This is a genomic window from Mycolicibacterium vulneris (assembly GCF_002104765.1).
GTDB lineage: Bacteria > Actinomycetota > Actinomycetes > Mycobacteriales > Mycobacteriaceae > Mycobacterium > Mycobacterium vulneris.
This window is the reverse complement of the sequence record NZ_NCXM01000015.1, coordinates 1-57,671: the sequence shown is the minus strand read 5'-3', so window position 1 is coordinate 57,671 and position 57,671 is coordinate 1. Positions and strand designations below refer to the sequence as shown.

Here is a 57,671-nt window from a genome sequence, read left to right as displayed (position 1 = left end):
CGTCAGCTTCGTGCAGGAACGCGAGCGCATCATCCGCCAGCAGCAGGAGGCCATCCGCGAGCTGTCGACGCCGGTGCTGCAGGTGCGTGAACAGCTGCTGATCCTGCCGATCATCGGCGTGCTGGACAGCCAGCGCGCCCGCCAGGTCACCGAACAGCTGCTGCGGGCCATCCGCGCGAACCGCGCCAAAGTGGTGGTCATCGACATCACCGGTGTGCCGACCATCGACTCGACGGTGGCCAACCACCTGGTGCAGACGGTCGACGCATCCGGCCTGATGGGCGCCAGCGTGATCATCACCGGCCTGTCGTCCGAGATCGCGCTGACGCTGGTGACGATCGGGCTGGACCTGTCGAAGATGAACGCCGTCGGCGACCTGCAGGGCGGCATCGAGGAAGCCGAACGCCTGCTGGGTTATGAGGTGACCCGCACGGGCGAGCAGACCGGATAAGCACCATCGACGCGAGCACCCCATGCCAGTACCGATCCTGAAACAGGGCTCGATCCTGATCGCGTCGGTACAGGCCGCCCTCACCGACTCCGACGCCGAACGCCTGCGCTACGACCTGATGGAACGGGTCAGCCAGTTCCGCGCGCAGGGCATCATCGTCGACGTCACCGCCATCGATGTGATGGATTCCTTCGCCGCCAGGTCACTGCGGACGATTGCGCACATGACGCGGCTGCGCGGCGCGGACACCGTGATCGTCGGATTGCAGCCGGAGGTTGCCTTCGCGATGGTCCAGCTTGGTCTGGAGTTCGACGACATGAACACCGCACTGGATCTCGAAGAGGGCCTCGCGCTGCTGAATCGCCAAGGCGCAGCGGGGAAGTCGACGATCGGGCTCGACGGTGGCGGCTGATATCGTCGTCGCCATCGACCACCCCGACGACATCGTCGAAGCCCGCAAAGCCGGACACGAGCTCGCCCTTGATTTGGGCTTCTCTCTGACCGACGTCACGATGATCGCCACGGCGATCTCCGAGATCGCCCGAAATATCACCAGCTACGCCGGCCGCGGCGCAGTCCGGGTCGCCGTCGCCGACCGGGAGGGACGCAAGGCCCTGGTGGTGCGCGCCGAGGACGAGGGCCCCGGCATCGCCGACATCGAACGGGCGATGGAAGACGGTTACACGACCGGACGCGGGCTGGGCCTGGGTCTGCCGGGCGCCCGCCGCCTGATGGACCGGTTGGTCGTCGAGTCCACCCTGGGACAGGGAACCGTCATCGAAATGTGGAAATGGGTCCCCCCTCGTGCACGCTAGCGGTCGCTTCGGACCTATCGAATGGGCAAGGGCGGGGCGGCCTTTGCCCAGCGAATACACCTCCGGTGACCGGGGTATCGCAGTCGATGTCGGCGGTGAGGCCGCGCTGTTCGGGGTGGTGGACGGCCTCGGCCATGGGCCGGCCGCCGCAGAAGCCGCGCTGCGCGCCGTCGACGTGGTCACGCGCGCCGGCTCCGAGCGGGTCGAGGTGCTGATCCAGCTCTGCCACCGCGTATTGGCCGGCACCCGTGGAGTTGCAATGACGTTGGCGCGGGTGGATTTTGCCGCCAACACGCTCACCTGGACCGGCGTCGGCAATGTCACCGCCGACCTGCTGGCGAAGGCGCCAACCGGTATCCAGATTCGTTCCAGCGCACGGCTTACCGGAGGTATCGTCGGCTACCGAATGCCGGAAATCAGGCCGGCGCAAGTGGTTTCGATCCGCCCCGGAGATCTGATCGTGATGAGCACCGACGGAATCGTCGAAGGCTACCTGGACCACATCGACTTCTCGGCCACCGCTGTCGCTATCGCGGAGGGGCTCCTCGGCAAGGACGCGAAAGAGACCGACGACGCGATGGTGCTGGCGGCGCGTCACAGGGGAGTATCGATTTGAGCAGCGACAACGACTTTCACGCGCAGTACGAGACCGCCCTACGCGCCTACCTTAACTCACACGACGAGGCCAGCCTGTCGGTCGGCAACGAGCTCGGGCGCAGGGCCCTGAAGGAACAGATCAGCCTGCTCGACATCGTCGAGCAGCACGTCCGCCTGGTCTTCGAAATCTCGCAAGACGTGCGCATCGACGCGCCGATCGCGCTGGAGTTCCTGCTGCAGCTGCTGGTTCCGCTTGACGTCGCAACACGCGGCTTCATCGACGGCAACAGGCGCTACGCCGAACAGCGGGCCCGCGCCGAGGGGCTGGCAGACCGTGACAAATTTCGCACCGCACTGGTGAATTCGCTGCAGGAAGGCTTCTTCGTCGCCGATCACCAGGGCGCCGTGGTCGAGATGAACAACGCATTCATCGAGATCCTCGGGTTTCCCAACGAGGGCCTGCCGTACCGGTGGCCGCACCCCTGGCTGGTCGACACCAAGACGGCGGCCGAACAGATATCACAGGTGCTGACCCACGGCCGGGCCGACTACGAAACACCGATCCGCCACGCCGACGGCCACCTGGCGTGGGTGAAGGTGAGCATCAACGCGGTCAAGGAAACCGGCAGCGACCGAGACGCCTACGTCGGGACGATCCGCGACGTCACCGCCGAGCGTGCCTTCGCGGCCCGGGAAAGCGCGGTGTTGCGGCTGGCCACCGCCGTGGCGGTGGCCAAGAGCGTGGACGAGCTGCTGTCGATCACGCTCGACGAGTGCAGCGCGGCGATCGATGTCCAACGGGTGATCGCGGTCTCGTGGCCCAACGGCGACAGCGACCCGACGGTGCAGGCGGCGGGCGAGCCCTCGACCTTATCGTGGCGCCGGCTGGACCCGTGGTTGCGCCGTACCTTCCAGGACGCGCGTCACCAGCTGCCGCTCACTGCGAAAACGGTTGAGGCACGCGATCATCCGGGCAAGGCCCGGGGACTGGTCGCCGTGCTCTCCGGTACCGGGGACCTGACGCTGTGGCTGGAGCTGCGCACCCCTCGCTGGGTCAGCGGTGAGGACCGGCTGCTGGTCACCGTGCTCATCGGCCACCTGAGCCTGGCCGTGCAGCACGTGCGCCAGTTCGAGAGCGCGCGTGAGACGTCGCTGACGTTGCAGCGGGCCATGCTACCGCCGGTTCAGCCGCCGCCGGGCTTCGCCGTTCGCTACGAACCCGCGGTACCGCCCTTGGAGATTGGCGGTGACTGGTACGACGTGCTGCCGATCGGCGAGCACCACATCGGCATCGTCGTCGGAGACTGCGTGGGTCGCGGCCTGCCGGCGGCCGCGATCATGGGTCAGCTGCGCAGTTCCGCGCGGGCGCTGCTGATCAACGGCGCCGAGCCCGCAGTGCTGCTCGACCAGCTGGACTCGGCGGCCTCGCTCATCCCGAACGCGTACTGCACGACCGTGTTTCTGGCCATCCTGGACACCGAGACCGGGGCGCTCCAATACAGCAACGCCGGCCACATGCCGGCCGTGCTGGCCGGCCCGGAGCCCGGCACGACGACGTTGTTGACCGATGCCGCGTCGGTGCCGCTGGCGGTCCGCCGCAACGAGCCTCGCCCCCAGACCACACAGGTGCTGCCGCCCGGCTCTACGCTGATGCTGTTCACCGACGGGCTCGTCGAACGCAAGCGTGAGCCGATCGACGACGGAATAGCCCGTGCGGCAGACGTTCTGGCGCAGACCAGGACATCGCCGCCGGACACCGTCGCCGATGTGGTGCTTCGCGAACTGGCCCCGGCGACGGGGTATGACGACGACGTCGCGATGGTGATCTACCGGCACCAGCACACACCGCTGCGGATCGAAACCGGCGCCACCGCGGACCAATTGGTCCTCATCCGGCATCGGCTGGCGGCCTGGCTGCACGCAGGCGGCGTGACGGAGGACCGGGCGGCCGACATCGTGCTGGTCGTCAACGAGGCGTGCACCAATTGCGTCGAACACGCCTACCGTGGTTTCGCCGCCGGAACCATGCTGCTCGAGGTCGATCTCGCCGACGGCGAAGTGCGCACCCGGATCACCGATTACGGATCGTGGAAGATGCCGGGCAATCCTCCGGGCAACGGCGGGCGCGGCCTGCCGCTGATGCGGGTACTCAGCGACTCGATGGAACTCGACACCACGGCCAGCGGCACCACCGCGGACATCACCTTCCGTCTGCTCTCAGGGGCCTCCTGAGGCGCGTTGACGGCCGTTAGCGGCGGCCGGCATGTCGTTTGCCTGCCCCGCGCAGCGGGTAGACTTCGGCGTGACCCCCGCATCGACCCTGACCGAACCCGTCCTGCCTGCGGCGCACGGGCCCCTGTCAACGGCCGTACGCTGCGCGCTGGCCGGTCCACCGTCGGTCGACCATCTGGCGCGCATCGGTGCCTCCGTGCGCGATTCCGATCCCTATGGCCTTGATCTGCAACTGGCGCTGTCGATGTGCTACGAGTTGCACTACCGCGGTCTCGCGGGCGTGGACCCGGCCTGGGAGTGGAATCCCGCGCTGCTGGGGCTGCGCGCCGAACTGGAACGGGTGTTCCTGGCCGGCGTGCGCCGCGACGTCGGGCACATCGATCCCGAACAGACGGCGGCGGCCGAGATGGAAGCGCTCACGGTCGAAGCCATCGACGGCACCGGCCCGTCGTATCATCTGCGCGACACCGGAACCTGGCAGCAGATGTGCGAGTACTTCGTGCATCGCTCCCTATACCACCTCAAAGAGGGCGATCCGCATGCCTTTGCCATCCCGCGCCTGACTGGTGTGGCCAAAGCGGCGTTTGTGGCAATCGAATTCGACGAATACGGCGCCGGCCGGGGCACCCGGCTGCACCAGCAGCTGTTCGCCGATCTGCTGGCCGCGGCGGGTCTGGACGCGACATATTGGGGTTACGTCGACGCGGTGCCCGCCGAATCCTTGGCGGTGGTCAACCTCATGTCACTGTTCGGTCTGCACCGCTCGATGCGCGGCGCGGCGATTGGGCACTTCGCCTCGACGGAGATCACCTCACCGCCGGGATCACAGCGCATGGTGAAGGCCTTGCGTCGCCTGCAGGCACCAGCGGCCTGCATCGAGTTTTACAGCGAGCACGTCGAGGCCGACGCGGTGCACGAACACGTCGTGCGCAACGATGTGGTGGGCGATCTCGTCGCCCATGACCCACGGCTCGAGCACGATGTCATCTTCGGCATCCGTGCCCATGCCGCCGTCGAAGACCGCTTGGCAGAACGGATTATGACGTCGTGGGGGCGGAATCAGACGTCGCTGCGGAGGCCGCTGGAGCAGACGAGCTTGCCGACGTCTTGAGGCGCCGGCACCGGCGATGGCTGGTGTCGCACAGCGGGTAGCGGTCGCTGCGCCGGCAGGTGCAGATCGCCACCATGAAGCGGTCGGACTCGATGACCTCGCCGCCGGGCATCTCGATGCGCACCGGACCCGACACGAGGACGGGCCCGTTGGGCACCATCTGCACCCGGGTGGTGGTCATCGCTTCTCCGCGCGGATCACGATCAGCTCTTCTTCGCGCCGTCCGCGCGGGATCAGGCCGACCTCCTCCAGCCACTTCGCCCGGGAAGACATCACCGGGCCGAACGGTATCCATTTGGAGGCAATCACTTTCGCATCCATGCCGGCCCACTTCAGCGAATCCAGGGACTGCTGAACGCCGGCGAGCGCGGAATGCACCAGCAGCAGGGATCCGCCATCGCGCAGGAGCTTTGGTGCCGACTCGCACAGCGGGTCGAGGATCATCCGGCCATCCACGCCGGCGTTCCACGCCCAGGACGGTCCCGCGGTCGGGCAGATCGCTTCCATCTCCGCACCGGGCGGCGTGGGCACATAAGGTGGATTCGACACGACCACGTCGAACGGCGCGCAATCCACCGCCGCGATCCACGATCCTTCCCGCACGTCGACCTCGACGCCGGCCACCGCCGCGTTTTCCCGGGCGCACCGCACCGCATGCGGGCAGATGTCGAACGCCGTCGCGCCGGCACATCCCATCGCGGCGGCCGCGATGGCGACGAAACCGCTGCCGGTGCACAGATCGAGAACCCGCCGCCCCGGTATCAGGCCGGTGTCATGCATCACGTCGACCAGCAATCGAGAGTCCTCTTGCGGCTGATACACGTTGGGAACGGGCGAGACCGCGGGCTCGGGATACGTGGTTGTCACTGTTGGCCTTTCGAGAACCCTATAAGGATTGCCGCTTAGCACGGCTTGGCGGGATAATGCCCGCAAACCGGCGGATTCAAACGGACCAGTCGGAAAGTCTTGGCAGCTAACCCGCCGTCGCATGGGCGAACTTTTTGAGGATGGCCGCGCAGAATGCCGGGAGGTCCGACGGCGAGCGGCTCGAGATCAAATTGCCGTCGACGACGACCTCCTCGTCGACGACGTGTGCGCCCGCATTGCGCAGATCGGTGCGAATACTGGGATACGAGGTCAGCGTGCGGCCCACCACCACACCGGCTTCCGCCAGCGTCCAGGGGCCATGACAGATGGCCGCCACCGGTTTGCCCGACCCGACGAAATCACGGACGAAGGACACCGCGGAGCTGTCCATGCGCAGCTTGTCCGGGTTGACGGTGCCGCCCGGCAGCACCAGGCCGTCGTATTCGTCCACCGACGCCTCGGATACCAACCGGTCGACGGCGAAGGTTCCGGCCGGTTCGAGATCGTGGTTGCGTGCCTGGATTTCGCCGTCCTTCAGGGACAGCAGCTGCACCCGGGCGCCGGCATCCTGCAGCGCCGCACGCGGCTGTTCGAGTTCCACCTTTTCCACGCCGTCAGCGGCCAGAATCGCTATTGTTTTGCCCTGCAACTCATTTGACATACGTCGCATCCCTTCCTGCATTACCCGTCGGATTGAAGAGCTCGTGGCTGCGGAGCACCGCGTCGAGCCCCGGTGGTTCGCAACGCCGTGTAGAGGTCGAGTCCGGCGATGCCAGAAAGCAGTACGGCCGAAATGACACCCCGGCGCCGTCGCCCCGGCCCGCGGGCGACCACACCCGCGATCAACAGCGCCATGTCCAGGACGTCACCGGCCACGCGGGTCCACACCAGCTTGGCCGGCCCGGCCAGCAGCGCCGCGCCATGGCCGCATTCGCGCACCCCGAGCGCGTGGATCACCCGCCGCGACCGGCCGGTGTCGTCCACACCCGCGATGGCGGCGACTTTCCCCGGGGCCGCCATTTCACTCACTCCCAGGCCAAAACTGGCGCCGCTGAGCGCCTTGACGAGTGTGGTTGTGGTGTCGCCTGTTTGGTCGCTCACAAATTCACTCCCCCTGCTTTGCCGGATTGCGGATGCCTGCAAGCCGGCTGCGCGGCAGCAGTTGTTCTAAGGCCAACGCGCGCCGGAACGACCGTTCACGTCCCAGCTCTATCGGCGTCCGACGCGCGTTGGCTGGCTGCGCACGACTGCGAGGCGGGTACCCGGGCGCGCAGCGGTCAAACCTGCGATCAGTTTGCTGCGTCGCGCAGCGCCGCGAGCAAAGGCTCCGCGGCTTCTTCGAGGAAGCGTTCCTGGGTTTCGCCGCCGATCTGCACCAGGGCGATGTCGGTGAACCCGGCTTCCCAGTAGGGCCGGACGCCCTCGACGATCGCGTCGAGGTCAGGGCCGCAGGGAATGGTCTCGGCGACGTCTTCGGGGCGCACATACTGGGTTGCCCCGGCGAAGCCGGCGGGCGTCGGCAGGTCGGCGTTGACCTTCCAGCCGCCGGCAAACCAGCGGAACTGCTCGTGCGCGCGTTTGACGGCGGTGTCACGGTCGGGGTCCCAGGACACCGGGATCTGGCCGATCACGCGTCCACCGCCGGCGAGATTGGCGGCTTGGCGGGCGGCGTGCCAGGCGTCGACGAGTTGCTTCTCGGGTTCCGTGGCGATCAGGTGGTCGGCCAGCTGGGCGAACTTGTCGACGGCCTTGGTGCCGCCGATGGCCACCCCGATGCCGACCGGAACCTCAGGTACGTCCCACAACCGCGCCGAATCGACCTGGAAATAGTCGCCGGTGAAGTCCACCAGATGCCCGCCGAACAGCTCGCGGATGATTTTGATCGCCTCGCGCAGCATGTCCTGCCGGCGCGTGACGGTCGGCCAGCCTTTGCCGACGACGTGTTCATTCAGGTTTTCACCGCTGCCCAGGCCCAAGGTGAACCGGCCGTCGGACAGGATCTGCACGGTGGCCGCCTGCTGGGCGACGATGGCGGGGTGATATCGCATCGTCGGGCACGTCACATAGGTGTAGAGGTCGACCCGCTCGGTGGCCTGCGCCACCGCGCCCAACACCGCCCAGGCATTCGGCGCGTGTCCTTGCGAAGTGAGCCACGGCGAAAAGTGGTCGCTGCACACGTGAAAGTCGAAGCCGCATTCCTCAGCCGAAACCGCATACCGGACAAGGTCTTTGGGTCCACTCTGTTCGGTCATCAAAGTGTAGCCAAAATTCGTCATGCGTGAGGAGTACCCGGCTACTCCGGACGCAAACGACCCCGGCGTTCAGTCCGCGGTGGTGATGGAGTCCCCGGTGACGCCGGCCGCCCGGCGGGCTGCGAGCCTGCGCTTCTGCGGCTCGATCGTGTAGCGGGGGTCGCCGGCCGATTCCTTGCCCGCCTCGAAGAAGCCGAACCTCAGCAGCGCCGACGCCGTCAGCAACGTCAGGCCGGACAGGGCGGCGACACCGCGGTGCCGTCCGCCCAGCAGCGCGCCCAAACCCCCTGCGGCGGCAAGCCATTCGCTGGCCGACAGCAACCGCCCGGGTGTTCCGTGGTGCAGCGGTTCCCGGGTCACCGGGTCCATCCGGTACTCGGTGAACCGTGCGGAGATCAGGTCGCTGACCGCGCCGATGACGGCCAGCTTGCGGGCCGGCCCCGCCTCGGCGACCGGGGTGGTGATCATCGCCAACCCGGACGCGGCCAGGCTCGCCGAGCTGACGAACACAAAAGGCAGGTCTCGATACGCGGCGTTCCACGTCGGGGTCGCGGTGTCGGTGAGCAGCACCGCGGTATAGACGGCCAGCGGTGCCGCGAAGACGGCGGCTTCAAGTCCGGCCGGCCCCTCCGCGGCGCGCAGGACGGGCCGCAACGGGCCCAACGGTATTCGCTCACCGGTCATCCGGTCCACCTCGGCGGCCGCGGCGACACCGATGCCGGCGGAGAAGAAGCTGAGGATCCACGAGCCGATGCTCATCGGCGAGGTCAGCTTGACCGTCCGCAACATGTTGACGAAACGCTCGGGCCGGCCCAGGTCCTTCACCAGGGCGACGGCGCCGAGCGACACGGCGATCAGGGCGGACAGCCTGGTATTGCGGCGCAACGTGTTTCGCCCGGTGAGCTGGGCGCCGGCCGCCAGCAGACCGGACCCGCCGGCGACGCCGCCCAGGAAGAGGTACGCCGCCACCTCGTGTCCCCATGGCGCCGGCTTGACCACCGGGCGTCCGTAATACGAGATGAATTCGGCGTCGGGAACCATCGGCATCTCGCGTGACCCGTCGCCGCCGCCGCGACGGCCCGCACGCCTGCCTTTGCGGCGCCTGCCGGGTTCCGGCGGGCGGAAGCTGTCGAATTCCGAGGTACTCACCGGCTACTCCAGAATGCCCACGCGGCCGCGCCGACCATGCCGGCCGCGGCCATGCTCGCCCGCTTGAACATGGTCTTCAGGTCGGCCGTGCACACCCGCGGATCTGGCGGCAGCCCGTACACCTCCGGCTCGTCGAGCAGCAGGAACACCGACCCGATCCCACCCACGCCGTCGTTCTCGTTGGCACCGTAAAGCCTTGCCTCGGTGCGGCCTTCGGCGTGCAGCTGCGCGACGCGCTCGCGCGCCTGGGTGACCAACTCGTCGTGATTGCCGAACTTGATCGACGTCGTCGGGCAGGTCTTGGCGCATGCCGGTACCTGGTCCTCGACCAGGCGGTCGTAGCAGAGCGTGCACTTCTGGGCGACGCCGGTGACGAATTCCTCTTTCGGCCTCCCCGGGCGCTCCACCGGAGTCGCGTACGTGCCGTCGCTGCGCCGTTCGACCACGCCGAACGGGCATCCCGCCACGCAGGTTCCGCAGCCGTTGCACACGTCGTTCTGCACCACCACGGTGCCGAATTCGGTGCGGAACAACGCGCCCGTCGGACAGACGTCAAGGCAGCCGGCGTGCGTACAGTGCTTGCACACGTCCGACGACATCAGCCAGCGGAATTCCGGGGTGTGCAGCGGCTGCGAAACAGGCTCTGGTTCCTCGGGTTTAGCGGCACCGGGGATGGCGGGCATGCCGAGATTGATCAGCGCGCGACCGGATTCGCGGGCCTCTTCGATGCGGTCACGGCCCTGCTCGATGAAGGCAACGTGCCGCCAGGTGCTGGCGCCCAGCGCCCCGGTGTTGTCGTACGACGACCCCAACAGCTCGAGGTCGCCGTCGCGCGGGTTGCGGTTCCACTCCTTGCACGCGACTTCGCAGGCCTTGCAACCGATGCAGATCGAGGTGTCGGTGAAGAACCCCTTGCGCGGCTTGCGATCCGACCAACCGGCATCGGTGGCCGGGTCAGTCGGTCCGATCAGCTGGCCCATCTGCCCTCCTCGTGTCCGGCGGCCCGATGATGTCCCACACCGCATCGTCGATCCGTACATTGTCCGTCTCGGTGGTGGCGCCCGATCGGGACTGGTATTCGGCGATCAGGTGCAGCAGCTCCTCGCCCTGCGGACGGCGCCCCGGGCGGATGTCGCACGAGCCGGCCTTGGACTCCTGGATCTGCACGTTGGGATCAAGCGTCACGCCGAGCAGGTCGTTGGCCGCATCGCCGCTGACCACCGCGTCGCTACCCACGCCCCAGTGGTACGGCAGCCCGATCTGATGCACGGTGTGGCCGTTGATGATCAGCGGGCTGACCCGCTTGGTGACCAGCACCCGGGCTTCGATCGCGGAGCGCGGCGAGATGATGGTGGCCCACCCGTAGGGCTCGAGGCCGCGTTCGGCGGCCAGTTCCGGGGACACCTCGCAGAACATCTCCGGTTGCAGCTCCGACAGGTACGGCAGCCACCGGCTCATGCCGCCGGCGGTGTGGTGCTCGGTGAGCCGGTAGGTCGTGAAGACGTAGGGGTAGACCTCGGCGCCGGGATCGCCTGCGCTGGGTGCGCTGAGATTATCTTTGCGCGGGAACGTGATTCGCGCCGGGTTGCGCTGCTGCGGGTAGAGCGCATTGGTGACCGGTGACTCCTGCGGCTCGTAATGCGTCGGCAGCGGCCCGTCGACCATGCCCTTCGGCGCGAACAGCCAGCCCTTACCGTCGGCCTGCATGATGAACGGGTCGTCCCCGGCCAGCGCGTCGGGGCCACCCAGCTCGGGGTCGGGCCGGCTACCGGGCGCCCGGTCGGCCACGAAGTCCGGCACGTCGTACCCGACCCAGCGCTTTTCGTCCGAGTCCCACCAGACGTACTTCTTGCGTTCGCTCCACGGCTTGCCCTCGGGGTCGGCCGAGGCGCGGTTGTAGAGCACCCGCCGGTCGGCGGGCCACGCCCAGCCCCACTCGGACTGGCTCGGGGAGTCACCGCCGTGCGGCACCCGGCGGGCCGCCTGGTTGGTGGCGTTCGCGTACACCCCGGTGTAGATCCAGCAGCCGGCGGCCGTCGACCCGTCGGCGCGCAGCTCGGTGTAGGAGGTCAACGGTGTTCCGGTGTCGGCGCCGCCGACCCGATACCCGTTGACCTCGGCCAGCACCGCTTCCCCGTCGGGATCGCCGTGCTCGTCCGTCGGGTAGTCCCACGTCAGGTCCAGCAGCGGCCGGTCCCGCTCGTCGGTCGAGCCGGCCAGCCGTTGCCGGATCCGGTTGCCGAGCTCGTAGAAGAACTGCAGTTCGCTCTGGCACTGGCCCGGCGGCTCGACGGCCTTGTGACGCCATTGCAACAGTCGCTGGGTCTGGGTGAACGATCCCGCCTTCTCGACATGCGTTGCGGCGGGCAGGAAGAACACCTCGGTCTCGATGTCGGAGGTCTTGAGTTCACCCGACGCGATCTCCGGCCCGTCCTTCCACCAGGTGGCCGATTCGATGAGATTGAAGTCGCGGACAACCAGCCACTTGAGATGCGACATGCCTAGGCGCTGCATGCGGCCGTGGGCCGAACCCACGGCGGGGTTCTGTCCGAGCAGGAAGTAGCCCTCGACCTCGTCGTCCAGCATTCCCATCACCGTCTGATAGGTGCCGTGCGGACCGGACAACCGGGGCAGGTAGTCGTAGGCCCAGTCGTTGTCCGCGGTGGCCGCATCCCCCCACCACGCCTTGAGCAGGCTGACGGTGTAGGCATCGGCGTTGGCCCAGAAGCCTTTCTGCTTCTTGGAGCTCACCTGGTCGAGGTAATCGGCGAAGGTGTCGTGCGTGCCCGCCTTCGGCATCGGCAGGTACCCGGGCAGCAGATTGAACAACGTGGGGATGTCGGTGGAGCCCTGGATGGTGGCGTGACCACGCAGCGCCATGATACCGCTGCCGGGTCTGCCCACGTTGCCCGTCAGCAGCTGCAAAATCGTTGCGGTGCGGATGAATTGGGCGCCGAGAGTGTGCTGGGTCCAGCCGACGGCGTAGGCGAAGCAGGTGGTGCGCTCGCGCCCGGAGTTCTCCACGATGGATTGGGCCAGATAGTCGAAGTCCTCGCGGCTGATACCGCAGATGTCCTTGACCATCTCAGGGGTGTAGCGGGCGTAGTGGCGCTTGAGTATCTGGAACACCGTGCGCGGGTGCTGCAAGGTTTCGTCGCGCTTCACCTTGGCGTGCGCCAGCGGCGGACCGCCGCTACCGTGCTCTTGCCCGGCTCCGCTTTCCGAGGCGGCGGCGCCGTGCGTGTGGCCCCCGCCCGGGGACTCGATCTGGCCGTTGTCCTGCTCGTCGTAAGCCCAGCTCGACGTGTCGTACTGCCCGGTTTCGGGGTCGAATCCGGAGAACAGGCCGCCGAGATCCTCGGTATCCCTGAAGTTTTCGTTGATCAGGGTGGCGGCATTGGTATACGCCACCACGTACTCCTTGAACCACAGGTCATTGGACAGGATGTGGTTGATCAACGCGCCGAGCAGCACCACGTCCGAACCGGCGCGGATCGGAATGTGTTTGTCCGACACCGCCGACGTGCGGGTGAACCGCGGATCGACATGAATGATGCGGGCGCCCCGGGCCCTGGCCTCCTCCACCCACTGGAACCCCACGGGATGGCATTCGGCCATGTTGGAGCCCTGGATGACGATGCAGTCGGCATTGGCCATGTCTTGCAGTGTTTGGGTGGCGCCGCCACGCCCGAAGGAGGCTCCCAGACCGGGAACCGTGGCGGAGTGTCAAATACGAGCTTGGTTCTCGATCTGAATAGCGCCCGCGGCGGTGAAGAGCTTCTTGATGAGGTAGTTCTCTTCGTTGTCCAGCGTCGCACCGCCGAGTGCGGCGATCCCCATGGTGCGGCGCAGCAGGTTGCCCTTCTTGTCGATGTCCTGCCAGGTGTGGCGGCGGGACTCCAGGAAGCGGTCGGCGATCATGTCGATCGCGGTGTCCAGCTCCAGCGGTTGCCATTCGGTCGCGCGCGGTGCGCGGTAGAGCACCTGCAACTGTCGTCCGGGCGAATTCACTAGTTGCTCACTGGCAGAACCCTTGGGGCACAACCGTCCTCGCGAGATCGGCGAATCGGGATCGCCCTCGATCTGGACTACCCTCTCGTCCTTGACGTACACCCGCTGCCCGCAGCCGACGGCGCAGTAGGGACAGATGCTCTGCACCACGCGGTCGGCCGTCGTGGTGCGCGGCGTGATCGCGCGGGTGTGTTTGGACGTCACCGCCGAGCCGCGGCCGAGCTTGTCCGTCGACCGCAACTGGCGCAGGACGGGCCATTCCAGAAAGACTTCGCGCAGGGCCATGTCCTCACCCTAATGGCGATCGCAAGCGCGGCGAAGCCGGGCGCAGCGGGTCGCCATGCACCTTGATGCGATCGGCCCGCTCAGCGCACCACGATGGTGTGCTGGCCGCGCGGCACCAGCTCGCCGATGACGGGCGCCCCCGGAATCTCGCCGGCGATCAGCAGCCCACCGGAGGTCTGCGCGTCGGCGAGCAACAGGGCGTCGTCCTGGCCGACGGCCGACAGGTCGGCGTGCGGCGCGACCCAGTCGAGGTTTCGCCGGGTGCCGCCGCTGAGGTAGCCGGCCGCCAGCGCCTCGCGCGCGCCGTCCAGGTAGGGCACCGCCGTCGAGTCGATCACCGCCGTCACGCCGCTGGCCCGAGCCAGCTTGTACAGATGTCCGAGCAGCCCGAAACCGGTGATGTCCGTGGCACATTCGACACCGGCCGCCAGCGCCGCGGCGGCCGCCTCGGCGTTGAGCGTGGTCATCATGGCGATCGCCTCCGCGAAGCGCTCCCCGGTGGCCTTGTGCCTGTTGTTCAGGACACCGACACCGAGCGGCTTGGTCAGCGACAGCGGCGTTCCCGGTTTACCGGAATCGTTGCGCAGCAAGCGGTTTGGGTCGGCGATCCCGGTGACCGCCAGCCCGTACTTGGGTTCGGGGTCGTCGACGCTGTGCCCGCCGGCCAGGTGGCAGCCGGCCAGGCCGCACACGTCCAGCCCGCCGCGCAGCGTCTCGGCGGCCAGCTCGAACGGCAGCACCTCCCGCGGCCAGCCCAGCAGGTTCACCGCGACCACCGGGCGCCCGCCCATCGCGTAGACGTCGGACAGCGCGTTGGTGGCCGCGATCCGGCCCCAGTCGTAGGCGTCGTCCACCACCGGGGTGAAGAAGTCGGTCGTCGCGATCAGCGCCGTACCGTCCTGGATGCGGACCACCGCCGCGTCGTCGCCGTTGTCCAGGCCCACCAGCAGCTCCCCGACCGCGTCCCGCGGCGGGTTCGAACCCAGCCCGCGGACAACCTCCTCGAGCTCACCGGGCGGGATCTTGCAGGCGCAGCCGCCACCATGGGCGTATTGAGTCAGCCGGTACGTCACGACGTCCATGGTGCCCGCGCCGCGGAGGCTGCGACAATTGGCGCCATGGCTGAAGGAGGCGTGTCCGGTCTGGTGACCGGCGCGGTCTTCAAAACCGTCGAACGGCAGTCGCTGCCGTTGGCGGGTTCAATTCCCGTCCGCCTCCGCCATGTTCTTTCGAGCCCGACATGAGCGACCCACGCCGACGGGTGCCCGGCACCGACACCTTGCTCGCCGATCCGCGGCTGGTCGCGGCGCAGCGGGTGCTGGGCCGCGACCTGGTGAAGTCGGTGATCACCGCGGCCCAGCGGCGGGCGCGCGCCGGCGAGATCGCACCCGAGCAGGTCGCCGAGCACGCGGTCGCCGCGCTTCCCGCCACCGCCTCGAGCCTGCGACCGGTCATCAACGCCACCGGGGTGGTGGTGCACACCAATCTGGGCCGCGCCCCGCTGTCGCGGGCCGCGCTGGACGCGGTGGTCGCCGCCGGCGGTGCCACCGACGTCGAGTTCGACCTGGCGACGGGCCGGCGCGCGCGCCGCGGCCGGGGTGCGCTGGCCGCGCTGGCGGGTGCGGTGCCGACCGCCGGCGGCGTGCACATCGTCAACAACAACGCGGCCGCGCTGCTGTTGACCGCCATGGCGCTGGCCCCGGGCAAGGAGATCGTGCTCAGCCGCGGTGAGCTCGTCGAAATCGGCGACGGGTTCCGCATCCCTGAGCTGCTGGAATCCACCGGATCGCGGCTGCGCGAAGTCGGCACCACCAACCGCACCAGCCTGCGCGACTACACCGAGGCGCTAGGGCCGCAGACCGGTTTTGTGCTGAAGGTGCATCCGTCCAACTTCCACGTCAGCGGCTTCACCTCGGCCGTCGACGTCGCCACGCTGGCGCCGGAACTGCGCAGGCTCGGCGTACCGCTGGTGGTCGACATCGGCTCCGGCCTGCTGTCGCCGCACCCGGTGCTGCCCGACGAGCCGGACACGACGTCGATGCTGGCCGACGGCGCGGACCTGGTCACCGCGAGCGGGGACAAGCTGCTGGGCGGGCCGCAGGCCGGGTTGCTCTTCGGCCGCGCCGAGCTGATCGAGCGGATCCGCCGCCATCCCGCGGCGCGCGCCCTGCGGGTCGACAAGCTGACGCTGGCCGCGCTGGAGGCGACGCTGCTGGGGCCGCCCCCGCCGGTGGCGCAGGCGCTGGCCGCGGACGTCGAGCGGTTGCGCGCCCGGGCCGAGTCGCTGGCCGGCGGGATGCCCGGCGCCATGGCGGTGGACTGCGTCGCGGCCGTCGGCGGCGGCGGGGCGCCCGGCGTGGAATTGCCGAGCGCCGCGGTGAGCCTGCCCGAGTCCTACGCCGCCGCACTGCGCCTCGGCAGCCCACCCGTCGTGGGCCGCCTGGAAGGCGGCCGGTGCCTTCTCGACCTGTGCACGGTGTCGCCCGAGGACGACGAGCTGCTGGCCGCGGCGGTACGGGCGTGTTTGTCCTAGCCACCGCCGGACACGTCGACCACGGCAAATCGACTCTGCTGCAACGGATTACCGGCATGTGGCCGGATCGGCTGGCCGAGGAGCGGCGGCGCGGCCTGACCATCGACCTGGGTTTCGCGTGGACCGAGCTCGGCGGCCGCCAGCTCGCGTTCGTCGACGTGCCCGGCCACGAAAGGTTCGTGGCCAACATGCTGGCCGGCGTCGGTGCGGTCCCCGCGGTGGTGTTCGTCGTCGCGGCCACCGAGGGCTGGATGCCGCAGTCGGAGGAACACCTGGCTGCCCTCGACGCGCTCGGGGTCCGCCACGGACTGCTGGTGATCAGCAAGGCCGACCTCGCCGATCCGGGCCCGGCGGTCGCGCAGGCGTCCGAAAAGCTTGCCGCCACATCACTTGCCGGCGTTCCCGTGGCCATCGGCACCGACCTCGACCGGGTGCGCGCCGAACTGGTGGCGCTGACCGACCGGCTGCCCGCGCCGGACCCTGTCGCCGACGTACGGCTGTGGGTGGACCGCAGCTTCACCGTGCGGGGCGCGGGCACCGTGGTCACCGGCACGCTGGCCGCCGGCACGGTGCGGGTGGGCGACGAGCTCGAGCACGCCGGGCGGCGCGTCACCGTCCGCGGGCTGCAATCGTTGGGCCGCAACCACTCCGAGATCGGCGCGGTGGCCCGGGTGGCGCTGAATCTGCGCGGCGTTGACCGGCACGACATCGGCCGCGGGAACACCGTGCGCACGCCGGGGGCCTGGTTGGACACCGCGGAGATCGACGTCGCCCTGCGGTCGGCGGGCACGCTGCACCGCCAGCTCGTGCTGCACATCGGGTCGGCGGCGGTGCCGGTGCAGGTGCGCCGGCTAGGGGCCGCCGCGGCGCGGCTGCGGCTGGCCAGGCCCCTGCCGCTGCGCGTGGGGGACATCGGGTTGCTCCGCGACCCCGGACAGCACCGGATCGCGGCGGGCGTCGAGGTGCTCGACGTCCGCCCGCCCGGGCTGCGACGGCGCGGCGCTGCGCGGGCGCGCGCCGACGAACTGGCCACCGGCGAGGTCGCCGCACCCGCCGTCGCGCGCGCCGCGGACCTGCGCGCCATGGGTCTGCCGCTGCGCGGGCAGCGGGTGGGCGACTGGGTGGTGGATCCGCGATGGTGGGCAGCGCGGCGCGAGGACGCGGCCGAGGCGGTCCGGCGCTGGGCGGGCGATCACGACATCGCGGCGGGCATGCCGCTGGAGACCCTGCGACAACAGGTCGGGCTGCCCGCCGCCGACCTGATGCCCAAGTTGCTGGACGGCGCGGGCCTGGAGGTGGCCGAGGGGTTGGTCCGCCCGCCCGGGGCGGGCCTGCCGGCCCGGGTGGATAAGGCCGTGTCCGCGGTCGAGGAGTGGCTGGCCGCCGAGCCGTTTTGGGCGCCCGAGGCCGACGAGCTGGCCGAGCTGAAGCTGGGCCCGCGCGAGCTGGCTGCGGCGGTGCGGGCCGGGCGGCTGACGCGGATCGCCGACGGGGTGGTGCTGGGGCCCGACGCCCTGGACCGCGCCGCCGGCGTGCTGGCGGCGCTGCCGCAACCGTTCACCGTCAGCGAGGCGCGCCGCGCACTGGGCACCACCCGGCGGGTGGCAGTGCCGCTGTTGGAGCAGCTCGATGCCCGGCGAGTGACGCGCCGCGGCGACGACGGAACCCGGGTGATTACAGCCGGTCTTTGACGGCGGCCGAGAGGCGGGCACCGTCGGCCTTGCCGGCGGCGATCGCGGTGGCGGCCTTCATCACCATGCCCATCTGTTTCATCCCCGGCCGCTCGCCGATTTCCTCGGCGACCTGCGCGATCGCGGTGTCGGCGACGTCGGCCACCTCGGCCTCGGTGAGCGGGGTGGGCAGGTACTCGTCGATGATCCGCCCCTCGGCGTGCTCGTTGGCGGCGAGCTCTCCGCGCCCGTTCTGGGTATAGATCTCCGCGGATTCGCTCCGCTTGCGGGATTCTTTGGCCAGCACCTTGATGACTTCCTCATCGGTGAGGTCCTTGGCCACCTTGCCGGAAACTTCCTCGGTTTGGATCGCAGCCAACAGCATGCGCAGGGTGGCCGTTCGCAACTTGTCCTGGGCCTTCATCGCCGCGGTCAGGTCGGTCCTGATCCGGGATTTGAGTTCCGCCATATCTGAGACGCTACGCGCCGGGCGGGGGGTCAACGTTGTGAAATGCCCCGGCCGCCGACAGGATAGAGCCCATGACGAACGACGCGCCCGGCTGTAAAGGCCGCGGGGTTCGGTGAGCGCGCCGCCGCCTGGTTATCCGGCTGGCCCGCCACCGGCATCCGGCCCACAACCTGAATACGGTCCCCCTCCGGGCTACGGCCCGCCGCCGGCATACGGCGCGCCACCGGCGTACGGCCCGCCGCCCGCATACCAACCCCCGCCCGGCTACGGACCCCCGCCGGGCTACGGGCCACCATCCGGATACGGGCCCGCGCCGGGCTACGGATCGCCGCCACCCTTCGGCACACCGCCGGGCTACGGGGCCGTCAAACCCGGCATCATCCCGCTGCGGCCGCTGACCCTCGGCGACATCTTCAACGGCGCGGTCGGCTACATCCGGGCGAACCCGAAAGCGACGTTGGGCCTGACCGCCATCGTCGTGGTGATCATGCAGATCGTCACCAAGGTCGCCTTCTTCGGGCCACTGGCCGCGGCCGACAAGCTCGCCAGCGATCAGCCCGGCCAACTGAGCTCGGGTGTCCTGGGGGCCTGGTCCGTGTCGGTGGGCGGCGGCATCCTGGTCGGCTGGCTGGGCGGCATGCTGCTGTCCGGGATGCTCACCGTCATCGTCGGGCGGGCGGTGTTCGGGTCACCCATCACCATCGGCGAAACCTGGGCCAAGATCCGCGGGCGACTGCTGGCCCTGCTCGGCCTTGCCCTGCTGGAAGCCGTCGTGGTCGCGGCGCTTGCCGGGCTGGTCGCGGTGATCATCGGGGTGTTGGCGGCGATCGGGAGCGCCGCGGCGGCCGTGGTCCTGGGCATTCCGCTGGTGCTGGTCGTCGTCGCGCTGCTGGTGTTCCTCTACACCGTGGTGCTGTTCGCCCCGGTGCTGATCGTGTTGGAGCGGCTGCCGGTCATGGACGCCATCACCCGATCGTTCAAGCTGGTGCGCAACGGATTCTGGCGAGTGCTGGGTATCCGGGTGCTCGCGTTCCTGGTGACGGCCGTCGTCGCCAACGCCGTGGCGGTGCCGTTCAGCATCGTCGGCCAGTTTTTCCAGATCACCTCGTCCGGCACGGCGTTCCTGGTCAGCACGGCGGTTCTCTCGGTCGGGGCGGCCATCGGCGAGATCATCACCGCACCGTTCAACGCGGGGGTGATCGTGCTGCTGTACGCCGACCGCCGGATGCGCGCCGAGGCATTCGACCTGGTGCTGCAGAGCGGAGCCGCCCAGGGGCCATATGCGGCCGCGTCCACCGACAACCTCTGGCTGACGCGGCCCCTGTAAGGGCCGAGCGAGGACTAGCTCAAGGATGCCTTCCATCGACATCGACCGCGATGCCGCACATCGCGCCGCGCAGGACGAGCTCAACAAACCGATCTATTCCAAGGGCTCCGCGCGGGAGCATTTCGTCGACTGGGTCAACGACCTGATCTACCGGCTGCTGCAGAAGACTTCCTCGGTGCCGGGCGGATGGCTCACCGCCACAGTGCTTTTCATCCTGCTCGCCATCGCGATGATCGTCGGTATCTACATTCTGCGGCGCACCATGCGCACCCGCCGCGGCGGCGACTACTCGCTGTTCGAAGCCGCCCAACTGACCGCCGCCCAGCACCGCGCAACTGCGGGAAACTATGCGGTCGAGGGTGATTGGGCCGCCGCGATTCGTCACCGGCTGCGCGCCGTCGCCCGCCAGCTCGAAGAGACCGGGGTCCTGACACCGGCCCCCGGTCGCACCGCCAACGAGCTTGCCCGCGACGCGGGTGCAGCGCTCCCCCACCTGGCCGGCGAATTAAGCCAAGCGGCAACGGCTTTTAACGACGTCACGTATGGCGAACAGCCCGGGACCCAGGACGCCTACCAGATGATCACCGAGCTGGACGACCACTTGCGGTCCCACTGGCAGGGCGGTCCGCTCGAGCCCGGCCGGCCCGCCGCGCCCGAGTCATGGGCTCAGGTGCGGTGATGGCCACGACCACCGACGCCGGTCCCGAAACCACGCCGCGCCGCCGACGCACCTGGCGCTGGGTGTTCGTCACCCTGCTGGTGCTCGCCGTGATCGCCGGCGTCGACGCATACCTGAGCGCATCGCGACCCGGGGCCCGCATGGACCCCGCGTCGACCGGCTCCGACGGTGCCCACGCGCTGGTGGAGTTGCTGCGCGGTGCCGGAGTCGACGTCGTCGTGGCCAACAACATCGCCGACGTCGAACACGCGGCGCGCCCGGACGCGCTGATACTGGTGGCCCAGAGCCAATACCTCACCGACACGCTGCTGGACCGGCTGGGCAACGTGCATTCGGATCTGCTGCTGGTGGAACCGACCACCCGGACCCGCGAGGCGCTGCTGCCCGGGGTGCGGGTCTCCGGCGCCAGCGGCTTTGACCTCGACCCGAATTGCACTCTGCGCGAGGCCGTTCGGGCCGGGTCCGTCCGATTCGGGGCCACCAACACCTACCAGTCCAAAGACGGCCGCGCGATGACCCGATGCTACGACGGCGCGCTGATCCGCTTCCGCGACGACGGGCGCACCATCACCGCCGTCGGCAGCACCGGCTTCATGACCAACGGCAGTCTGCTGCAGGCGGGCAACGCCGCGCTGGCGATGAACCTCGCGGGCGACCGGCCCCGGCTCATCTGGTACGCGCCCCATCGCATCGAGGGTGAATCCTCGCCCAAGGCAACGCTTTTCCAGCTGATTCCGCCCAACGTGATCTGGATCGTCGGGCAACTGGCGCTGGTGGTGCTGCTGGTCGCGATCTGGAAGGGCCGTCGGCCCGGACCGCTGGTGGCCGAGGAGTTGCCCGTGGTGGTGCGCGCATCGGAGACCGTGGAGGGCCGCGGGCGGCTGTACCGGTCCCGACGGGCTCGCGATCGCGCGGCCGCGGCTTTGCGCGCCGCCACGGTGGCGCGGCTGCTGCCGCGCCTCGGCCTGGGTGCGGGCGCCTCGCCGGCGGCGGTGGTGACCACCGCGGCCCAGCGCGCCGGAGCCGATCCGGCGTTCGTCTCCTACCATCTGTTCGGTCCGCCCCCGACGACCGACAACGACCTGTTACAACTTGCCCGTGCGCTCGACGAAATCGAAAGGCAGGTCGCACACCCGTGACACAACCCACTACCGCTCAGTCCCCCACCGCTGAATCGGCGCGCGAGGCGCTGCTGGCGTTGCGCGGCGAGCTCGCCAAAGCCGTCGTCGGACAGGAGGGCGTGGTCAGCGGCCTGGTGATCGCGCTGCTGTGCCGCGGCCACGTGCTGCTGGAAGGTGTTCCGGGAGTGGCGAAGACGCTGCTGGTCCGGGCGCTGTCGGCGGCGCTGCAGCTGGAATTCAAGCGGGTGCAGTTCACCCCCGACCTGATGCCCGGCGACGTGACGGGTTCGCTGGTGTACGACGCGCGGACCGCCGCGTTCGTCTTCCGGCCCGGCCCGGTGTTCACCAATCTGCTCCTGGCGGACGAGATCAACCGGACCCCACCCAAGACCCAGGCCGCGCTGCTCGAGGCTATGGAAGAGCGTCAGGTCAGCGTCGACGGCGAACCGCAGCCGCTGCCCGACCCGTTCATCGTGGCCGCGACCCAGAATCCGGTCGAGTACGAGGGCACCTACCAGTTGCCCGAGGCCCAGCTGGACCGCTTCCTGCTCAAACTGAATGTGACGCTGCCGCCGCGCGATGCCGAGATCGCCATCCTGCACCGGCACGCGCACGGCTTCGACCCGCGCAATCTGTCGGCGATCAAGCCGGTGGCCGGACCCTCCGACCTGGCGGCCGGCCGCGACGCCGTGCAGAACGTGCTGGTTGCCGACGAGGTGCTGGGCTACATCGTCGACATCGTCGGGGCCACCCGTTCCTCCCCTGCGCTGCAACTGGGCGTGTCACCCCGCGGGGCGACCGCCCTGCTGGCCACGGCGCGCTCCTGGTCGTGGCTGTCCGGTCGCAACTACGTCACGCCCGACGACGTGAAGGCCATGGCCCGCCCGACGCTGCGGCACCGGTTGATGCTGCGGCCCGAGGCCGAACTCGAGGGGGCCACGCCCGACGGCGTGCTCGACGGGATCCTGGCGTCGGTTCCGGTGCCCCGCTAGTGGTCCTGACCGGACGCACCGGGCTGGTCGCACTGATCTGCGTCCTGCCTATCGCGCTGTCTCCTTGGCCGGCAACCACTTTCGCGGCCCTGCTGACCGCGCTGGCAATCGCGGTGGTCTTCGACATCGTCCTGGCGGCCGGCACGGCCAAACTGCGCTACGTGCGTTCCCCGGATCGCTCGGCGCGGCTCGGGCAGCAGGTGGAGTGCGGGCTGTCGATCCACAACGACGGCGCGCGCCGGTTCCGCGGCCAGATCCGCGACGCCTGGCCGCCCAGCGCCCAGGCGCGACCGCGCATCCATCCCATCGACATCCCCGCCGGGCAAGTCCAGCACGTCCAAACCCAGCTACTGCCCGTTCGCCGCGGCGACCAGCGAGCGACGGTCGTCACCGCCCGATCGATCGGCCCGCTTGGGCTGGCGGGACGGCAGGGTTCGCGACCGGTGCCCGGGCAGCTGCGGGTGCTGCCCCCGTTTTTGGCCCGCAAGCACCTGCCGTCGCGGCTCGCCAAGCTCCGCGAGATCGACGGCCTGCTGCCCACGCTGGTACGCGGGCAGGGCACCGAATTCGACTCGCTGCGAGAGTATGTCGTCGGCGACGACGTGCGCTCGATCGACTGGCGCGCCACCGCGCGCCGCGCCGACGTGGTGGTGCGCACCTGGCGGCCCGAACGCGACCGGCGGGTGGTGATCGTGCTCGACACGGGCCGCACGGCGGCAGGCCGGGTCGGTGTCGACCCGACCGCGTCCGATCCGGCGGGCTGGCCGCGGCTGGATTGGTCGATGGACGCCGCGCTGCTGCTGGCGGCCCTGGCGTCGCGGGCCGGCGACCATGTCGACTTCCTCGCTCACGACCGGGTGAGCCGGGCCGGCGTGTTCGGCGCCTCGCGCACCGAAGTGCTTGCCCAGCTGGTCGACGCGATGGCGCCCCTGCAACCTACCCTCGTCGAATCGGATTGGCGGGCAATGGCTTCCGCGATCGCGCTGCGCGCCCGTCGGCGGTCCCTGGTGGTGCTGCTGACCGACCTCAACGCGGCTGCGCTCGACGAGGGCCTGCTGCCCGTGCTGCCGCAGCTGTCGGCCAAGCATCACCTGCTGGTAGCGGCGGTCTCCGATCCGCGCGTCGACCAAATGGCCGCCGGGCGTTCGGATGCCGCGGCGGTGTACGACGCGGCGGCCGCCGAACGATCTCGCAATGACCGCGGCGCGATCGCCACGCGGCTGCGCCGCAGCGGCGTGGAGGTCGTCGACGCCCCGCCCACCGAACTGGCACCCGCCCTTGCCGATCACTATCTGGCGATGAAGGCGACCGGGCGTCTGTAGCCCGCCGGCGACACCCGCTCAGCGGGTCGGAACGAAGTCCGGCGCCTCTGCCATGTCGCCGCTTTCCCCGGCCTTCACCCCGCGGCGGCCGAAGTAGACGATGTAGGACAAGAACGCCACCTCGGCGATGACGCCGATGCCGACCCGCACGAACGTCGGCAACGGCGACGGGGTCACCAGCGCTTCGATCAACCCCGAGACCAGCAGCACCGCAACCAGACCCACGGCGACCGAGACGACGGCGCGGCCCTGTTCGGCCAGCACCTGGCCGCGGGGCCGGTCTCCGGGCGAGATCACCGACCAGCCCAGCCGCATTCCCGTTGCGCCCGAGAGGAATACCGCCGTGAGCTCCAATAGCCCGTGCGGGACAAGCAAACCCAGCAGTAGGGCGCCCTTGCCGGCCGGGAACATCAGGCCGGCGATGACACCCAGGTTGGCGGCATTCTGAAACAGCACAAAGGGAATCGGCACGCCCAGCACCACGGACAGGGCGATGCATTGCGCGGAAACCCAGGAGTTGTTCACCCAGATTTGCAGCGCGAACGCCGCGGCGGGATGCTCGCTGTAGTACGACTCGACATCGTGGTTGACCAATTGCTGGATGTCGCTGGGGGTTCCGAGCGAGGACTGCACATCCGGGCTGCCGGCGACCCAGAGCGCAACGATGACGACCACTGCGAAGAACGCCGCCGCGGTGGCCAGCCACCACCGCCAGGTGCGGTAGGCCACGACCGGGAACGACACCGTCCAGAACCGGGTGAACGCACTGCTCAGCGGCGCGTGGGCACCGGTCACCGCCGAACGGGCCCGTGCGATCAGGCTCGAGAGCCGGCCGACCAGCACGGAATCCGACGACGCCGAGCGCAGCATCGACAGGTGGGTGGAGACCCGCTGGTAAAGCTCGACGAGTTCGTCGATTTCCGCGCCGGACAGCGACCGGCGCCGCCCGATCAATCGGTCGAGGCGGTCCCAGGTCGGGCGATGGGCCAGCACGAATGCATCGACATCCACCCTCGGCAGCCTAATCGCACCGCCGGCATGACAAGGTGCGGCCGGCCACACGCACCCAGCCTGTACCGTTCGAAGTTATGTCGGAGGTGGTGACCGGGGACGCTGTGGTGCTCGATGTGCAGATCGCCCAGCTGCCGGTGCGGACGCTCAGCGCGCTGATCGATATCGTGGTCATGGTCATCGGCTACCTGCTCGGCCTGATGTTGTGGGCGGCCACCCTGACTCAATTCGATACCGCACTGACGAACGCGATCCTGCTGATATTTACGGTTCTGGTAATTGTCGGCTACCCCTTGGTTCTCGAAACGGCAACGCGGGGACGCTCGGTCGGCAAGATCGCGATGGGCCTGCGTGTGGTGTCCGACGATGGCGGCCCAGAACGCTTCCGCCAGGCGCTGTTTCGGGCCCTGGCGGCGCTGGTGGAGATCTGGATGCTGTTCGGTAGTCCCGCCGTCATCTGCAGCATCCTGTCTCCGAAGGCCAAACGGATCGGCGACATCTTCGCCGGCACGGTTGTGGTCAACGAACGGGGACCCCGGCTCGGGCCACCGCCCATGATGCCGCCCTCCTTGGCATGGTGGGCGTCCTCGTTGCAGCTATCCGGCCTGTCGGCCGGGCAGGCCGAGGTGGCACGCCAATTCCTTTCCAGGGCAACGCAGCTCGACCGTCAGCTGCGCCTGCAGATGGGGTACCGAATCGCCGGTGACGTGGTGGCCCGCATCGCGCCGCCGCCACCGCCCGGCGCCCCACCGGAGCTCGTTCTCGCGGCCGTCCTCGCCGAGCGGCACCGCCGCGAACTGGCCCGGTTGCGCCCGGTCATGCCGGCGCCAGGACCGATGGGGCCGACGCCGTGGCCACCGCCCGGCGGCGCATACCCGGGCCGCCCGGGCTGGACCAGCCCGCCGCCTGGTGCGGTGCCGCCACCGCCACAACAATCCGTCGGATGGCCTGGCCCGCGATCGGATGGTCCCGGTCCGGGAGACCCCGGTACGCCGGAAGGTTTCTCAGTGCCGCACTAGCCGGCCACACTCGCCGCCATGAGGGCGACGTCGATGATCAGCAGCGCCCATCCGCACAGCGGAACCGCGATGCCGCCGCGTCGTTTCGCGGTGAAAAACGAGATGATGATGACGACCACGGCGACCGCGGGCGCACCGTAGAACGCGGAGCCGAAATCGATCCCGCCGTGGCCCAGGTTGGGACAGCTGCGGTCGCTGCAGCCGTCGGTGCTCATTACGGCACCGAGCGCGAAGAGCATCACGAGCGCGGCCGCGGGCACCGTCGCCAGCGCCAGCCCCCAGTTGATCCACGTCCAGCTGTTGCGGCGCCGGGCACCGTCGGGTCGCCGGAATGCGGCCGCGCCCGCGCTACCGCCCTCGACCTTCAGGTAGTCAGCGTTCATCTCACTAGTTCCTACCCGTCGTCTGGTGCATGCAAACCGCGCAGCCACGCACGGGCATCACCCGATTTGCCCAGGTCAGCGGCAGTTCATTGCGATATTTCAACATATCCCGTTGCATCACGTTAGTTCCCGATATATCGTGATGTTTCGAAACGCACTGTCGGTGCGCGACCCATAAACGTAAGGACAGAAAAATGAGCAACCCATTCACTCCCCCCGAAGGACCATTCGCCGGTCGGCCCGGTTTCGGATTCGGCTTCGGCTCCGGCCCGGTTGACCGGCGCGCCCTGCACGAGGCACGGCGCCAGGCCCGACGGGACTTCCGCGAACATCTGCGCGATCAAGCCGGTGGCCACGAAGGCCCGCTCGGATTCGGCCCGGGCTTCGGTCCCGGCTTCGGTCCGGGCTTCGGTCCCGGCTTCGGCCCGGGCTTCGGCTTCGGCCCCGGTGGCCGGCGCGGCGGATGGCGCCGCGGCGGCCCGGGTCGCGGCAAGCGCGGCGACGTGCGAGCGGCCATCCTGACACTGCTGGCCGAGCGCCCGATGCACGGCTACGAGATGATCCAGCAGATCGCCGAACGCAGCAACGGACTGTGGAAGCCGAGTCCCGGTTCGGTGTACCCGACACTGCAGCTGCTCGACGACGAGGGCCTGATCACCGCGCGCGAAGCCGACGGCAGCAAGAAGCTTTTCGAGCTGACCGAACAGGGCCGCGCGGCGGCCGAGAAGATCGAGACCCCCCCGTGGGACGAGATCTCCGAAGGCGCCGACCCGGGTCACATGAGTCTGCGGGCGGCCGTTGGCCAATTGTTCGGCGCGGTCGGGCAGTCCGCCCACACCGCTTCGGCCGAACAGCAGCAGCGCATCGTCGACATCCTCAACAATGCGCGGCGTGAGATCTACGGCATTCTCGGCGAAGACTGAGTGCTTCCGGCGGGCCCTGGATCGGGTGACGTCACGTGACCCTCAGGTTACGGAGACCCAATCCAGGGTCCGCCGCACGGCCTTGCGCCACCCCGCATAACCCGCGGCGCGCTGCTCGTCGGTCCAGGCCGGCGCCCAGCGCTTGCCCTCTTGCCAATTGGCGCGCAGGTCGGCCGGATCGGCCCAGAACCCCACCGCCAGACCGGCCGCGTAGGCGGCGCCCAGCGCGGTCGTCTCGGCGACCACCGGACGCACGACGTCGACGCCCAGCACGTCAGCCTGGATCTGCATGCACAGGTCGTTACCGGTAATACCGCCGTCGACCTTCAGCACCTCAAGGTGCACACCGGAATCCGCCGCCATGGCGTCCACCACGTCGCGACTCTGATAGCAGATCGCCTCGAGCGTTGCGCGCGCGAGATGCGCGTTGGTGTTGAACCGGGACAGGCCGACGATCGCGCCGCGCGCATCGGACCGCCAGTATGGTGCGAACAATCCGGAAAACGCAGGAACGAAATAGACTCCGCCGTTGTCGTCGACCTGGCGTGCCAGCGATTCGCTTTGCGCGGCACCGCTGATGATGCCCAGCTGATCGCGCAGCCACTGCACGGCCGCGCCGGTCACCGCGATCGAACCCTCGAGCGCGTACACGGGCTTGGCGTCCCCGAACTGATAGCAGACGGTGGTCAGCAGCCCGTTGTTTGACCGCACGATGGTCTCACCGGTGTTGAGCAGCAGGAAGTTTCCGGTGCCGTAGGTGTTTTTGGCTTCCCCCTCGGACAGACACACCTGGCCCACCATCGCCGCGTGCTGGTCGCCGAGCATCCCGGTGATCGGTACCTCGCCGCCGGCCGGCCCGGTCTCCGACGTCACGCCATAGGGCTGCGGCGACGACGACGGCCCGATCTTCGGCAACATCGCGCGAGGGATGGAGAAGATCGACAACAGCTCGTCATCCCAGTCCAGGGTCTCCAGGTTCATCAGCATGGTCCGGCTGGCATTGGTCACGTCGGTGGCGTGTACACCGCCGCGCGGCCCTCCGGTCAGGTTCCACAACACCCAGGTGTCGGCGGTGCCGAACAGGGCGTCACCGTTTTCGGCGGCCGCGCGCACCCCGTCGACGTTCTCCAGGATCCATTGCAGTTTGGCGCCGGAGAAGTAGGTGGCCGGAGGCAGGCCGGCCCTGCGCCGGATCATTTCGCCGCGACCGTCGCGTTCCAGCGCCGACGCGATCCGGTCGGTGCGGGTGTCCTGCCAGACGATCGCGTTGTAATAGGGCCGACCGGTCTTGCGGTTCCACACCAGAGTTGTCTCACGCTGATTCGTAATACCGAGCGCAGCAAGGTTTTTCGTACTCAGGTTGGCCCGGTTCAACACCGATGTCAACAACGAGGAGGTGCGCTCCCAGATCTCGACCGGGTCGTGCTCCACCCAGCCGGCCCGGGGCAGGATCTGTTCGTGCTCGAGTTGATGGCGTGCCACTTCGGCACCCTTGCGATCGAAGATCATGCAGCGAGTGCTGGTGGTCCCCTGGTCGATCGCGGCGACGAATTCGGCGAACTCGGCCAACTGCTCTCCTCCACCCGTGAGCTCGGACACGTTTGCGGCAAAAGTCCATCATGGTCTACCCACCGGGCGGGCGAGGCCACAACTGCGACTCGTGAGAGCTTGCGTTACGGGCGGTAACCCTGTTGCATCTGCGGTGTGGGCGAAGAGGTCAGGCGCACCACGTACGACAGCGCACACCGACGGGAATACCGGCGCAAGATACAGCTGTGTCTGGACGCCTTCGAGACGATGCTCGCCCAGTCAAGCTTCGATTCCGCGCAGCCGCTCACCGGTATGGAGATCGAGTGCAACCTGGTCGACGCCGACTACCAGCCGGCGATGTCCAATCGCCACGTGCTGGATGCCATCGGCGATCCGGCGTACCAGGTCGAATTGGGCGCCTACAACATTGAATTCAACGTTCCGCCGCACGCGCTGCCCGGGCACACCGGCCTGGATCTCGAGGCCGAGGTGCGGGCCAGCCTGAACGAGGCCGAGAACAAAGCCGGCGCCGCAGGCGGTGCCCACATCGTCATGATCGGCATCCTGCCCACACTGATGTCCCAACACCTGGTGGACCACGGCTGGATGAGCGAATCGAAGCGATACGCCGCCCTCAACGAATCGATCTTCACCTCCCGCGGCGAAGACATCCACATCAACATTTCCGGACCCGAGCCGCTGAGCTGGCACACCTCGACGATCGCACCCGAATCCGCTTGCACCAGCATGCAATTGCATCTGCAGCTGGATCCGGAGACATTCGCCGACAACTGGAACGCGGCGCAGATCGTGGCCGGACCGCAGTTGGCGCTGGGCGCCAACTCACCGTTCTTCTTCGGGCACCGGCTGTGGGCGGAAACCCGTATCGAGCTGTTCGCGCAGTCCACCGACACCAGATCCGATGAGCTGAAATCCCAAGGTGTGCGGCCGCGGGTGTGGTTCGGCGAACAGTGGATCAGCTCGGTCCTCGACTTGTACCAAGAGAACATCCGCCACTTCGAATTCCTGCTGCCCGAGGTGTCCGACGAAGACCCGGTCGCCGAGCTGGCCGCCGGGCGCATCCCACACCTTGCCGAATTGCGTCTGCACAACGGCACCGTCTACCGGTGGAATCGTCCGGTGTACGACGTGGTCGACGGTCGCCCCCATCTACGGCTGGAGAACCGGGTATTGCCGGCCGGGCCGACCGTCATCGACATGCTGGCGAATTCGGCCTTCTTCTACGGCATGCTGCGCGGCTTGTCCGAAGCGGACAAGCCGTTGTGGACCGCCTTAGATTTCGGTGTGGCGGAAACCAATTTCCTGGCGGCCGCGCTGGACGGCATCGACGCCCGGCTGCGTTGGCCCGGGCTGGGCGAGGTGACGGCGCGCGAGCTGGTGCTCGACACGCTGCTGCCGATCGCCGACGACGGGTTGCAGCGCTGGGGCGTCGACGCCGATGTCCGCAACCGGTTCCTCGGGGTCATAGAGGGCCGGGCGCGAACGGGTCGCAACGGCGCCAGCTGGCAGGTTTCCACCGTGCGGGCCCTTCAGGACGGCGGCATGAGCAGGCAGGCGGCGCTAGCCCAGATGCTGCGCCGGTACTGCGAGCACATGCACGCCAACGAGCCGGTACACACCTGGGAGTCCTGACCGCGGGTAGGTTCAACACCATGCCTGATCAAGTAATGGACTGGGACAGCGCTTATCGCGAGCAGGGCGATTTCGAGGGCCCGCCGCCGTGGAACATCGGTGAGCCTCAGCCCGAACTGGCCGCCCTGATCGCGGCCGGCAAGTTCCGCAGCGACGTGCTGGACGCCGGCTGCGGCGTCGCCGAGCTGTCGTTGACCCTGGCCGCCCAGGGCTACACCGTGGTCGGCATCGACCTCACCCCCACCGCCGTCGCGGCGGCCACCAAGGCCGCGGCCGACCGCGGCCTGACCACGGCCACCTTCGTGCAGGCGGACATCACGTCGTTCACCGGCTACGACGGACGGTTCTCCACCGTGGCCGACAGCACGCTGTTCCACTCGTTGCCGATCGAGGGCCGCGACGGCTACCTGAGCGCGGTGCACCGCGCGGCGGCGCCGGGGGCCGGCTACTTCGTGCTGGTCTTCGCGAAGGGGGCCTTTCCCGACGAATGGGAAACCAAGCCCAACGAAGTCGACGAGGGCGAGCTGCGCGACGCGGTGAGCAAGTACTGGGAGATCGACGAGATCCGGCCGGCCTTCATCCACGCCAACATTCCGCCGACACCCGACGGCCCGCAGCACGTCCGCGACGAGAAGGGCCGGATGAAGATGCCGGCCTACCTGCTGACCGCGCACAAAGCGGGCTAGCCGGTCGCGGTCGCCGCGGTGGCGGCGATGAGCGCCTCGGCGAACGTCTCCAAGTCGTCGGCCGTGGTGTCCACGTGCGGCGAGATCCGCAGCACGGGTTCCGTGAGCTCCAGCGGCGCCCGCTGCACGCCGGCGAACGTCGTCAGGATCCGCCGCTCGGCGAGCAGCCAGTCACGCACCGCCTGCGGGTCGGCGCCGTCGTTCGGCGCCAAAGTGGTGATGGCACTGGGTTCTTCGACCTCTTCGACCACCGTCCAACCGGCCACATCGGCCAGCACCGTGCGGCTCAGGCTGCCCACCTCGGCCAGGCGCGCACGCATCGCCTGCGGCCCGTACGCCAGATGCTCGCCCAGCGCCAGCGAAAATCCCACCCGCGCGGCGACATTCGCTTCGCCGAATTCCAGCTGTTCGGCCACCGTCGGCGAGCCGTTTTTGCGCGCCCAGTCCGGCGCGGCGAGGCGTGGGCGCAGTCTTCCCATCAGCTCGCGGCGCACCCCGAGCATCCCGACACCGCGCGGTCCAGCGATCCACTTGCGCGACGAGGAATAGGTCACGTCGGCGCCCACCGCGCAGTCCACCTGGCCCAGCGCCTGGGCCGCGTCGACGACCAGCGGCAGCCCCAACTCCCGGCAGAGCTGAGCGACCATCGAAACCGGTTGCACCACACCGCAATGGCTGGCAACCGCGGTCAGATGCACCAGGTCGGGCGGATCGGTTTGCAGGGCCAGCGCCGCGTCGTCCAGCGCGACTCGGCCGTCTTCCATGCTCGGCAGCAGCTGCCGGCCGAATCCGTGTGCGGCCAGCAGGGCCAGGTTGGGCCCGTATTCGCCGGGCAGGCAAGCCACCGTTCGGCGCTCCGCTGGCCAGCTGCCCAGCAGCAGATCCAGGGCGTTCAGCGAGCCGGTGGTGAAAACCACCTCGGCACCGGCCATTCCGGTCAGCGCGGCGAACGCGACGCGTCCGGCGTCGAGCACCGGTGTGGCCGCCTCCGCCGCGACATAGCCACCGAGCTCGGACTCATTGCGGGCGTGCTGCGCGGCGGCCTCGATCACCGCCAGGCTCTGCCGCGAACAGGCCGCGTTGTCGAGGTGCAGCCCGGCCATCGGCGGGCGGGCTGACCGCCATTGATCGGCCAGCGCGGTGGCGCCGGTCACTTCACGGCCAACGACAACCCGAAGTCGCCCGCCTCGTCGGTCCACCACCGGGTGCGGCGCAACCCCGCGGTGGCCAATTCACCAGTCACCATGTCGGAGTGGAACTTACACGACACCTCGGTGAGCATCTCCTCGCCGGCGTCGAAGTCGACGGTCAGCTCGAGCGCACCGACCCGCACCCGCTGGCGCCGGTCGGACCGCAGCCACATCTCGATGCGTCCTTCCGCCGCGTTCCACCGGGCCACATGCCGGTAGGCGTCGACGTCGAAGTCGGCGTCGAGCTCCCGGTTCACCACCGCGAGCACATTGCGGTTGAACGCCGCCGTCACCCCGGCGGCGTCGTCATAGGCGCGCACCAGCCGCTCGGTGTCCTTGACCAGGTCCGTGCCCAGCAGCAGGCTGTCGCCGGGCCGCATCTGCGCGGACAGTGCCGCAAGGAATTCCGCGCGCGGTCCGGGCGTGAGGTTGCCGATCGTCGACCCCAGGAACACGAACAGCCGGCGCCCGCCGTCGGGTATCTCGGTCAGGTGCTCTTCGAAATCGCCGCAGACGGCCTTGATTTCGATGCCCTCGTATTCCTGCTGGATGGCCGCGGCGGCGGTGGACAGGATGCTGGCGTCGACATCGAACGGGACGAACCTGCGCAGCGCGCCCCGCGCCCGCAGCGCGTCGAGCAACACGCGCGTCTTTTCCGATGTCCCGCTGCCCAGTTCCACCAGAGTGTCGGCCTCGCTGGCCGACGCGACTTCGGCCGCCCGAGCCCGCAAGATCTCGGCCTCGGCGCGCGTCGGATAGTACTCGGGCAGCCTGGTGATCTGGTCGAACAGGTCGCTGCCCACGGAGTCGTAGAACCATTTGGGCGGCAATGTCTTTGGTGTCTTCTGCAGGCCGTACAGGACGTCGCGGCGCAACGCGTGGTACGCCGAGTCGGCGGCCAGGTGGTTCGACAGCGACAGCGTCATCAAGATCCTCTCGACTGATCCAGCGGCGTCATCGTGACACCGTTCGCGGTGACTTCGACAAGGTGGCGGTCCGGCACGTCCTCCCAGTCGGAGTCGTTGTCGTAGGGCTCGCTGGCCAGGACCACTCCGTCCGGGCGCCGCAGAATGGACAGCGTGTCGCCCCAGGCCGTCGCCAGCATGCGAGAGCCGTTGGCGACCAATATGTTCAGCCGGGCGTTCGGATCGGCCGCGGCGACCTCTTCGATGGTCTCCCCCAGCGCGTCGACGCCGCGCTCGAAGATCGTGGCCGCCAGTATCGCGCTGTCACACACCGATTCGGCGCGCGCCGTCGTCGGCAACACGGCCCGGTCGACGATTCCGTTGTGCGACAACAACCACCGTCCGTCGGTGAACGGCGCGCACGCGCTGGCCTCGATCGGCATGCCGACGGTGGCCGAGCGTACCGCCGCCACCACGCAGTGGCTGCGCAGCGCGGGAGCGATGGAATCGAACGACACGTCGCCCCACAGCGGCGCCTGGCTGCGCCAGCGGCGGGGCAACCCGTCCTGCGGGGAGCCTGACGACGTGTCGAAAAATCCGACGCCCCAACCGTCCGCGTTGAGCAGGCAATGTTTTTGGCGGCGCGGCGCATAGGACTGCACCCGCAGCCCGAACGGCGGGTCGAGCACCAGCGAGGAAACCGTGACATCAGTTCCCAGCCAGCCCAGGTGCCGGCACATCAGGCGCGAGCCCCGGCGTCGGGGACGTCCCACGCCAACCGGACGCCGGAGAAGATCTGGCGCCGGTAGGGGTGATCCCAGTTGCGGAAACTCGGGCGCATGATGCCCGGCTCCACGGCCCACGAGCCGCCGCGCAACACCCGGTAATCGCCGTCGAAGAAGGGCTGCGAATACCGCTCGTAGAGCATCGGGACGAAGCCCGGCCAGGGTCGCAGCGGGGAGGAGGTCCACTCCCAGATCTCGCCGAGCATCTGCTCGGCCCCGCACGGCGAAGCGCCTCCCGGGTAGGCGCCGACGGGCGCCGGCCGCAACGCGGCGCCACCGAGGTTGGCCAGCGCCTCGTCCGGTTTGCGCTCGCCCCAGGGATACCGGCGTCGTGTGTTGGTGGACGGATCCCAGGTGCAGGCCTTCTCCCATTCCATCTCGGTGGGCAGCCGGGCCCCGGCCCAGGCCGCGTAGGCCTCGGCCTCGAAATAGCTGACGTGCTGGACGGGTTCGTCGGCCGGGATGTCCTCGACGTGACCGAATCGGGTGCGGGTCGCGCCGTCGGAGCTCCAGAACTGCGGCGCGGTCAGGCCCGCGGCCTGGCGGTGCTGCCAGCCGCGCTCCGACCACCAGCGCGGCTGGCCGTAGCCGCCGTCGTCGACGAACCGGCGCCATTCGCCGTTGGTGACCGGGACCCGGCCGATCCGGAACGCGGGCAGGTCGACGACGTGGGCCGGGCGCTCGTTGTCCAGCGAATACGGTTCGGCGGCGGCGTCCACGCCGAGCACGAATTCGCCGCCGGGCACCAGCACCGACATGCCGGCCAACCCCGCTCGACCGGCCGGCAGCACGGAGGCATCCCGCAAAAGCGGTGCACCGCTGCGCAAATTCAGCGCCTGCAGCATCGTTTCGTCGTGCTGGTTTTCGTGGCTGACCACCATCGCGTAGACGAACGCGGCCTCGTCGCCGGCGGGATCGTCGGGCAAGGCGTCGAGCGCGTCGAGCACGGCCGAGCGCACGGTCCGGCAGTAGGCCCGCGCCTTGTCCGGCGACAGCAGTGGCAGATCGACCCGGCTGGCGCGGGAGTGCACGAAGGCGTCGTAGAGTCCCTCGACCGCCGGCGGCAGCATCCCGGGGCGCGCGGCGTCACCGCCGCGCAACAGCCACAGCTCCTCCTGCTGGCCGATGTGCGCCAGGTCCCACACCAGCGGGCTCATCAGCGGGTGGTACTGCCGGCAGAGTTCGGCATCGTCGAATTCGACCAGCCGCAGCGTGCGCGTTCGCGTCCGCGCCAGGTCGTCGGCCAAGCCCTCCCGTGACGTCACAGCCCCCCTTGCGCCAGTCGCGCCACCGTGGGGGCCAAGCCGTGCTCGACCACCTGGTCGGAGAAATCGTCGCCGGGGCAGCGGCCCTGGTCGACCAGGCGGACCAGCCGCTCCATCGAATCGCCGAGTTCGGCGGGCGCCTTCGCGACGGCGATGGCCATGCACGCGTTGGCCGCCGCGTAGAGCCGCCGGTCCCGCAGCCCCACCCGGGCCGCGGTGTCCCAGGCGGTGGCCACCGGCTCGACGGCCTCGGCCGCGATGTCGGCGGCGGCCGGGTCGTCGAGCAGGACCGTCAGGGTGAACGCGACGGCGGGCCACACCGCGTCGGGCACGCTGTCCAGATAGCGGATCTCCAGCCACTGCCTGGGCCGTACCGGCGGGAACAGCGTGGTCAGGTGGTATTCCAGGTCGGCGACGCTGGGGCGACGGTCCCCGAGCAACACGCGGCCATCGACCCAGTCGGCAAAGGGCACCCAATGCGTGACGGCCTCGGCGTCGGGGTTGTGCACCAGCATCACCGGGGCCTTGAGCGCATATCGCGCCCAGTCGGTGCCCGGGTCGTCGCCGCTGGCGCCCAGGATGGGTCCGCAGCGCGCCGAGTCCATCCGGCCCCACACCCGCTGCCTGCTCGACACCCAGCCGGTGAAGTCACCGTCCAGCATCGGCGAGTTGGCGGTGATCGCGATCATGGTGGGCCCCAACGCATGTGCAAGGCGTACCCGCGCCGCCCAGCCGTCGCGCGGCCCGGCGTCCAGATTGACCTGAATCGATGCGGTGGACGTCATCATCGCCGCGCCAGCCTCCCCGGAGTGGCTGGTCGCGAAGAACTGTTCCATGGCGCGGTACCGGGCGCCGGGGTTGATGCGCTTCGGGGGGCGCAGCGGGTCGGCACCGAGGAAGACCAGGCCCAGCCCGGCCGCAGCAAACGCCGACTGGAGCACGGCCTGGTCGCGGCGCATGGCCTCGATGGCCGGCACCACGCCGTCGGCCGGCGGCCCGGACAGTTCAACGGCGCCGCCCGGTTCCACGGTGATCCTGCTGCCGCCCGGCAGCGCGGGAAGCGCGTCCAGCACATCGGCGATCTCGCTCCAGCTCGGTCTGCGGTGCGGGTCGGCCGGGTCGTGGCAGTGGGCTTCCAACTCCAGGCCGACGCGGCCCAGCGGGGCGTCCACCAGACATCCCTCGGCGATGTATTGCGCGACGGCCGCGGAGTCGGCCAGCTCGGCGATGTTGAGCTCGGGGGCGGGTTCGACACCGGCCACGCGCGACTCCGACTGCGAAGCCGCGTCAGTGATCGGCGCGAACGTCATATCACGATCCCTTCGGGCCCGGGCAAGCCTGACATGCACCTGCGGACCGCTTCCCTGCGCAGCTAATCGAACGATAATCGGCAGTACTTCGTCTAGTGCTTCATCTATCAGACGCCCCCGACATATTCCCTTCTCCGCTCTTGGGGTGCTCGGGAAAGACGGTTACCCAATCGCCCGACTATTGACCCAGCGCGTTCTGCATCGCCCCAGCTAGCACGTTGACCGCGGGCCCGGCGTTGCCCGATTGGCACACTTTCGCCTGCAACAACACGTTTTCGCGCAGCCTGGTTTGATCGAAACACCGCCGCTCGGTGCCCGCCTCCTGCTTCGTCCAATTCTCGTCGGCCGGGCCGGCCGGCCCCCCGTCGAACGACCACACCTGCGTGGCGCCGTTGTCCAAGTGGACCGCGGTGGTCTGTCCCGAGCAGCCCACGGTCCGGTCGACCACCCGGTGGTACGCCCGGTCGGCGGCGTCGTTGGTGGCAAACACCCCGACCGCCTGCTTGACGAAGTGGGTCTGATCGGTGGCCGACGTCTGGGTGACGGCACTGTTGAACGACGCCAGGTCCGGATCGTTGTACACCTCGGGCAGCCCGATGTCCGCCCAGTTGTTGCAGACCGGGAGATCCACCCATTCGTCCTGGACCGGTTGCGTGGATACCGACTCCCAACCCATGGGGCCACCGACGATGTTGCCGACCGACCCCTTGCCCAGGACGGCGTAGTTCACCACGCCCGGCTCCGACGGGTGCGCGGCCGCGACCGGAATTGCGGCCGCGCCCGCCAAAGCCAAGCCGATGGCCATCGCGGCCCCGTGCAGCTGGGCAACCTGCGTAACCCGCCTGGTCATGCAGCGATCATGCCAGGCGCACCGACGCGCGGTCAGCCCCCGTTGCCCCGGACGCCTTCCTCGACCTTCTTGCCGAGATCGGGGTCGACGTTGCGCCAGTACTCGAACACCCGCGACAGCACCGGTTCCTTGACGCCCTGGGAGACGTGACCAATGATGTTGTGCGCCAAGCGATCCCGAGCGGCATCGTCAAGGACTTCGCGAACCATCGTGCCGGCCTGGCTCCAGTCGTCGTCCTCGGCGTGCAGCGTGTACGCGGAGCGGACCATGTCGCCGTCGGCGTGCCAGCGGATCTCGGCAGCGCGCGCCGGGTCGGCGTGCGGGCCGCCGTAGGAGTTAGGCGCATACACGGGGTCGGATACGTTCTTGATCCGCATGGCGCCGTCCTTGGAGTAGCTGTTCACCTCCACCTTCGGCTCGTTGACCGGGATCTGCCGGTAGTTGGCCCCCAGCCTGGCGCGGTGCGCATCGGAGTAGGAGAACCCACGGGCCTGCAGCATCTTGTCTGGGCTCAACCCGGTGCCGGGCACCGTGTTGTTCGGCTCGAACGCGGCCTGCTCGATCTCGGCGTGGTAGTCGGTGACGTTGCGGTTCAGCGTCATCTTGCCGACGTCGATCAACGGATAGTCGCCGTGTGGCCACACCTTGGTCAGATCGAACGGGTTGAACCGGTAGTCCTTGGCTTCCTCGTACGGCATGATCTGCATCTTCAGCGTCCAGCTCGGATAGTCCCCGCGCTCGATCGACTCGAACAGGTCCCGCTGGTGGTAGTCGCCGTCCTCGCCGGCCAACCGGTCGGCATCCTCCTGGGTCAGGAACTCGATGCCCTGATCGGTGATGAAGTGGTACTTCACCCAGAAGATCTCGCCGGCCGCGTTGATCCAGCTGTAGGTGTGGCTGCTGTAGCCGTTCATGTTCCGCCAGGTCTTCGGGATTCCCCGGTCGCCCATCAGCCAGGTCACCTGGTGCGCCGATTCCGGGGATAGGCTCCAGAAGTCCCACTGCATGTTGTGGTCACGCACATTGCTTGCCTGCAAGCGCTTCTGGGACCGGATGAAGTGCTGGAACTTCAGCGGGTCACGCATGAAGAAGACCGGGGTGTTGTTGCCGACCAAGTCGAAATTGCCCTCGCTCGTGTAGAACTTCAGCGCGAAGCCCCGCGGGTCGCGCCAGGTGTCTGGGCTGCCCCGCTCGCCGGCGACGGTGGAAAACCTTGCCAGCATCTCGGTTTTGGTGCCGGGCTGGAACACCGCGGCCCTGGTGTATTGGCTGACGTCATTGGTCACTTCGAAATGACCATATGCGCCACCGCCTTTGGCGTGCGGCTGGCGCTCCGGGATGCGCTCCCGGTTGAACATCGCCATCTGTTCGATCAGGTAGTGGTCCTGCAACAGAATCGGGCCGTCCGGGCCGATCGTCAGCGACTGGTCGTCGCTCGGCGCAGCGATGCCGGCGTCATTGGTTGTGAAAGGCTCAGTCATTTCGCTCTCTCCTCGTCACCGGGCTGAAGGCCGCGGTGCCCGAGGTCGCACACCGCGGTACCGAATCGCCTGAGCATCAGGCATTTTCCGTACCGCAGTGAGCGCCCCGGATCTTCCGGCCTGCAATCGAGTATTCCCCTCATCTTGACCTGTCAAGAAAGTGCGCGACTTCCGGTTGGTCGCCCACTACGGGTTGATACCCATTCCGGGCAGGATTAAGGCGTGACTTGTGCGGCGCCGTCAGGGGCGCGGCGCGGGGGCGGGGGCCGGGTTGCTGCCCGGAACTTGCCCGGGCCCGCTGACACCCGGGCCAGTGACCGGTCCGCCGGGACCACCCGGGCCGCCGGGGGGCATCGGAACGATCAAGCCGGGGCCACCCGGCCCGTATCCCCATGGCCCGTTGTCGGGTCCGCCCGGGCCGCCGTACCACGGGCCGTAGCCGCCGGGTCCGTATTGCCCGGGTCCGTATTGCCCGGGGCCGTTGCCCGGCCCGGGCCCACCGGGGCCGCCCCACGGTCCGTTGCCCGGCCCGGGGCCGCCGGGGCCGCCCGGATGGAACACGCTGTGGTGATAGTGGCAGTGGTGCTGGTGCTTCCAGATGAAGGCGCCGACGAAGAACACCGAGGAGAGGATGAAGACGATGCCCGCGACGATCACCACCCAGGCCGCCGCCGTATACAGCCGTGGCGGCTGCACCCGGTGCGGGGGTGGCGGGGGTGGCGCGGTCACGGGCGCGGCCGGTGTTGACTCAGTGGTTGGCTCAACTGGTGGTTCGGGTGTCTCGCTCATGCCTTGCCATATTGCCCCGGATACCTGGTCCCTAACAGGTCTGGGCGACAAAATTGTGGTGAATCGAGACGCGGTGGTTAGACCTCGGTGATCGCAACAGAAGGTGGCCCGGCGCTCACGTGGAGCGCCGGGCCACTGGTTGACAACGATTTTTCAGTTGGTCAGCACGATGACGCTCGGGGCCTGTCCCGGTGCGCCGTGCGCGGTGGCCGCGGAGTGGAAGACCGACGCCGGGAGCTGACCCGGGGCCATGCCACTGGGACGCACGCCCGAGGTAGCCGGAGGAGCGGAGGTGGCTCCCGGACCGTTCTGACCGCCCTGGCCACCCGGTGCGCCCGGGCCACCGAAGCTGCCGGGGCCACCAGGACCGCGGTGGTGAACCATCGCGTGGTGGTGCTTGTGGTGGTGGTGGCCGTGATGGCCGCCGCGGTGCCCGAGGATGAAGCCGGTGAAGAAGATGACCGCGACGATGAACACGATCCCGGCGACGATGGCGACCCACGCGGCGAGTTGGAAGACCCGCGGGGCCCGGTAGGCCGCTGCCGCTTCGGCGGCGACCGGTGCAGTGGCGGTGGAGTGCCGCACAGTGGGGGTTTCAGATGTTTCACTCATGAGACAAATGATGAAGCCGTTAACAGTAGTGGCGGCTATGCGCTACTTATGTAGCAGCTGTGAACTAAAGCCCCCGCTCAGAGGGTATATCGGCCTGGCAAAGCTCCGGTGATCACCGGACGATCAGCCGCCCGCGAACGGGCCTCGGACCCCTGGCCCCTACTCGGGCCGGAACGGGTTGACCGCGAACTGGATCACCCGGTACGGCGCGGCCACCCGCGCGCGAGTGTCCCACTGACTCACGAAGATTCGCAGCTCATCCAGCGTGGAGCCGGGCGAGATGTAGCCGCCGTACGGTTGCGCGAGCCGATTGTCGTAGGGCGGCGGCAGGCTCTCCGCCGGATCCGGCCACTCGTCGTGTTGCACCACCGTGGTGACCGGTGCGTCGCCCAGGCCCGTCGGGTCGTTGGCCACCCGGACCTCCATGTTGCCGGTGACGGCGTTGAAATAGGACAGCACCGCCTTACCGTCGATCTGCCGAATGCACAGCTCGCCCACCGCGTCCGGCCACAGCGGCGTCGGCGGCTTGCCCCAGCCCCCGCCCGGACCGGTCGCCCAGCCCTGCCACCGCGACCGGTCGGTAAACGTCTGCGGGGTGGCCCGGTACAGGAGCACCGGGTCCCTGCGGGTGAAACTGTCGGCGACGATGTACACCCACCCGCTGGGCGAATCAGGGGTGGGGATCGGGTCGTAATAGCCGCTGATCTGCGTCTGCGAGCCGCCCTGATACGACGCGGGCCGGCGGGATCCCGGGATCGTCTGCCAGCCCGCACGCGCCGGCTCGGCGCTCACCAGGCGCGAGGTCTGCGGCTCGAGGTTCTTGGTCGTCGTCACCAACAGATAATTGCGCCGGTTGATCTCCACCACCCCGGCGGGCAGCTGCGAGGCCCCCGGCGGGGCGGGGTCGGCCAGCAACGGATTGCTGATGCCGGTGACCCCGGTGTAGCGCACCCCGCCGGGGTCGTCGACGGACGAAGTATCGACGCGCAACGCGACCGGCGCGTACCAACCGCCGAAGCCGACCCCCTGGCCGGCGAAGCTGTCGCCGCACACCTGGAGCAACTCGGCGGGAAACTCGACGAACTCACAGAGGTCGGTCGCGCCGATGCCGTAGTCGCCGGTCGGCGTGCCGGTTCCCGCGGTGGGACCGATTCGCAACACCTGACCGGGCGCCAGCGGCGGCAGCACGGGCTCGGGCGCCGGCGCCGCCGGATCGGCGTGCGCGACGCTGGAAAACCATTGCGGTGCAACCAAACACATCGCGGCGAACAGTGAGCACCGCGCGATCAGGCGAGTGTGGGTGGTCCTCACCCGCTTGTCACAGCTGGGCGGCCAGCAGCTCGGCGATCTGGATGGTGTTCAGCGCAGCCCCCTTGCGCAGGTTATCACCCGAGATGAACAGGGCCAGCCCGCGGCCGTCGGGCACCCCGGGGTCGTGGCGGATCCGGCCGACCAGGGATTCGTCGACGCCGGCGGCCGCCAACGGGGTCGGCACGTCGACCACCTTCACGCCGGGCGCCCCGTCGAGCAGCTCGCGGGCCCGCTCGGGTGACAGCGGCCGGGCGAACTCGGCGTTGATCGACAGCGAATGCCCGGTGAACACCGGCACCCGTACGCAGGTGCCGCTGACGGCCAGGTCGGGGATGCCCAGGATCTTGCGGCTCTCGTGACGCAGCTTCTGGTCCTCGTCGGTCTCACCCGAGTCATCGTCCACCAGGGAGCCGGCCAGCGGAACCACGTTGAAGGCGATCGGCGCCACGTAGGTCTTGGGCGCCGGGAACTGCACCGCTCGGCCGTCCTGCACCAGATGCTCGATGCCGTCGATGACCGCGCGCGCCTGCGTGGCCAGCTCCTCGACCCCGGCGATCCCGCTGCCGGACACCGCCTGATAGCTGGACACCACCAGGCGTAGCAGCCCGGCTTCCTCGTGCAGCACCTGGAGCACCGGCATCGCTGCCATGGTGGTGCAGTTCGGGTTGGCGATGATGCCCTTCGGCCGGTTGGCGGCATCCCGAACGTCCCTGTCGAAGTTCACCTCCGACACCACCAATGGCACTTCGGGGTCCTTGCGCCAGGCCGACGAATTGTCGATCACCGTCACCCCGGCCGCGGCGAACCGTGGCGCCTGCACCAGCGACATCGTCTTTCCGGCGGAGAACAACGCGATGTCCAGGCCGCTGGGGTCGGCCGTCGCGGCGTCTTCGACCTCGATCTCCTGACCGCGGAATTCCAGCTTGCGGCCCTGCGAACGCGACGACGCGAAGAACCGCACCGACGTCGCGGGGAAGTCCCGCTCGTCGAGCAACCTGCGCATCACCTGGCCGACCTGGCCGGTGGCGCCGACAACTCCGATGGCAACCATCTATCTACCCGTCCCCGCATATACCGTCGCCGACTCCGCGCCGCCGAGCCCGAACGCCTCGTGCAACGCCACGACGGCCTTATCTAGTTCGGTGTCGCGGCAGAGCACCGAGATTCGGATCTCGGAGGTGGAGATCAGCTCGATGTTGACGCCCACCTCGGCCAGGGCCTCACAGAAGGTGGCGGTGACCCCGGGGTGGCTGCGCATGCCCGCCCCGATCAGCGACACCTTGCCGACGTGGTCGTCGTAGAGCAGCTGGCTGAACCCGATCTCTTCCTTGAGCGCGTCCAGCTTGGCCACCGCGGTGGGCCCGCTGTCGCGCGAGCAGGTGAACGTGATGTCGGTCTTGCCGTCCTCGACCTTGGACACGTTCTGCAACACCATGTCGATGTTCACGTCGGCGTCCGCGAGCGCCCGGAAGACCCGGGCGGCGTAACCGGGGATGTCGGGAATGCCGACGACGGTCACCTTGGCCTCGCTGCGGTCGTGCGCGACTCCGGTCAGGATGGGGTCTTCCATGGCTATGTCCTTGATCGATCCGACGACGACGGTGCCTGAGTTCTCCGAATACGAGGATCGGACGTGCACCGGAATGTTGTAGCGGCGCGCGTATTCCACGCAGCGCAGCATCAAAACCTTGGCGCCGCAAGCCGCCATCTCGAGCATCTCTTCGAAGGTGACCGTGTCCAGCTTGCGGGCGTTGTGCACGATCCTCGGGTCGGCGCTGAAGATGCCGTCGACGTCGGTGTAGATCTCGCAGACGTCGGCGCGCAGCGCCGCGGCCAAGGCCACCGCCGTGGTGTCCGAACCGCCGCGGCCCAGCGTGGTCACGTCCCGGGTGTCCTGGCTGACGCCCTGGAATCCGGCCACCAGCACGATGCGCCCCTCGTCGAGCGCCGTCTGCAGCCTCCCCGGCGTGACGTCGATGATCTTGGCGTTGCCGTGCGTGCCGGTGGTGATCACCCCGGCCTGCGATCCGGTGAACGAGCGGGCCTGCGCACCCAGCGATTCGATCGCCATCGCGACCAGCGCGTTGGAGATGCGCTCGCCGGCTGTGAGCAGCATGTCGAGTTCGCGCGGCGGCGGGGCCGGGCACACCTGCTGGGCCAGATCCATCAGGTCATCGGTGGTGTCGCCCATCGCGGAGACGACGACTACTACGTCGTTGCCCTGCTTCTTGGTAGCGACGATGCGCTCGGCCACCCGCCGGATCCGATCGGCGTTCGCCACTGAGGATCCGCCGTACTTCTGCACGACGAGCGCCACGATTTTTCCTGCCTCTCCGGCCCTGCGCACTTCAATTCGGGTATAAGTCCACAACAGAATACGTGCCACCGCATGGTGGTTTACGTCGCGATACCTGGTTCCCCGGCCTGCGCATTCGCTACGGTCTCAGCGGCATTTTTGCCAAGGCGCCAAAAGCGGTAAAGTGCAGGGCGTGCAGCGGGTGCTCCTCCTCGGACGCCGCGACGGGGTCTGATCCCAGACCGGCTTCCCGTCGCGGGTGTTCGCGATGCGCCGGTCTGAAGTCCCCCTTCTGAGATTTCCGGAGCAATCACCGTGACAACCAATCCCGACGCATTCAGCTCGACACGAATCATCGTCCAGCCGGCCGGCCCCCCGGGCCCCGGACAGCCCGCGTGGAACCCGCAGCGGGGCTCGTCGATGCCGGTCAACCGGTACCGGCCCTTCGCCGAAGAGGTCGAGCCCATCCGGCTGACCGACCGCACCTGGCCCGACCGCGTCATCGACAGCGCGCCGCTGTGGTGTGCGGTCGATCTGCGCGACGGCAACCAGGCGTTGATCGACCCCATGAGCCCGGCACGCAAGCGCCGCATGTTCGATCTACTGGTTTGCATGGGATACAAGGAAATCGAGGTCGGATTCCCGTCGGCCAGCCAGACCGACTACGACTTCGTCCGCGAGATCATCACCGACGGCGCCATCCCCGACGACGTCACCATCCAGGTGCTGACCCAGTGCCGGCCCGAACTGATCGAGCGCACCTTCGAGGCGTGCGACGGCGCGCCGCAGGCCATCGTGCACTTCTACAACTCCACGTCAATCCTGCAGCGCCGCGTGGTTTTTCGCGCGGACCGGGCCGCGGTGCAAGCCATCGCGACCGAAGGCGCGCGTAAGTGTGTGGAGGAGGCGGCCAAACACCCGGGCACCCGGTGGCGGTTCGAGTATTCGCCGGAGTCCTACACCGGCACGGAGCTGGAGTACGCCAAGCAGGTGTGCGACGCCGTCGGCGAGATCATCGCGCCGACGCCGGACAACCCGATCATCTTCAACCTGCCCGCCACGGTGGAGATGGCCACGCCCAACATCTACGCCGATTCGATCGAGTGGATGAGCCGCAACCTGGCCAACCGGGAGTCGGTCATCTTGAGCCTGCATCCGCACAACGACCGCGGAACCGCCGTCGCCGCAGCGGAATTGGGTTATCAGGCCGGCGCCGACCGCATCGAGGGATGCCTGTTCGGCAACGGCGAGCGCACCGGCAACGTCTGCCTGGTGACGCTGGGGCTGAACCTGTTCTCCCGCGGTGTGGACCCGCAGATCGACTTCTCCAACATCGACGAGGTCCGCCGCACGGTCGAGTACTGCAACCAGCTGCCGGTGCACGAGCGTCACCCCTACGGCGGGGACCTGGTCTACACCGCGTTCTCCGGCAGCCACCAGGACGCCATCAACAAGGGCCTGGACCAGATGAAGATCGACGCGGACGCGGCGGACACCGACGTCGAGGACATGCTCTGGCAGGTGCCGTACCTGCCGATCGACCCCAAGGACGTCGGGCGCACCTACGAAGCGGTGATCCGGGTCAACTCGCAGTCCGGCAAGGGCGGGGTGGCCTACATCATGAAGGCGGATCACGGCCTGGCCCTCCCGCGACGGCTGCAGATCGAGTTCTCGCAGGTGGTGCAGAAGATCAGCGAAGGCGAAGGCGGCGAGGTCAGTCCCAAGGAGATGTGGGACGCCTTCTCCGAGGAGTACCTGGCCCCGGTCTCGCCGCTGGAGCGGATCAAGCAGCGCGTCGACGCCTCCGAGGAAGACAGCGGCGTCACCCGCATCACCGCGACCGTCAAGCTCCACGGGACGGAGACCGAGATCAGCGGGCAGGGCAACGGCCCCCTGGCCGCGTTCGTTCACGCGCTGGGCAGCGTCGGTTTCGACGTGGCCGTCCTGGACTACTCCGAGCACGCCATGAGCGCCGGCGACGACGCGCAGGCCGCGGCCTACGTAGAGGCGTCGGTGGACGGCCGGACGGTGTGGGGGGTCGGCATCGCGCCGTCGATCACCTCCGCGTCGTTGCGCGCGGTCGTGTCGGCGGTCAACCGCGCCGCCCGCGGCTGATCAGAACAGCGCTAGCTGCTGGTCCAGCGCGCTGGCGTCGGTGAATTCGTCCATGCTGGTGCCGCCGATGACGGCGCCGACGCAGTTTATGAACTGCGCGTCGGAGAGCACCGGTACGCCCAGTTGCCGGGCGAGGTAGCCCTTGCCGTGCTCGGGGGCGGGATCGTTGCAGACCACCAGCGAGGTCTCCCGGTCGACGACGTCGGTGTAGGCCAGCCCGGCGTGCAGGATGCGCTCCACGAGTTCCTCGTGGGTGCGGCTGACCTCGGCGGCCAGGGCCACCCGCATGCCCTGCACCAGCGGCCGGCCGCCGACGTAGGGGCCCGGGTTGAGGTACGGGCAGGGCATGCGGGACGCCAACACCTTCAGCGGTCGTAGTTCGTCGTGGGTGACGCGGCCGTTCGGCCAGCGGCGCCGGGTCACCGGGTGGATCGGCAGCCAGATGTCGGCCGCGCGGGCCAGCTTGAGTGCCGACGCCAGCACACCGGTCAGCACCATCGCGTCGTCGAAGGCGTCGTGCGGCCGCTCCTGGGTGACGCCCCAGTGCGCGGCGAGCGTCTCCAACCGCAGGTTCTCGACGCCGAGGTCCAGCCGCCGGGCCAGCTCGACGGTGCACATGACGCTGTCGACGGGCAGTTCGGTCTCGGCCAGTTCGGCCTCGGCGGCCAGAAACGCGTAGTCGAACGCCACGTTGTGGGCCACCAAGGGGCGGCCGCGCAGCACCTCGGCCACGTCGCCGACGATGTCGGCGAACTGGGGCTGGTCTTCCAGCATCGCGGCGGTCAGGCCGTGCACGTGGGTGGGACCGGGGTCCACGCCGGGGTTGAGCAGGCTCACCACGGAGTGTTCGACGTTGCCGTCGGCATCCAGGCCGAGCGCGGCAACGCTGATGATCCGCGCCTGACCCGGCCGAAAGCCCGAGGTTTCGACATCGACGACGGCCCAGCCGGCGTCCGGCTCGCTGGCCGGCCGACCCCAGGACACCCCGCTCATGCACTGAGGATGGCACGGCCGACCGACATCACCCGGCCGCTGCGAGCCGTGTCGGCCCGGGAAATCGATGCGGCGTCGTCCGGACTTCGATGCGGGCCACCCGCACATTTAAACTTCCCGGGTGGTCACCACCCGCGCCCGTCTGGCCCTCGCCGCAGGAGCGAGCGCGCGCTGGGCATCGCGGGTGACCGGACGTGGGGCCGGGGCGATGATCGGCGGCCTGATCGCGATGACGCTGGATCGCTCGATCCTCCGGCAACTCGCCGCCGGCCGGCGCACCGTCATCGTCACCGGCACCAACGGCAAGTCGACCACCACCCGGATGACGTCGGCCGCGCTGGCGACGCTGGGCGGGGTCGCCACCAACGCCGAGGGCGCCAACATGGACGCCGGCCTGGTCGCCGCGCTAGCCGGCAACCGCGATGCCCCGCTGGCGGCCCTGGAAGTCGACGAAATGCACGTCCCGCACGTTTCCGACGCCGTCGAACCCGGCGTCGTCGTGCTGCTCAACCTGTCGCGCGACCAGCTGGACCGGGTCGGCGAGATCAACGTCATCGAGCGGACCCTGCGCGCCGGCCTGGCCCGGCACCCGAGGGCGGTCGTCGTCGCCAACTGCGACGACGTGCTGATGACGTCCGCGGCCTACGACAGCCCGAACGTGGTGTGGGTGGCCGCGGGCGGTTCGTGGTCGAACGACTCGGTCAGCTGCCCGCGCAGCGGCGAGATCATCGTCCGCGACCGGGGGCACTGGTATTCCACGGGCGCGGACTTCAAACGGCCCAGCCCGCAATGGTGGTTCGACGACGACGCCCTCTACGGGCCCGACGGCCTGGCCCTGCCGATGCGGCTGGCGCTGCCCGGCGCGGTGAACCGGGGCAACGCCGCCCAGGCCGTCGCGGCCGCGGTCGCGCTGGGCGCGGATCCCGCGTCGGCGGTCGCGGCCGTCTCGGCGATCGACGAGGTCGCGGGTCGCTATCGGACCGTCCGGGTCGGTGTGCACGAGGTGCGCATCCTGCTGGCGAAGAACCCGGCCGGCTGGCAGGAGGCGCTGTCGATGGTCGACAAGCACGCCGCCGGGGTGGTCATCTCGGTCAACGGCCAGGTGCCCGACGGGGAGGACCTGTCGTGGCTGTGGGACGTGCGGTTCGAGCACTTCGAGGAGACCGAAGTGGTGGCAGCCGGGGAGCGCGGGACCGACCTTGCGGTGCGGCTGGGCTACGCGGGCGTCGAGCACACCCTGGTGCACGACACCGTCGCCGCGATCGCGTCCTGCCCGCCCGGCCGGGTGGAGGTCGTCGCCAACTACACGGCGTTCCTGCAGCTGCAACGAGCGTTGGCGCGCCGTGGCTGACTCGGTGGTGCGGATCGGGCTGGTGCTGCCCGACGTGATGGGGACCTACGGCGACGGCGGCAACGCCCTGGTGCTGCGGCAGCGCCTCCGGCTGCGCGGCATCGCCGCCGAGATCGTCGAGATCACCCTGGCCGACGCGGTGCCCGAGTCGTTGGACCTGTACACGCTGGGCGGGGCCGAGGACTACGCGCAGCGGCTGGCCACCCGGCACCTGATCAAACATCCGGGCCTGCAGCGCGCGGCCGAACGGGGCGCCCCGGTGCTGGCGATCTGCGCGGCCGTGCAGGTGCTCGGGCACTGGTACGAGACGTCGGCCGGGGAACGCGTCGACGGCGTGGGCATGCTGGATGCGACGACGTCACCGCAGGAGGCGCGCACCATCGGCGAGCTGGCGACCAAGCCGCTGCTGGCCGGCCTGACCGAGCGTCTCACCGGCTTCGAGAACCACCGCGGCGGCACCGTGCTGGGACCCGCGGCGTCGCCGCTGGGCGCGGTGGTCAAGGGCGCGGGCAACCGGTCCGGCGACGGCTTCGACGGCGTGGTGCAGGGCAGCGTGATCGCGACCTACATGCACGGGCCGTGCCTGGCCCGCAACCCGCAACTGGCCGACCTGCTGCTGGGCACGGTGATCGGTGAGCTGCCGCCGCTGCCGATGCCGGAGGTGGACCTGTTGCGCCGCGAACGGCTGGCGGCTCGCTAGGAGTTCCACGCCGCAAAGTTGTGGGTAAAAGAGGTGTCGATGAGCATCCGAGGCCACCGGCATGGCGGCACGCCCAACGACACCTTGGACGCCGGCTCGGCGATGCGCCGGGACACCCTGGCCACAGCCATCGGCAATTTCATGGAGTGGTACGACTTCGGCGTCTACGGCTATATCGCGACGATCATCGCGCAGGTGTTTTATCCGGGTAACAGCGTCAGCGCGGTCCACCTCATCGCCACCTTCAGCACGCTGGCGGCGGCGTACGTGGTGCGGCCGCTCGGCGGGTTCGTCCTCGGACCGCTCGGTGACCGCGTCGGGCGCAAGCGGGTTCTGTTGATCACGATCCTGCTGATGGCAGTCGGGACCACCATGACCGGTTTACTGCCCGGCTACGCCACCATCGGCATCTGGGCGCCCATCCTGCTGCTGGTCGCCCGGATCTTTCAAGGCTTGTCCACCGGCGGTGAGTTTGTCGGCGCGATGACATATCTCGTTGAGCGGGCCCCCGACCGCACACGCGGCAAGGTGGTCGGGTTCCTGCCGCTGGGCAACCTCGTCGGGTTCGTGCTCGCCGGATTGCTGGTGACCGCATTACAGGCCTGGCTGCCAAGCCGCGACATGTTGGCGTGGGGCTGGCGGATTCCGCTGTTGCTGGGAGCACCGGTCGGCGTCCTCGCCCTCTATTTACGGCTGCGGATCGAGGAATCACCCGCCTACAAACAGCTGAGCGGCACCCCGGATAGCACGCCTGACCGCGGCTGGCCGCAATTTCGGCGCACGGTGATGGAGCAGTGGAGGCCGATGGTGGTCTGCGCGGCCATTGTGGTCACCTCACAGGTCCCCGACTTCATGCTCACCGGATACTTGCCGACATACCTCAAAGTGGTTGTGCACGTGGGTAACACGGCCGGGCTGGTAATCATCGTGGCGACGCTGGCGATCCTGATGGCCGCGGTGGTGTTCGTCGCCATGCTGTCCGACCGTGTCGGCGTCAAGCCGATCATGTGGACCGGCTGCGGATTGCTCGTGCTGGCATCGGTCCCCGCCTTCTTGCTGATGCGCTTCGGCGGCGTCCTTCCGTTGGTCTTCATCGGTGTGCTGCTGGTCGGCCTGATGGAACTGTGCTTCGACAGCACCACGCCCCAAGCCCTGCCGGCACTGTTCCCGACCAGGGTGCGCAACGGAGCGCTGGCCATCTCGTACAACATCGCGCTATCGACCGTCGGCGGAACCACTCCGGTGATCGCTCAAGCGCTGATCTCCGGCACCGGCAGCGCCATGGTGCCGGCCTACATGCTGATCTTCGCGGGCTTGGTGGGGACGGTCACCCTGCGATTCATGCCGGAAGTCGCCGGAAAGCCGCTGCCGGGATCCGGGCCTTCGGTCGGCACCGAGGCCGGCGAACTGACCGGTGCGTGACAGCCCGCGACCGGCAGCTCAGACCATGGCCCGGCGGCCGGCCAGGGCGCGACCGAGCGTCAGTTCGTCGGCGAACTCCAGGTCACCGCCCATCGGCAGCCCCGACGCGATCCGCGTCACGGTCAGGCCGGGGATGTCGCGCAGCATCCGCACCAGGTAGGTGGCCGTCGCCTCGCCCTCGGTGTTCGGGTCGGTGGCGATGATCACCTCGGTGATGTCGACGTCGTCGACCCGCTCCCCGATCCGGCTCAGCAGCTCGCGAATCCGCAGCTGATCGGGCCCCACCCCGGACAACGGATCGAGCGCACCGCCCAGCACGTGATAGCGGCCGCGGAATTCGCGGGTGCGCTCGACGGCCTGGACGTCCTTGGGCTCCTCGACGACGCACACCTGCGAGCCGTCCCGGCGGGGATCCGCGCAGATCCGGCACCGCTCGTTGTCGGAGACGTTGCCGCACACCGCGCAGAACCGCACCCCGTCGCGGACCTTCGCCAGCACCGCGGTCAGCCGGTCGATGTCCGGCGGTTCCACCGACAACAAGTGGAAGGCGATGCGCTGGGCGCTTTTGGGCCCGATGCCCGGCAGCTTGCCGAGCTCGTCGATCAAATCCTGGACGGGTCCTTCGAACATGTCGGTCGCAGAGCCTAAAGCCCCTGCGCCGGCGCGGGCGGTTGCCCCGGCGGCGGGCCGAAGCCGCCGGCCAACGACCCCAGCCGCTCCTGGGCCATCCGGGTGACCTGCTTGGACGCGTCACCCATGGCGCCGACGATCAAGTCCTGCAGGGTCTCGACGTCCGACGGGTCGACGACGGACGGATCGATCTTCACCGCGACCACCTCGCCGCTGCCCTTCACGACGACGCTGACCAAGCCCCCACCGGCCTGACCATGCACCTCAGCGTTCGCCAGTTGTTGCTGGGCCTCCATGAGCTTTTGCTGCATCTGCTGCGCCTGGGCCAGCAGCGCCGACATATCGCCTCCGGGTTGCATGACAATCCCCTCGCATGTTGGTCTCGAGTTGGTTTCGCTCGTGAGTCTCCGGCGATTCGAAACCCCCAGCGTAGACCGCGCAGCGTTAGCTTTGCGCCGTGGACCTACGACTGAGCAGACGTGTCGGGATCAAATTGGCGGGTGGTGTGCTCGTCGCCGCTTCGACGGCGATCATGCCGACCGCGACGGCGGTCCCATCCAACATCGCCGGCATGGTGGTTTTCATCGATCCGGGTCATAACGGCTCCAATGACGGCTCCATCAACCGTCAGGTGCCCACCGGTCGCGGCGGCACCAAGGACTGCCAGACGAGCGGAACGGCGACCAACACCGGCTACCAGGAACACACCTTCACCTGGGACACCGCGCTGCGGGTGCGCGCCGAGTTGAACGCCCTGGGAGTGCGGACCGCGCTGTCCCGCGCCAACGACAACGGCCTGGGGCCGTGTGTCGACGAACGCGCGAACGCGGCCAACGCGCTGCACCCCAACGCGATCCTGTCCATCCACGCCGACGGCGGCCCGCCGTCCGGTCGGGGATTCCACGTCAACTACTCGGCCCCGCCGCTCAACCAGGTGCAGGCGGGCCCGTCGGTGCAGTACGCGCGGATCATGCGCGACCAGATGCAGGGCTCGGGGATCCCGCCGGCCAATTACATCGGCCAGAACGGCCTTTACGGCCGCTCGGACCTGACCGGCCTGAACCTGGCGCAGTACCCGTCGATCCTGGTCGAGTGCGGCAACATGAAGAACCCCGCCGATTCGGCGCTGATGGAGTCGGCCGAGGGCCGGCAGAAATACGCCGACGCGCTGGTCCGCGGTGTCGCGGGATTCCTGGCCTCGCAGGGCCAGGCGCGCTGAGTCCGATTGCCTACGAACGGATCACGTGCCCGCCCCCGCCCGCCGGTGCGGTCCCACGTGAGCCGACGACTTGTGCTTGCTCAGCGCGATAGCTTGGTCACGTTCGAAGCTTGCGCCCGGCCGACCTGATTCACTTCGGCGTACAGGTCATTGGCGCGTTGCTGCTCCGCCGCAAGCTTTTCCAGTGCGGCGATTGCGCGCCTGAGGAGGTCGATGGATTCCTCGACAGACTCCTTCATTTCGTTGAAACCGGGTATCAATCCCATCTGAGCTTCCCCTCCTATCGGGATTTCCCTCGCGCGCTGCAACCTCAAGCCGTTCGGATGAGCGTGTGCTCATTCGGGCCATCGTAGGCCAGCAAACCGGCGAGCGCCTCAGTCAAAATGTCTGCGATCCACGCCGACCATTCGAACGGTCCGCCATGGACGGCGGACGCGGTGCGCTGCTGCCCGGCAGCGAGTACACCACCGCCGGTGGCCGGGTGCCCGACCCGAAGATCGATGGACCGGCGGCTCGGGGACGCAAGTGGTCGCGCATTCCAAAATGGCCGAGCAATTCTCCGGCAGCTCGACAATGGGTAGCTGACACGCGATTCAATTTCGTCGGATCGGACGCCGCCAAGATCGGGGAATTGACCTTCATCGACGCGTCCTTTATTCAGGTTTCCAAGTCGCGGTGGAGGTATCCATACACTCCGAGCGCGGTCAGGGTAGCGCCGGTGAGCAGGAAAACTGCGGTGGCCGCCCAATTGGGCGGTGCGTCGGGTACGGCGGCGAGGTGCGTCCACGGCGACAGGTTGACGACCCAGCCAGGGGCGTCCGTGGTCTTCATGATGACGTTCAGCAGGAACCCGCCCACAACCGGCACTGCACCGATCGCGGCGACACCGGATGGGAGCCACCCGACGCCCACCGCGGCCGCGCCGGCCGCGAGCAACGCCACGGGAACGGAATTCAGCGCACCCGACAGTGAATCGCTCAACTGCAGTGGGGCGCCGGTGATTCTGGCGCCACCCCAAACGGCGAGCGCAGCCGAGCAGTGCAGGACGACGACCCCACCGACCGTCACCACGATCTCGGTGGCCAGCAGACGCATACGCGAAATAGGTTGGGCAACAATCAGGTTCAATCGACCGGCCTTCTCATCGGAAACCATCGCGGCGAGACGCACTGCGGCGTACAGCCCGGTGGGTACGGCGAGAACACCGAACAGAACCGCGGCTCCGACGTTCACCAATTCGTGGCCGCCCATCCCGGCGGGCGCGGCGAGTTTGGCGATGCGCGGGTTCGTCTGAAACAACTTGACAATCGAAGGAAGCAATACCCCGACCAGGAAGAAATACGCGGCGATGCCCGTGGCCCAACCGAGCGTGGTCCGGGCGGCCCGGCGAAACGCGAACCCACCGATCGACCGCAACAAGCGAGTTCGTGGCGAACGGCTGACGGGGACCGTCACCACCCCGTCACCCAAATCACGGTGGCTTGCCGCGAGGAGGACAGCACCGGCCAGCACTATCGGAAACGTGCCCAACACGATCAGCGGGATGATGCGGTTTTCGGCGTATGGCGCCGAACGGGCAGCAAGCCCGAACGGCGTCATCCAAGCCGTCCATGCACATTGATGCGAGCCATCGGAGATCATGCGCAGCATCAGGCTCAGTCCCAAAGCTGCGACCGCAACGCCCGTGGCACCGGATCGGCTCGGCATGAGCTGTGCGGCGAGCAGGGCCGATATCGCGAAAGTTGCAGCGACGAGGGAGATGCCAATTGCATAAACCATTGCACCGGTCGGTTCGGTGCGGGCCACCAAAAGGCCCGCCGCGACCGCTACTCCGATCAGCGTCGTGGACCCCACCAGAGCGGCCAGGCAGCGGACGACCACGTCGATAATCCGCAGGCGTCCAGCGAGGATCAAATCCCACCGCCGGCTATCCTCCTCACCGCGGGTGATGCGTGTAGCCGCAAGCACGATCCATCCGCTCGCGAGCACCGAAACGGCCGTGCCGGTTCGCCAGACGGTGAAACCGCCGGGGTTGTCGATAGCGACCGGCGGGCCCGACAAGATCCTTATCGCGGGATTCTCGGCAAGTACGCGCAGATCTGACTGATCCAGCAAAGCGCCGATCGGCTGGTACTGGAAGGCGACCAAGGCCGACATAGTCCCGCAGATCAGGGCGACCATCACGGCGCTCCGGCGAAGCTGGCGCACGGCCAGCCGGCTCACGGCCCGGCCCGGCTCGCGTTGCGGCCCGGCGGCCACGGGTGAACCAGCCAGGGTGGCCGTTGTCATCGTGCAGCTTCTCCGTAGTAGTCGAGAAAGATCTCTTCGAGAGTCGGTTCGTGCATCGCGAGCGCGGTGAGGTCCGCCGTGGCGAGCGCTTGAAGCGCGCCCACCGGTGATCCAGTCAGGTTGAACCGCAAGCGTTCCCCATCCAATTGCTCGACATTCGAGACAGCCGCGACATCCTGCAGGGATGGTTGCGCGCCGCGATAGGACACCTCCACCACCGTCCGACGCAACCGGCGCAAATCGGCGATGGTGTCGATTTCGACGAGGCGCCCGGCACGCAGAATCGCCACCCGGTCGCACACGGCCTCCACCTCGGCCAGCTGATGAGAGCTTAGGAACACCGTCTGACCTCGCTCGCGTGCCTCTGCGACACAGCCGCGAAATTCCCTCTCCATCAAAGGATCCACGCCGCTTGTCGGTTCATCGAGCACCAGAAGCGGTGCCCGTGTTGCGAATGCAGCGACGAGTGCCACCTTCTGTCGGTTGCCGGTCGAATAGGTCCTGGCCGGCTTGTCGAGCTCGAGATCGAAGCGATCGACCAGCTCCGCACGATAGGCCGCGTCGACACCGGGACCCACGGAACCAAGCAGCTCAAGGATTTCCGCACCGGTCAGTCGCGGCCACAGCGCAACATCGGCGGGCACGTACGCGATGTGACGATGGGACCGGCGGACGTCATCCGCAGCACACCCAAATATCTTGGCACTGCCCGCGGTCGGGCGAATCAATCCGAGCAGCAGGCGGATCGTCGTCGACTTTCCGGCACCGTTGGGACCCAAAAACCCGAAGACCTCGCCCGGCGCGATGCTTATATTCAGATCCTGGATGGCCGCCACACGACCGAACCTTTTGGTCAGACGATCGACATGGATGGCGGGGGTGGCAGCAGCGTGCGCTGACGACTTCATGCCCGAAGGGTAAGTCCACCGGCCGCAAAGATCTCTCGGTTCGACCCAGCGGCCGTCGGCTCTCCAGTCGACCTATCGCAGTTGCCGCCGATGGATTGAGCATCGCGAACTGCTCTGCATTTGTTTTGTGGCGGACTCGTTGTTCCCGCTTTTCTCAGCTCGTCGCGGGCTTCGTTGATTTCGAGTTGCAATACGCAAACCGCCGACGATTGGTCGCGAGCAACGAGCGCACGCATCGTTGACGTGGCAGCAAGTGATGAGAAGGTCGCTGCGCAGCTGGAGATCGTCCGGCCTAACCCGTCCCCCTTTGCTGATTCGCAACAGTTTGTCGAACCGGTGTTCGCTAGCATAACTAACAAGCACCCATGACCACATTTCCCCAAGGAGACGCGGGGGTGTCCGGTAGCGTTAAGCTACAAGCCGAAACATCACTGCAGGTCACACAAGGAGAAGGACCGGTCGGCCGTTTCCTGCATCGCGCGTGAGTTGCTGAGCTTGCCGGCAGTCCCATCGGAGAATTTGCCAATACCCGGGCCGGCCCCGCGGACATCCGGTATCGAGCCGGTCGGATCCGGCAGCTTTGCAGACGCCTACTCTACCCGGGCGCGCTCACCACTCGACTTGACTGAGAATTCTGACGAGGCCCGCTTGAGAGGCCATACGCTCGCGCACATGGCAGCCACTCGGAGGTTCTGGACGGTTTCACTGGCCGAAAAATCTGGGCGAGAGGCTGGAATCGGGCCGCCCTGCTAATCAGAGGCACTTAGCAGGTGGGGTAGTCGGATGGAACGTGATGACCGGGCCTTTCCGCTGACACGGGGGCAGCTGGACATTTGGCTTGCCGAGAAATCGGGCAGCTTCGGGGCGAAGTGGCAGCTGGGCGAGCTCCTGCGAATCGAGGGCCCAGTCGACCCCGATTTGCTCGAGCGGTCGATCGTCCAAGCGGTGCACGAGGCCGAGCCACTCAGAGCCGGATTTTTCGAGTCGGATGGCCAGGTTTTCCAGAAACTAGTCGACTACCCGGACGTCGAGCTTGCTCGCTATGACCTCGTGGACTCACAGGATCCTGCACGGAATGCCTATCGGCTGGCGTCATCGATCCAGCGCACACCCATGCCGCTTGCTGGCCCGCTGTTCAAATTCGCGTTGTTGCAGACACGAGTTGATGAATTTTACTGGTTCGCGTGCTGCCACCATATAGTCCTCGACGGCATCGGTATCACGCTCGTCTGTCATCGTGTTGCGGCTATATACAATGCAATTGCTGCCGGCGTGTCGATTCCTCCGGCTTTTTTTGGATCGCTGAGCGATCTGATCGATTGCGAATTGGATTACGAAGCATCGGCCGATTATCTCGATGATCAGGCTTACTGGAGCAAGAATCTTCCGCCGGAAAGCGAACCGCGTCGTCGGTTGGCGCCCACCGCCGCGGACGGGCATGATCCGGACGAAGCTCCCGAAACGATTCAATTGGATCCTTCCGCCGTCGCCGGGATCCAAGTGCTGTCAAACGTTTTGGGAGTGCGCCGATCGTCGGTGATCACCGCGGCGTGCGCCCTCTTGGTGCGCGCGTTCGACACCGAGAGTCCGGAGGTGGTGCTCGATTTCCCGGTAAGCAGGCGTGTGCGACCGGAAACGCAGTTGGTGGCCGGAATGGTATCCGGATTTGTGCCGCTGGTCTTGAAGACTTCACCGGAGTCCGCAGTCGCCGATTTTTGCAGAAATGTTGACAGCCGAATGCGGGAAGCACTGCAGCATCAGCGATTCCCAGTGCACACCATTGACTATAAGGCTCGCCTCCGCGGCTCTGGACAGGCTTCGAATCGGGTCGTCGTCAATTTTATTCCTGCTACACATATGGGGGATCTTGCTGGTGCTCCGGTATCGGGCACACTGACCCATGCCGGCCCCGTCGAGTTCGGGCTGGTCTTTTTCAGAGACGGCGATCAGCTTTTCCTCAGCACGGTGGGTTCTGGACAGTTCTTTTCGGACCTTGATGTCGTCGATCTCGCGGAACGGCTAGAGCGGGTGTTGGTGGCGATGGCGGCCGATGTGGGGCGGTCGTTGTCGTCGATCGATGTGCTTGATGAGGCGGAGCGTGCCCGGTTGGATGCGTTGGGTAATCGGGCGGGGTTGGCGAAACCCGCTGCGTTCACGTCGAT

53 protein-coding genes, 1 tRNA gene and 1 pseudogene (1 of these 55 running past the window's edge) are annotated in these 57,671 nt (G+C 68.3%); 24 read left to right on the top strand and 31 right to left on the bottom strand.

The window, feature by feature from the left end; genetic code table 11:
• The 6 genes and pseudogenes from B8W69_RS15870 to B8W69_RS15845 form a co-directional block, all read left to right on the top strand.
• Positions 1-451: pseudogene (locus B8W69_RS15870) on the top strand (STAS domain-containing protein) (it extends 450 nt beyond the left edge of the window).
• A 22-nt stretch (positions 452-473) separates the two neighbouring features.
• Positions 474-863, top strand: a complete 390-nt coding sequence (locus B8W69_RS15865; protein WP_085290734.1) for an STAS domain-containing protein — start codon at positions 474-476, stop codon at positions 861-863.
• Positions 853-1,266 (top strand): ATP-binding protein, encoded by a 414-nt coding sequence (locus B8W69_RS15860; protein WP_085290733.1) that lies wholly within the window; start codon positions 853-855, stop codon positions 1,264-1,266. The genes B8W69_RS15865 and B8W69_RS15860 overlap by 11 nt, the downstream gene beginning before the upstream one ends.
• Positions 1,267-1,309: 43 nt before the next feature.
• Entirely contained in the window at positions 1,310-1,882 is a 573-nt protein-coding gene (locus B8W69_RS15855; RefSeq protein ID WP_085290732.1) for a SpoIIE family protein phosphatase, read from the top strand.
• A complete protein-coding gene (locus tag B8W69_RS15850) occupies positions 1,879-4,095 on the top strand; it encodes a SpoIIE family protein phosphatase (protein WP_085290731.1) in 2,217 nt (738 codons plus the stop codon). The genes B8W69_RS15855 and B8W69_RS15850 overlap by 4 nt, the downstream gene beginning before the upstream one ends.
• A gap of 31 nt (positions 4,096-4,126) precedes the next feature.
• Complete coding sequence (locus tag B8W69_RS15845) at positions 4,127-5,206, top strand: iron-containing redox enzyme family protein (protein ID WP_181447415.1); 1,080 nt, start codon at positions 4,127-4,129, stop codon at positions 5,204-5,206.
• Here the strand turns inward: B8W69_RS15845 and B8W69_RS15840 are convergent.
• From B8W69_RS15840 to selD, 9 genes are all read right to left on the bottom strand, one after another.
• Positions 5,133-5,387 (bottom strand): CDGSH iron-sulfur domain-containing protein, encoded by a 255-nt coding sequence (locus tag B8W69_RS15840; RefSeq protein ID WP_085290730.1) that lies wholly within the window; start codon positions 5,385-5,387, stop codon positions 5,133-5,135. The genes B8W69_RS15845 and B8W69_RS15840 overlap by 74 nt on opposite strands.
• Positions 5,384-6,073 carry a HemK2/MTQ2 family protein methyltransferase gene (locus B8W69_RS15835; RefSeq protein ID WP_085290729.1) on the bottom strand — a complete coding sequence of 230 codons (690 nt, stop codon included), beginning with the start codon at positions 6,071-6,073 and terminating at the stop codon, positions 5,384-5,386. The genes B8W69_RS15840 and B8W69_RS15835 overlap by 4 nt, the downstream gene beginning before the upstream one ends.
• Before the next feature lie 106 nt (positions 6,074-6,179).
• Entirely contained in the window at positions 6,180-6,734 is a 555-nt protein-coding gene (locus B8W69_RS15830) for a type 1 glutamine amidotransferase domain-containing protein (protein ID WP_085290728.1), read from the bottom strand.
• 20 nt (positions 6,735-6,754) lie between these two features.
• Complete coding sequence (locus B8W69_RS15825) at positions 6,755-7,174, bottom strand: malate dehydrogenase (protein ID WP_085290727.1); 420 nt, start codon at positions 7,172-7,174, stop codon at positions 6,755-6,757.
• Between the two features lie 188 nt (positions 7,175-7,362).
• Positions 7,363-8,349, bottom strand: coding sequence for an LLM class F420-dependent oxidoreductase (locus tag B8W69_RS15820; protein ID WP_085290726.1), 987 nt, complete (start codon positions 8,347-8,349; stop codon positions 7,363-7,365).
• Positions 8,350-8,394: 45 nt separating this feature from the next.
• A complete protein-coding gene (gene nrfD / locus B8W69_RS15815) occupies positions 8,395-9,474 on the bottom strand; it encodes an NrfD/PsrC family molybdoenzyme membrane anchor subunit (protein ID WP_085290725.1) in 1,080 nt (359 codons plus the stop codon).
• Positions 9,471-10,454, bottom strand: coding sequence for a 4Fe-4S dicluster domain-containing protein (locus tag B8W69_RS15810; RefSeq protein WP_085290856.1), 984 nt, complete (start codon positions 10,452-10,454; stop codon positions 9,471-9,473). Before B8W69_RS15810 ends, nrfD begins: the two co-directional genes overlap by 4 nt.
• Positions 10,429-13,770, bottom strand: a complete 3,342-nt coding sequence (gene fdh / locus B8W69_RS15805) for a formate dehydrogenase (RefSeq protein ID WP_245843266.1) — start codon at positions 13,768-13,770, stop codon at positions 10,429-10,431. The genes B8W69_RS15810 and fdh overlap by 26 nt, the downstream gene beginning before the upstream one ends.
• 80 nt (positions 13,771-13,850) lie before the next feature.
• A complete protein-coding gene (gene selD, locus B8W69_RS15795) occupies positions 13,851-14,852 on the bottom strand; it encodes a selenide, water dikinase SelD (RefSeq protein ID WP_439330618.1) in 1,002 nt (333 codons plus the stop codon).
• A gap of 45 nt (positions 14,853-14,897) precedes the next feature.
• Between selD and B8W69_RS15790 the strand changes: the two genes are divergently transcribed.
• The 3 genes from B8W69_RS15790 (at position 14,898) to B8W69_RS15780 (ending at position 17,994) form a co-directional block, all read left to right on the top strand.
• Positions 14,898-14,992: transfer RNA gene (locus B8W69_RS15790), tRNA-Sec, on the top strand.
• An 18-nt stretch (positions 14,993-15,010) separates the two neighbouring features.
• Positions 15,011-16,303 carry an L-seryl-tRNA(Sec) selenium transferase gene (selA, locus tag B8W69_RS15785; RefSeq protein WP_085290722.1) on the top strand — a complete coding sequence of 431 codons (1,293 nt, stop codon included), beginning with the start codon at positions 15,011-15,013 and terminating at the stop codon, positions 16,301-16,303.
• Positions 16,291-17,994 carry a selenocysteine-specific translation elongation factor gene (locus B8W69_RS15780; protein WP_085290721.1) on the top strand — a complete coding sequence of 568 codons (1,704 nt, stop codon included), beginning with the start codon at positions 16,291-16,293 and terminating at the stop codon, positions 17,992-17,994. Before selA ends, B8W69_RS15780 begins: the two co-directional genes overlap by 13 nt.
• On the opposite strand, the gene B8W69_RS15775 is transcribed toward B8W69_RS15780, so the two are convergent.
• The gene (locus B8W69_RS15775) at positions 17,978-18,442 is read right to left on the bottom strand and encodes a GatB/YqeY domain-containing protein (RefSeq protein ID WP_085290720.1); all 465 of its coding nucleotides are present in this window, start codon (positions 18,440-18,442) and stop codon (positions 17,978-17,980) included. The two genes, B8W69_RS15780 and B8W69_RS15775, sit on opposite strands and share 17 nt — an antisense overlap.
• 112 nt (positions 18,443-18,554) lie before the next feature.
• Here B8W69_RS15775 and B8W69_RS15770 point away from each other — a divergent pair, with 112 nt between their 5' ends.
• The 5 genes from B8W69_RS15770 to B8W69_RS15750 are packed head-to-tail and all read left to right on the top strand — an operon-like array spanning position 18,555 to position 23,883.
• The gene (locus B8W69_RS15770; RefSeq protein WP_085290719.1) at positions 18,555-19,769 is read left to right on the top strand and encodes a DUF7847 domain-containing protein; all 1,215 of its coding nucleotides are present in this window, start codon (positions 18,555-18,557) and stop codon (positions 19,767-19,769) included.
• A gap of 25 nt (positions 19,770-19,794) precedes the next feature.
• Complete coding sequence (locus tag B8W69_RS15765; RefSeq protein ID WP_085290718.1) at positions 19,795-20,448, top strand: DUF4129 domain-containing protein; 654 nt, start codon at positions 19,795-19,797, stop codon at positions 20,446-20,448.
• Positions 20,448-21,587 carry a DUF4350 domain-containing protein gene (locus B8W69_RS15760; RefSeq protein ID WP_085290854.1) on the top strand — a complete coding sequence of 380 codons (1,140 nt, stop codon included), beginning with the start codon at positions 20,448-20,450 and terminating at the stop codon, positions 21,585-21,587. Before B8W69_RS15765 ends, B8W69_RS15760 begins: the two co-directional genes overlap by 1 nt.
• Positions 21,584-22,561: an AAA family ATPase gene (locus B8W69_RS15755; RefSeq protein WP_085290717.1), complete on the top strand. Its 978-nt coding sequence runs from the start codon at positions 21,584-21,586 to the stop codon at positions 22,559-22,561. Before B8W69_RS15760 ends, B8W69_RS15755 begins: the two co-directional genes overlap by 4 nt.
• Complete coding sequence (locus B8W69_RS15750; RefSeq protein WP_085290716.1) at positions 22,561-23,883, top strand: DUF58 domain-containing protein; 1,323 nt, start codon at positions 22,561-22,563, stop codon at positions 23,881-23,883. The genes B8W69_RS15755 and B8W69_RS15750 overlap by 1 nt, the downstream gene beginning before the upstream one ends.
• An 18-nt stretch (positions 23,884-23,901) precedes the next feature.
• Here the strand turns inward: B8W69_RS15750 and B8W69_RS15745 are convergent, their stop codons facing one another.
• Positions 23,902-24,894 (bottom strand): stage II sporulation protein M, encoded by a 993-nt coding sequence (locus tag B8W69_RS15745; protein ID WP_085290715.1) that lies wholly within the window; start codon positions 24,892-24,894, stop codon positions 23,902-23,904.
• Positions 24,895-24,971: 77 nt separating this feature from the next.
• On the opposite strand from B8W69_RS15745, the gene B8W69_RS15740 reads away from it, so the two are divergent.
• On the top strand, positions 24,972-25,913 hold the full coding sequence (locus B8W69_RS15740; RefSeq protein ID WP_085290714.1) for an RDD family protein: 942 nt from the start codon (positions 24,972-24,974) through the stop codon (positions 25,911-25,913).
• On the opposite strand, the gene B8W69_RS15735 is transcribed toward B8W69_RS15740, so the two are convergent.
• Positions 25,910-26,296: a hypothetical protein gene (locus tag B8W69_RS15735; protein ID WP_085290713.1), complete on the bottom strand. Its 387-nt coding sequence runs from the start codon at positions 26,294-26,296 to the stop codon at positions 25,910-25,912. The two genes, B8W69_RS15740 and B8W69_RS15735, sit on opposite strands and share 4 nt — an antisense overlap.
• Before the next feature lie 194 nt (positions 26,297-26,490).
• Here B8W69_RS15735 and B8W69_RS15730 point away from each other — a divergent pair, with 194 nt between their 5' ends.
• Positions 26,491-27,219 (top strand): PadR family transcriptional regulator, encoded by a 729-nt coding sequence (locus tag B8W69_RS15730; RefSeq protein ID WP_085290712.1) that lies wholly within the window; start codon positions 26,491-26,493, stop codon positions 27,217-27,219.
• A gap of 42 nt (positions 27,220-27,261) precedes the next feature.
• Here B8W69_RS15730 and glpK read toward each other — a convergent pair whose 3' ends face one another.
• Positions 27,262-28,788 (bottom strand): glycerol kinase GlpK, encoded by a 1,527-nt coding sequence (gene glpK, locus B8W69_RS15725; RefSeq protein ID WP_085290853.1) that lies wholly within the window; start codon positions 28,786-28,788, stop codon positions 27,262-27,264.
• A 135-nt stretch (positions 28,789-28,923) separates the two neighbouring features.
• Between glpK and B8W69_RS15720 the strand changes: the two genes are divergently transcribed.
• The gene (locus B8W69_RS15720) at positions 28,924-30,402 is read left to right on the top strand and encodes a glutamate-cysteine ligase family protein (RefSeq protein WP_085290711.1); all 1,479 of its coding nucleotides are present in this window, start codon (positions 28,924-28,926) and stop codon (positions 30,400-30,402) included.
• A 20-nt stretch (positions 30,403-30,422) separates the two neighbouring features.
• Positions 30,423-31,088 carry a class I SAM-dependent methyltransferase gene (locus B8W69_RS15715; protein WP_085290710.1) on the top strand — a complete coding sequence of 222 codons (666 nt, stop codon included), beginning with the start codon at positions 30,423-30,425 and terminating at the stop codon, positions 31,086-31,088.
• On the opposite strand, the gene egtE is transcribed toward B8W69_RS15715, so the two are convergent.
• The 12 genes from egtE to B8W69_RS15655 all read right to left on the bottom strand — a co-directional run bounded on the left by egtE (position 31,085) and on the right by B8W69_RS15655 (position 43,903).
• On the bottom strand, positions 31,085-32,191 hold the full coding sequence (egtE, locus tag B8W69_RS15710) for an ergothioneine biosynthesis PLP-dependent enzyme EgtE (RefSeq protein WP_245843275.1): 1,107 nt from the start codon (positions 32,189-32,191) through the stop codon (positions 31,085-31,087). The two genes, B8W69_RS15715 and egtE, sit on opposite strands and share 4 nt — an antisense overlap.
• A 47-nt stretch (positions 32,192-32,238) precedes the next feature.
• Entirely contained in the window at positions 32,239-33,204 is a 966-nt protein-coding gene (gene egtD, locus B8W69_RS15705) for an L-histidine N(alpha)-methyltransferase (protein ID WP_085290708.1), read from the bottom strand.
• Positions 33,204-33,923 (bottom strand): ergothioneine biosynthesis protein EgtC, encoded by a 720-nt coding sequence (gene egtC, locus B8W69_RS15700; protein WP_085290707.1) that lies wholly within the window; start codon positions 33,921-33,923, stop codon positions 33,204-33,206. Before egtC ends, egtD begins: the two co-directional genes overlap by 1 nt.
• Positions 33,923-35,233 carry an ergothioneine biosynthesis protein EgtB gene (gene egtB / locus B8W69_RS15695; RefSeq protein WP_085290706.1) on the bottom strand — a complete coding sequence of 437 codons (1,311 nt, stop codon included), beginning with the start codon at positions 35,231-35,233 and terminating at the stop codon, positions 33,923-33,925. Before egtB ends, egtC begins: the two co-directional genes overlap by 1 nt.
• The gene (gene egtA / locus B8W69_RS15690) at positions 35,230-36,543 is read right to left on the bottom strand and encodes an ergothioneine biosynthesis glutamate--cysteine ligase EgtA (protein WP_085290705.1); all 1,314 of its coding nucleotides are present in this window, start codon (positions 36,541-36,543) and stop codon (positions 35,230-35,232) included. Before egtA ends, egtB begins: the two co-directional genes overlap by 4 nt.
• Before the next feature lie 178 nt (positions 36,544-36,721).
• Positions 36,722-37,393 (bottom strand): sensor domain-containing protein, encoded by a 672-nt coding sequence (locus B8W69_RS15685; protein ID WP_085290704.1) that lies wholly within the window; start codon positions 37,391-37,393, stop codon positions 36,722-36,724.
• Between the two features lie 32 nt (positions 37,394-37,425).
• Complete coding sequence (locus B8W69_RS15680; protein WP_085290703.1) at positions 37,426-38,874, bottom strand: catalase; 1,449 nt, start codon at positions 38,872-38,874, stop codon at positions 37,426-37,428.
• Positions 38,875-39,114: 240 nt separating this feature from the next.
• Positions 39,115-39,663, bottom strand: a complete 549-nt coding sequence (locus B8W69_RS15675) for a hypothetical protein (RefSeq protein ID WP_085290702.1) — start codon at positions 39,661-39,663, stop codon at positions 39,115-39,117.
• Positions 39,664-39,816: 153 nt separating this feature from the next.
• The gene (locus B8W69_RS15670; protein WP_181447417.1) at positions 39,817-40,248 is read right to left on the bottom strand and encodes a hypothetical protein; all 432 of its coding nucleotides are present in this window, start codon (positions 40,246-40,248) and stop codon (positions 39,817-39,819) included.
• Positions 40,249-40,434: 186 nt separating this feature from the next.
• Positions 40,435-41,586 (bottom strand): DUF4185 domain-containing protein, encoded by a 1,152-nt coding sequence (locus B8W69_RS15665; RefSeq protein WP_181447413.1) that lies wholly within the window; start codon positions 41,584-41,586, stop codon positions 40,435-40,437.
• Positions 41,587-41,593: 7 nt separating this feature from the next.
• On the bottom strand, positions 41,594-42,637 hold the full coding sequence (locus B8W69_RS15660) for an aspartate-semialdehyde dehydrogenase (RefSeq protein WP_085290700.1): 1,044 nt from the start codon (positions 42,635-42,637) through the stop codon (positions 41,594-41,596).
• The gene (locus tag B8W69_RS15655; protein ID WP_085290699.1) at positions 42,638-43,903 is read right to left on the bottom strand and encodes an aspartate kinase; all 1,266 of its coding nucleotides are present in this window, start codon (positions 43,901-43,903) and stop codon (positions 42,638-42,640) included. It abuts the gene before it with no gap.
• Positions 43,904-44,197: 294 nt separating this feature from the next.
• Between B8W69_RS15655 and leuA the strand changes: the two genes are divergently transcribed.
• Positions 44,198-45,997: a 2-isopropylmalate synthase gene (gene leuA / locus B8W69_RS15650; protein ID WP_085290698.1), complete on the top strand. Its 1,800-nt coding sequence runs from the start codon at positions 44,198-44,200 to the stop codon at positions 45,995-45,997.
• Here the strand turns inward: leuA and B8W69_RS15645 are convergent, their stop codons facing one another.
• On the bottom strand, positions 45,998-46,990 hold the full coding sequence (locus B8W69_RS15645) for a DEDDh family exonuclease (RefSeq protein ID WP_085290697.1): 993 nt from the start codon (positions 46,988-46,990) through the stop codon (positions 45,998-46,000).
• Between the two features lie 121 nt (positions 46,991-47,111).
• On the opposite strand from B8W69_RS15645, the gene B8W69_RS15635 reads away from it, so the two are divergent.
• From B8W69_RS15635 to B8W69_RS15625, 3 genes are all read left to right on the top strand, one after another.
• Entirely contained in the window at positions 47,112-48,341 is a 1,230-nt protein-coding gene (locus tag B8W69_RS15635; RefSeq protein WP_085290696.1) for a Mur ligase family protein, read from the top strand.
• Between the two features lie 4 nt (positions 48,342-48,345).
• Positions 48,346-49,041 (top strand): type 1 glutamine amidotransferase, encoded by a 696-nt coding sequence (locus B8W69_RS15630; protein ID WP_110881959.1) that lies wholly within the window; start codon positions 48,346-48,348, stop codon positions 49,039-49,041.
• A 102-nt stretch (positions 49,042-49,143) separates the two neighbouring features.
• The gene (locus B8W69_RS15625; protein WP_085290851.1) at positions 49,144-50,463 is read left to right on the top strand and encodes an MFS transporter; all 1,320 of its coding nucleotides are present in this window, start codon (positions 49,144-49,146) and stop codon (positions 50,461-50,463) included.
• An 18-nt stretch (positions 50,464-50,481) separates the two neighbouring features.
• Here the strand turns inward: B8W69_RS15625 and recR are convergent, their stop codons facing one another.
• A complete protein-coding gene (gene recR / locus B8W69_RS15620) occupies positions 50,482-51,093 on the bottom strand; it encodes a recombination mediator RecR (RefSeq protein WP_008263246.1) in 612 nt (203 codons plus the stop codon).
• A gap of 14 nt (positions 51,094-51,107) precedes the next feature.
• Positions 51,108-51,452 carry a YbaB/EbfC family nucleoid-associated protein gene (locus B8W69_RS15615; protein WP_007772122.1) on the bottom strand — a complete coding sequence of 115 codons (345 nt, stop codon included), beginning with the start codon at positions 51,450-51,452 and terminating at the stop codon, positions 51,108-51,110.
• Positions 51,453-51,550: 98 nt separating this feature from the next.
• On the opposite strand from B8W69_RS15615, the gene B8W69_RS15610 reads away from it, so the two are divergent.
• Positions 51,551-52,312: an Rv3717 family N-acetylmuramoyl-L-alanine amidase gene (locus tag B8W69_RS15610; RefSeq protein WP_085290694.1), complete on the top strand. Its 762-nt coding sequence runs from the start codon at positions 51,551-51,553 to the stop codon at positions 52,310-52,312.
• Between the two features lie 80 nt (positions 52,313-52,392).
• On the opposite strand, the gene B8W69_RS30320 is transcribed toward B8W69_RS15610, so the two are convergent.
• From B8W69_RS30320 to B8W69_RS15600, 3 genes are all read right to left on the bottom strand, one after another.
• Positions 52,393-52,578: a hypothetical protein gene (locus B8W69_RS30320; protein WP_133058001.1), complete on the bottom strand. Its 186-nt coding sequence runs from the start codon at positions 52,576-52,578 to the stop codon at positions 52,393-52,395.
• A 391-nt stretch (positions 52,579-52,969) separates the two neighbouring features.
• The gene (locus B8W69_RS15605) at positions 52,970-54,601 is read right to left on the bottom strand and encodes an ABC transporter permease (protein ID WP_085290693.1); all 1,632 of its coding nucleotides are present in this window, start codon (positions 54,599-54,601) and stop codon (positions 52,970-52,972) included.
• The gene (locus B8W69_RS15600; RefSeq protein WP_085290692.1) at positions 54,598-55,509 is read right to left on the bottom strand and encodes an ABC transporter ATP-binding protein; all 912 of its coding nucleotides are present in this window, start codon (positions 55,507-55,509) and stop codon (positions 54,598-54,600) included. The genes B8W69_RS15605 and B8W69_RS15600 overlap by 4 nt, the downstream gene beginning before the upstream one ends.
• Positions 55,510-56,292: 783 nt before the next feature.
• Here B8W69_RS15600 and B8W69_RS15595 point away from each other — a divergent pair.
• Positions 56,293-57,671, top strand: a 1,379-nt coding sequence (locus B8W69_RS15595) for a condensation domain-containing protein (protein ID WP_245843265.1), incomplete at its 3' end; no start/stop codon positions are given.

Excerpts from the sequence above, each read along its gene's own strand:
- selA (WP_085290722.1), top strand. The coding sequence starts at position 15,011 with ATGAGCGACCCACGCCGACGGGTGCCCGGCACCGACACCTTGCTCGCC.
- B8W69_RS15840 (WP_085290730.1), bottom strand. The coding sequence starts at position 5,387 with ATGACCACCACCCGGGTGCAGATGGTGCCCAACGGGCCCGTCCTCGTG.
- B8W69_RS15865 (WP_085290734.1), top strand. The coding sequence starts at position 474 with ATGCCAGTACCGATCCTGAAACAGGGCTCGATCCTGATCGCGTCGGTA.
- egtD (WP_085290708.1), bottom strand. The coding sequence starts at position 33,204 with ATGACGCTGTCGCTGTCGAACCACCTGGCCGCCGACTCGGCGTACCAC.
- B8W69_RS15810 (WP_085290856.1), bottom strand. The coding sequence starts at position 10,454 with ATGGGCCAGCTGATCGGACCGACTGACCCGGCCACCGATGCCGGTTGG.
- B8W69_RS15735 (WP_085290713.1), bottom strand. The coding sequence starts at position 26,296 with ATGAACGCTGACTACCTGAAGGTCGAGGGCGGTAGCGCGGGCGCGGCC.
- B8W69_RS15605 (WP_085290693.1), bottom strand. The coding sequence starts at position 54,601 with ATGACAACGGCCACCCTGGCTGGTTCACCCGTGGCCGCCGGGCCGCAA.
- B8W69_RS15625 (WP_085290851.1), top strand. The coding sequence starts at position 49,144 with ATGCGCCGGGACACCCTGGCCACAGCCATCGGCAATTTCATGGAGTGG.
- B8W69_RS15845 (WP_181447415.1), top strand. The coding sequence starts at position 4,127 with ATGTCGTTTGCCTGCCCCGCGCAGCGGGTAGACTTCGGCGTGACCCCC.
- B8W69_RS15675 (WP_085290702.1), bottom strand. The coding sequence starts at position 39,663 with ATGAGCGAGACACCCGAACCACCAGTTGAGCCAACCACTGAGTCAACA.
- B8W69_RS30320 (WP_133058001.1), bottom strand. The coding sequence starts at position 52,578 with ATGGGATTGATACCCGGTTTCAACGAAATGAAGGAGTCTGTCGAGGAA.
- B8W69_RS15715 (WP_085290710.1), top strand. The coding sequence starts at position 30,423 with ATGCCTGATCAAGTAATGGACTGGGACAGCGCTTATCGCGAGCAGGGC.
- B8W69_RS15600 (WP_085290692.1), bottom strand. The coding sequence starts at position 55,509 with ATGAAGTCGTCAGCGCACGCTGCTGCCACCCCCGCCATCCATGTCGAT.
- B8W69_RS15775 (WP_085290720.1), bottom strand. The coding sequence starts at position 18,442 with ATGGCGGAACTCAAATCCCGGATCAGGACCGACCTGACCGCGGCGATG.
- egtC (WP_085290707.1), bottom strand. The coding sequence starts at position 33,923 with ATGTGCCGGCACCTGGGCTGGCTGGGAACTGATGTCACGGTTTCCTCG.
- selD (WP_439330618.1), bottom strand. The coding sequence starts at position 14,852 with ATGGACGTCGTGACGTACCGGCTGACTCAATACGCCCATGGTGGCGGC.
- recR (WP_008263246.1), bottom strand. The coding sequence starts at position 51,093 with ATGTTCGAAGGACCCGTCCAGGATTTGATCGACGAGCTCGGCAAGCTG.
- B8W69_RS15680 (WP_085290703.1), bottom strand. The coding sequence starts at position 38,874 with ATGACTGAGCCTTTCACAACCAATGACGCCGGCATCGCTGCGCCGAGC.
- B8W69_RS15615 (WP_007772122.1), bottom strand. The coding sequence starts at position 51,452 with ATGCAACCCGGAGGCGATATGTCGGCGCTGCTGGCCCAGGCGCAGCAG.
- B8W69_RS15830 (WP_085290728.1), bottom strand. The coding sequence starts at position 6,734 with ATGTCAAATGAGTTGCAGGGCAAAACAATAGCGATTCTGGCCGCTGAC.
- B8W69_RS15760 (WP_085290854.1), top strand. The coding sequence starts at position 20,448 with ATGGCCACGACCACCGACGCCGGTCCCGAAACCACGCCGCGCCGCCGA.
- egtA (WP_085290705.1), bottom strand. The coding sequence starts at position 36,543 with ATGACGTTCGCGCCGATCACTGACGCGGCTTCGCAGTCGGAGTCGCGC.
- B8W69_RS15820 (WP_085290726.1), bottom strand. The coding sequence starts at position 8,349 with ATGACGAATTTTGGCTACACTTTGATGACCGAACAGAGTGGACCCAAA.
- B8W69_RS15730 (WP_085290712.1), top strand. The coding sequence starts at position 26,491 with ATGAGCAACCCATTCACTCCCCCCGAAGGACCATTCGCCGGTCGGCCC.
- B8W69_RS15645 (WP_085290697.1), bottom strand. The coding sequence starts at position 46,990 with ATGAGCGGGGTGTCCTGGGGTCGGCCGGCCAGCGAGCCGGACGCCGGC.
- B8W69_RS15685 (WP_085290704.1), bottom strand. The coding sequence starts at position 37,393 with ATGACCAGGCGGGTTACGCAGGTTGCCCAGCTGCACGGGGCCGCGATG.
- B8W69_RS15765 (WP_085290718.1), top strand. The coding sequence starts at position 19,795 with ATGCCTTCCATCGACATCGACCGCGATGCCGCACATCGCGCCGCGCAG.
- B8W69_RS15660 (WP_085290700.1), bottom strand. The coding sequence starts at position 42,637 with ATGGTTGCCATCGGAGTTGTCGGCGCCACCGGCCAGGTCGGCCAGGTG.
- egtE (WP_245843275.1), bottom strand. The coding sequence starts at position 32,191 with ATGGCCGGGCTGCACCTCGACAACGCGGCCTGTTCGCGGCAGAGCCTG.
- B8W69_RS15740 (WP_085290714.1), top strand. The coding sequence starts at position 24,972 with ATGTCGGAGGTGGTGACCGGGGACGCTGTGGTGCTCGATGTGCAGATC.